Genomic DNA, 56381 nt, shown 5'->3' with positions numbered 1-56381 from the left:
CGTCGTATCACGGTCGGCCCGGCTGCGCATGCCGGAGGCGAGGCTGGGCATCGACATCGACGTCGCTCCGTTGCGGCGGTTCCTCCCCGCGCCGTGGATTCGCCGGCTGTGCCTGCTCGGCGAGGTGATCACGGCCGCTGACCTGCGCCTCGATCACGGGACGGGCGCGTTCGTATGTGAGCCCGGCGAGGCCGAAGGGCATGCCTGGGCCGTGCTGGAGTCGCTCGCGGGGGTCGACGCGGCATTTCTCCGGCGCGCGAAGCGACAGCTGATCGAGCAGTTGTCAACGTGATCGTTGACAGAGGTTGGGGTCGGTCATACCGTGGATTCGTGCATTCTTACTTCCCATTGCCGATCACCGGCCGCACGGGCGCGCCCGCCCGACATGCTGAAGCGAGGGCCGCGCAGTGCGCCTCGCGCACGACGGAGCCGAGCGCCGGCGAGGTGCTGTCGTGACCGTGGCATACCTCGTGGACGGCGTGCGCACGCCGATCGGCCGCTACGCGGGGGCGCTGGCAGCAGTACGTCCGGATGATCTCGCGGCGCACGTGCTGCGCGCCCTGCGGAGCCGACAGCCGTCGGTGGACTGGTCCGCCGTGGACGATGTCGTTCTCGGCTGTGTGAACCAGGCCGGGGAGGACAATCGCAACGTCGCCCGAATGGCGTCGCTGCTGGCCGGTTTACCCGAAACCGTCTCCGGCACAACGATCAATAGACTGTGTGGGTCCGGCGCCGACGCGGTTGCGGTTGCGGCACGGGCGATTCGCGCAGGCGAGGCGGATCTGGTGGTCGCCGGCGGCGTCGAGAGCATGAGCCGCGCGCCGTTCGTAATCCCCAAGGCCGCAACGCCGTTCGCGCGAACGGCCGAGATCTACGACTCCACTATGGGCTGGCGGTTCGTCAACCCCGCGTTCCGCGACGCATTCGGCACGGACACGATGGGGGAGACCGCCGAGGTCGTTGCGGCCGAACGCGGCATCGCGCGCGCCGATCAGGATGCCTTCGCGTTCCGTTCGCAGCAACGCACGGCCAAGTCCATTGCGGATGGCTGGTTCGACGAGGAGATCACGCCCGTTCCGGTGCCCCGGCGCAAGGGCGAACCGGTATCGGTCACGCGCGACGAGCATCCCCGCGACACGGATCCGGACCGACTCGCCGCGCTGCCGGCGGCGTTCCGCGTCGGTGGCACCGTCACCGCGGGAAATTCATCCGGCGTCAACGACGGTGCCGCGGCACTGCTGCTGGCCTCGGAGCAGGCGGTACGGCGCTTCGGGCTTACGCCGCTGGCCGTCGTCACCAGTGCGGCGACCGTCGGCGTCCCTCCGCGGGTCATGGGCCTGGGTCCGATTCCCGCCACCCGCAAGTTGCTCGGCCGGGCGGGTCTGGCGATCGGCGATATCGACGTGGTCGAGCTGAACGAGGCGTTCGCCGCCCAGGCGCTCGCCGTGCTGCGCGATCTCGGCATCGCCGACGACGCCGACCATGTCAATGCCCACGGCGGAGCCATCGCACTGGGGCATCCGCTGGGCATGAGCGGCGCGCGGCTGGTGCTTACCGCCGCCCGCGAACTGCGCCGCCGCGACGGTCGGCGGGCGCTGGTGACGATGTGCATCGGTGTAGGTCAGGGCATTTCGGTACTGATGGAGGCGGCGTGAGTAGCATCGTTGTCCGCCGTGAGGGCGACCTGTGGTGGATCGGGCTCAACCGTCCCGATCGGCGCAATGCACACGACGAGGCGATGGTCGCCGAGATGGATGCGGTGCTCACCGAGGCTCGCCGGACGCCGTCGGTTCTGCTGATCCACTCGACGACGCCGGGCATGTTCGCCGCCGGCGCCGATATCCGCGAGATGCGCGAACGCGATTCCGCGCATGCGTTGCGGGCCATCAACTCCGGGCTGTTCGAACGACTCGAGGCACATCGCTGGCCGACCATCGCCCTCATCGACGGGCCGGCGTTCGGCGGCGGCTGCGAGATGGCGCTGGCCTGCGACTTCCGGATCGCCAGCCCGCGAGCGCTTTTCGCCCAGCCGGAACTGTCGCTGGGCATCCTGGCCGGTGCGGGCGGGAACTGGCGGCTGGCGCAGCTGCTCGGCCTGAGTGCCGCGCGGCGGATGCTCTACGCCGGAATGCGCCTGGATGCCGAATCTGCTTTGGCCGCAGGGCTTGTGGACGAGATCGCCGACGACTTGGCCGCCCGCGGCGCCGCCCTGGCCGCCACCGTCGCGCGGCGATCGTGGCGGGCGCTGGAGCTGACCAAGCTGGCGTTACGTGCCCACCGCCCCGCCACCACGCAGTTCGATACCGCCGCGCAGGCACTGCTTTTCGACAGCACGGACAAGTGCGAGCGCATGACCGCGTTCTTGGAGCGAAAGCAGAAGTAAGCCACACTTGCCGACCGGCCACGGCGCAGGCCGTGGCCGGTCGGCCGTGTTACCGCCGCGGTGATGGCGTGGCAAACGCCTCGAATCGCGGTGTCCGCTTGTCGCGCCAGGCCGCGACGCCCTCGCGATGGTCGGCCGCCGCCAGCGCGGGAATCATGAGTTCGGTTGCTTGCGTATAGGATTCGCGCAGGGAGAGTTGTTCGGCGTCGACGAGTTGCCGCTTGATCGTCGCCCAGCTGTTCGGGGCTCCGGTCCGGATGAGTTCGCGCGCGTAATCCATTGCTGCACTGAGCGTTTGCCCGGCTTCCACGGTGCGACTCACCAGCCCGATGGATTCGGCCTGCGTGCCGGTGAGGGTGCGCCCGGACAACAGCAGGTCCGTCGCGTGCGTGCGGCCCACGAGGCGGGGGAGCAGCCAGGCGGCGCCGTGCTCGGCCACCAGGCCGAGCCGGGCGAAGGACGTGGTGAGCTTGGCGTCGGCGGCGGCGATGCGGATATCGCACCACAGCGCGAGGACGAAGCCGAGGCCGGCGGCGGGCCCGTTGATCGCCGCGATGACCGGCTTGGGGAATTCGGCCAGTTCACAGAGTTCGCGGCGACCCGTGCGATCGTTCGACCGGGCCGCCTCGCCGAGCATGTCGAACGAGGCGCCGGCGCAGAATCCGCGTCCGGCGCCGGTGACCACCACGACCCGCACATCCGGGTCGGCCGCCGCCGCGTCGAGTGTGCCGAAGAACGCCGCCTCCAGTGCGGGGGTCCAGGCGTTGAGTTGCGCCGGCCGATTGAGGATCAGCTGGAGGATGCCCGACTCGCTGCTGTTCACGATCAACTCATTCGAATCCATGATCCGACGCTACCTGCCACGAAACTTTTGTCAACACAGATGTTGAATTGTGAGGTACTCTGCTGGGGTGGCACATCTACATCAGTCAGCGCGCGTGGCCGTCGTCGGCGCGGGCATCATGGGTTCTGGCATAGCGCAATTAGCGGCGACCGCGGGTTACGAGGTCGCGATGGCCGATGCCGACGCCGATCAGCTCGCCCGCGCTCGCGCTCATATCTACGACAGCGTTGAAAAGTTGGCGGCCAAGGGTTTGGTCGATGCGGACGCTGGGGCGCGTGCGCTTCGCCGGCTGCGTCCGCACACCTCGGTATGCGATGCCGCGAAGGACGCCGATGTGGTGATCGAGGCCGTCGTGGAGCGGCTGCCCGTCAAGCAGGCGGTCCTGGCCGAGGCCGCGTCGGTCGCTGCGCCGAATGCGCTGCTGGCCACGAACACCTCGCAGCTGTCCGTGACAGCGATAGCCAGCGCGCTGCCCGACGCCGTCGACCGGGTCGTCGGTGTGCACTTCTTCAACCCCGCGGTCCTGATGCGCCTGGTGGAGATCGTGGCCGGGCTGGAAACCAGTGCGGCGACCGTCACCGCCGCCGCGGCCTTCGCCGAAAGCCTCGGCAAGGAGACGGTGATCTGCCGCAAGGACAGCCCGGGCTTCCTGACCTCGCGGATCGCGGCCATCGTACGGCTGGAGTGCCTGCGCATGCTGGAGGAAGGCGTCGGCACCGCCGAGGATATCGACCGCGCGCTGCGGCTGGGCCTGAACTTCCCCATCGGTCCGTTGGAGCTGGGCGACCGCAACGGGCACGACACCTTTCTGCTGGCGGTCGAATCGATGGCACAAACGCTCGGCGAGCGGTTCCGGCCGACTGTTGGTCTGCGAAATCTGGTCGCGGCCGGCCGGCTTGGCAGCAAAACCGGGCGGGGGATCTATCGATACGACGAAGACGGCCGGATCATCCGTGCGGATTCCCTCGGTTGATACGGCCCAGCTCGCGGTAGAGGCCGATTCTTTCAGCCACGTTATCGAACTATATTTACGGAGTCAGTCGAGTGGACGCAACGAATACCGAGACAACTGATATCGGGAAAAGTGAACTAGCGCATATCACCGAGTCGGCGAATGTTCCGACATTACTGATGGTGCTCTACCAGGTGACCGGAGATCGCCGCTGGCTGGCGGCGCCGTACCTGCCGACCCGGACCAAGGGGTTGGGCGATCACGACACCGGCGGGCTGCCGGAGGACGTCCAGGCCGAGATCAGGCAGGCTGCCGTGGATGCGTTCGACCATCTGTTGCACGGAAGGCCGCCGGCCATCGACGTCCCGACATCGGAGCAGACCGCCGAAATGCTGGGTGTCTGCGTCGGGGAGCCGGTGGACGACTCCTACGGTGTGATGTTGGCCGAGGAGTTCCGGCGCAGGGTCGGCGCCGCGGGCGAGGACAGCCGACTCGAGGCGAGGGTGCCCGGCGACTTCCGAGTGCTGGTCATCGGCAGCGGTGTATCCGGAATCATTGCGGCGCAACGTTTTCAGGAGATGGGCGTGCCCTATTTGATGGTCGACAAGCACGACTCGCCCGGAGGCAACTGGCTGGACAACCGCTATCCCGGTGCCGGCGTCGACACACCCAGCCATTTGTATTCCTACTCGTTCGCGCCGCACGACTGGGGGCATCACTTCGAACTCCGCGCCTCGCTCGAGGAATATTTCGGTAAGGCGTTCGATCTGGTCGGGGCGCGACCGAACGCCCGATTCGGGACCGAGGTGGTCCGCGCCGAATACGACGAAGCCGAGGCGCGCTGGCGGGTCACCCTCCGCGCCGCGGACGGAACCACCGAGGTCCTGCCGTTCAACGCGATCGTCAGCGCGGTGGGCATGCTCAATCGGCCGAAACTGCCGGCGGTGTCCGGCCTGGATCGATTCCGCGGGCCCTCGTTCCACTCCTCCGACTGGCCCGCCGATCTGGACATCGCCGGCAAGCGAGTCGCGGTGATCGGCAACGGGGCCAGTGCGATGCAGATCGTGCCGGCCATCGCCGGCCAGGTCGGCCAGCTGACAATTTTCCAGCGCACACCGCAGTGGATCGCTCCGTTCGACAAGTTCCAGCAGCCGATCGATGAGGGCTCCCGTTATCTGCTGCGCACGTTCCCCATCTACCGAACCTGGTACTGGCTCAAGCTCTACTGGCAGTTCGGCGACAAGGTGCTGGACTCGTTGCGCAAGGACCCCGAGTGGCCGCACCCGGAGCGTGCGGTGAATGCCCGCAACGACGGCCACCGCGAATACTTCACCCAGTACATCCGGGACGAACTGGGCGACCGCACGGATCTGTTCGACAAAACGTTGCCCACCTATCCGCCCTACGGCAAACGGATTCTGCTCGACAACGGCTGGTATCGGGCGCTGCGCCGGCCCAACGTGACGCTGGTGACCGACGCTGTCGAATCGGTCGGCGAGACTGGCGTGGTGACATGTTCCGGTGCCGCGTACGACGCCGATATCCTGGTCTGGGCAACGGGTTTCGATGCGACACGGTTCGTGTCCTCGCTGGATGTGATCGGGCGCGGGGGTGTGACGCTGCGCCAGGCATGGGACGACGACGATGCCCGCGCTTATCTGGGCGTGACGGTGCCCGGGTTCCCGAACCTCTTCCTCATCGGCGGTCCCAACTCGTTTCCCGGCAGTGGCAGCTTCATGTATTTCATGGAGGTGCAGATGGGTTATATCGCAAGGCTTTTCGCGAGCATGTTCGCCGCGGGCGCGGCGGCGATCGATGTGCGTAAGGACGTCTACGAGGAATACAGCGACCTGGTCGACCGCACCAGCGAGCTGACGGTGTGGACCCACCCGGGCACCAATACGTATTTCCGCAACGCGCGTGGCCGGTTGCTGTTCGTCTCGCCGTTCCGCAATGTGGAGTACTGGACCCGGGCCCGCAAGTCCAGCATCGAGGACTATCACGTGCTCGCGACGGTACCCGGAAGGTAGGGCCGTCATGGCCCGTCTCCGGCGGATTCCTGCGCCGAGTTGCGTATGGCGGTGCGGAATGTGACGGCCGACTGGCGGCGCGCCGGACGCTATGTCCCCCGCAGCGACTCCTGGCTGCGCTCCTTCGATCCGGAGTTCAGCAAGGAACTCGCCGCCCGCGGGCTCATCGCCATGACCTATCCCCGGGAGCTCACTGGCCATGTGCGCACCAACGTCGAGCGGCTCGCCGTCACCGAGGAACTGCTGCGCGCCGGAGCTCCGGTCGCCGCCCACTGGATCGGTGACCGGCAGATCGGCCCGGCAATCATGCGCCACGGTTCGCGTGAGCTGCAATGCGAGATCGTGCCGCGGATCGCCGCCGCCGACGCGCTCTTCTGCCTGGGCATGAGCGAACCCGAGGCCGGCTCCGACCTCGCCTCGGTGCGGACCGCCGCCACCGCGGCCGAGGGCGGCTGGCGGATCACCGGGCACAAGATCTGGACCAGCCAGGCCCACCGCGCCACACACGTGTACCTGCTCGCCCGCACCGAGCGCACCGGACGCAAACACGAGGGCCTGACCGAGTTCATCGTCGACATGGACGCCGAGGGCATCACCGTCGGCCCGATCGTCGACCTCAGCGGCGAACATCACTTCAACGAGGTCCGCTTCGACAACGTCCTGGTGCCCGCACACCGGGTCGTCGGCACGGTCGGCAACGGCTGGCGGCAGGTCGTCGATCAGCTCTCGTTCGAGCGCGGCGGCGTCGAGCGGGTGCTGTCCAGCTACCCCGTGCTCGTGGAACTGATCGCCGAGACCGCCCGGCACGACGACGACCGCGAACTGCATGCCCTGCTGGGCTCCCTGGTGGCCCGGCTGGCGGTGTTACGCCGCCTGTGCTTCGAGGTCGCTGTCGTCATGGACGCGGGCCGGGCACCGATCCAGGAGGCCGCGGCCCTGAAGTTCCTCGGCAACGCCTTCGAACGCGACGTCATCGAGGCATGGCGCCGGACCGACCGGTGTCAGGATCCGTCCGCCGACGCGGTCTTCGGCCAGGCGCTGCTCGCCTCGCCCGGTTTCGGCCTGCGCGGCGGTTCGGCAGAGGTCTTGCTCTCCCTCATCGCCCATCAGGAGGCACGTTCATGAGCCTTGCCACCGAGCTCCGCGATCTGGTCGACGACCTGCTAGGTGACCGGATCCACCACACCGCCGCCGGTGGGCCAGGAACACCCCGGGGAACGCGCCCAGGCCGAAGGGCAGCCGCGAACCAGCACGCACTGTGGGCGCGGCTGCGCGAACTCGGCCTCACACGGGTGGGCATCGACGAGGACCGGGGCGGCTCCGGCGGCACGTTCGACGATCTGCTGATCATCGTCAACGCGCTGGCCGCGCACGGCATCAGCCAGCCCATCGTCGAGTCCGCCACCGCCGATTGGGTCCTCGGCCACAGTGGGCGGCTCGGAGAGCGCTTCAGCACCCTGCTCGTGCTGGACGAGCCGCTGAACTACGTCGGCGGTCCGATCACCGCCCGAGCTGCCTGCCGTACCGTGGGCCCGCGACGCCGAGCAGCTCGTAGTCTCTACTCCCGACATGGCACTGTTCGTGGACCTGCATCATCCTTCGGTCACGATCCACCCCGGTGAGAACCTCGCCGGTGAGCCGCGCAACACCGTGCTGCTGACCGCCGCCCCCGCCCCCGCCATACCGCTCGCCCCGGCGCTGGACCACGAACTCATACGAGCCCGCCTGGCACTGCTGTGGTCCGCCGCTGTAGCGGGCGCCGCAGCCGGCGCCTACCGGCTGACCAGAACATACGCATCCGAGCGCGAACAGTTCGGCGCCCCACTGTCGAAGATCCCCGCCGTAGCGACCAACCTGGCACTGATGCGCGTGCAGCTGATCCAGGCCGACGCCGCCCTGGCACGAGTCCGCGAAACCGGCCCAACCCCGGCCACGGCCGAAATTGCTCGCATCATCACCGCCTCCACGGCAACGACCATTGCCCAGACCGCCCACCAACTCCACGGCGCAATGGGCGTCACCATGGAATATCCCCTTCACCACTACACCCGCCGCCTCTGGGCCTGGCGCGACGCGGTAGCCACCGAGCGCCACTGGACCGAAGACCTCGGCCGCCGCGCGGCAGCCGCCGGCGAGCTCGGCATCTGGACCCGACTCACCACGACCGCAGCCCCTGCACAGCATTGACCAGTTGATTCGTAGGCGCCGTGTGACCGAGACGTTGACCGAGCGCACGTTGCTGCCGAAGCATCCGGATCAGCTGGCGGAGGTTCGCAGGTTCTCGGACCGGCCGTGCACGGTGTTGCGGATCCGGGTAGCGCCGACATTGATCGTCGCCGCCACCCGGATCCGCATCACCTGGACCTCACTCGGGAACCGCAGCAGCGCTTGGCATTCTGCTTCTGCCTCGGCGTCGCGCCGACACGCCTCGAGGCCGCCGGTGCTTTCCCGGCCCTGTTCGAGCGTGCCTCCGGTCGGCGCTCGTCGGACTCACCGATCGGTTCGCTCAGGACGCGCTTTCCGGAGCAGCGCGGGGACGAGGCCGGCGAGTCCCTTCGGCGCTGCGATGACGAAGATGACAACCATTGCGCCGTAGACGATCTGGGCATAGCCGCTGGCGTGCTGTGCCGCGCCGGGAGATGTCACGACCAGGTTGACGAGGTCTGGGACGGTGATCGGGAGCAGGGTGACGACCGCGGCGCCGATCAGGGGGCCGGCCTGGGTATCCAGGCCGCCGATCAGGATCATGGCGATGACCGAGATCGACAGGGGCAGCGCGTATCCCTCGTAGCTGACCGACCCGGTGAACCGAGCCGTCAGCCCGCCCTGCACGCCGATGATCGCCGATGTGATCACGAACAGCACCAGCTTGTACCGGGATACCGGAATGCCCATGGTGGCGGCCGCGAGTTCGTGGTCTCTGATCATTCGCCACCCGCGCCCGCTGCGTCCGCCGCGCAGCCAGCCTACGAGGACGATCGTGCCGGCGAGCACGGCCAGGAGCAGCCAGGCCCAACTCGCCGACTGTCGGGCGATGGTTCCGGTGAATATGGGCCGCAGGAAGAAGCCCGCGTCGCCGACGGTGGCCTTCTGGTATTTCAATGCCGCGAATTGAGCCAGGTAGCACGCGGCCAGAGTGGCCAGCGCCAGATACATGCCGCGGATACGCAGGGCCGGTAGACCCACGACGAAACCGCCTATTGCACACGCGAACCCGCCGATGATGACGTCGAATGGGAACGGCACGCCCAGTCGGCCCGCCCACACCGTCACATAGGCGCCGACGCAAAGGAATGCGGCATTACCGATGGATACCTGGCCGCCGGTGCCCATCAGCAGGTCCAGCGCCAGCGCGCCGATCGCGGCCAGCAGGATCGTGTCCACGACGTAGATCGAGTACGACGAGCCGACCGTGGTGACGAGCGCGACGACCACGAACGCGACGATGATGCCGAAATACCGCTGCCACAAGGGGTTTCGCCAGAGGGGCGGCCGGGTGAGTGGGGCACTGATGTCCGATATCGTGTGAATCACTAGACCCGCCTGACATTCCGGGTGCCGGCGATGCCGTGCGGCAGAAGCAGCATGACGGCGAGCAGCACGAGATAGGTGACGACCGTGACGTATTCGCCGCCGAAGTATGCCGAGGTGAATCCCCCGAGTAGTCCGATGCCGAAGCCGCCGACGAGGGAGCCCGGAATGCTGTCGAGCCCGCCGAGCAGCGCGGCGGGAAATGCGAGCAGGGCCAGATCCTCGATGCCCCGGTTGACCGAATTCACACTGCTGTAGGCGATTCCGGCGATTCCGGCGAGCACACAGGCCAGCGTCCATGAGCCGAGATACACCCAGCGGATATCGATACCGCCCTGGCTGGCCAGCAGCGGATCCTGACCGCCCGCACGAATTCGGGTGCCGAGCGAGGTGAACCGGAACACGAGCACCAGCGCGACCGTCAGTATGACGGCGAACGCTCCGATCTCCAGCGACGCGGTCCCGAAGGTCGCGCCGAGGATGGTCGTCGATCCGGTCGATAGCCCCGGAATGGTGACGGTGTACTGGGTCTCGGGAAAGACGATATTGATGACCCCATCCGCGACCGAGGCGAATCCCAGAGTGGCGATCACGGCGACGAAATGTGGCCGGCCGACCGCCCAGCGCAGGACGAACCGGAACAATATGGCGCCCAGCAGGCCGGCGACACCCAGGGCGAGGAGCGCGAGAATGGCGAACGGCAGGCCCGAACCGCGCTGCAGCTTGCCGACGATCAGGGCGGCCAGCAGCATGAAGCTGCCGTGCGCGAAGTTGAACGTCTCGGTCGCGCGAAAAATGATGACGATGCCGAGCGTCACCAGTGAATAAATGGCTCCGAGGGTGAGGCCGCCGATGATCGCGGCTGTCAATTCAGACATCGGCGGTCACCACGTTCGCTTCGGTCCTGCCACCGGCCATGGTGACGCGGAATTCATCGGAATCGAGCACCTCATCGGTCGGCCCGTGCAGTGCCACGGAGCCGGAGACCAGGCCGAGCACGCGATCGGCGATCGCCCGGACCAGATCCATGTGATGTTCGACGACCACCATCGGAATGCCGAACTCGGTGTGGATCTCGAGGAGCATGTCCCGGATCCGCGCGCGCTCGGCCGGATCCAGGCCGGACGAGGGCTCGTCCAGCAGCAGAACACTCGGTCGCGCGATGGTTGCCCGCACGATGTCGACCATCTTGCGGGAGCCGTAGGGCAGTCGCCCCGCCTCGACATCGGCCAGATCCGCGAGACCGAACCGGCCGAGCAGTTCCCGGGCGTCGGTGCGCGCCCGGCGCTCGGCCCGGGATACCTCGAACCGGCGGAAGATCTGGCCCGCGAGCGAGTAACCGATCGTCTGATGCGCACCGCACAGGACGTTGTCCAGGACGGTCGCCGAATCGATCAGTTTGGGGTCCTGGAAACTGCGTCCGAGCCCGCCGCACGCGATTGCGGTCGGGTGGGCATTGGTCATGTCTACGCCGCGGTGCCGGATCTCACCGCCGGATGTCCGGGCCAGGCCACAGATCGCATTCAGGAATGTCGTCTTGCCCGCGCCGTTCGGGCCGATGACAGCGACGATATGGGCTGCGTCGATCGCGGCCGACACGTCGGTCAATGCCCGCAGGCCACCGAAGGCGACAGTGATGGCACGAACGTCGAGGACGTTCGGTGGTGATTGGTTGTCTTCGTTCATGACGGAGCCTTCTATCGGTCGCCGATCACGGCACAGTGATCGGGTCGCTCTCGGAAAATCTGCCGGTCGCGGGGTCGTAGTTGTGGAACCGGACCGTGCCGGCGGCGACGTGATTCGTGGCGCTCAACCTCACCGGCCCGTAGGAGGCGCCGTCGGGCACGGTGAAATCGGAAACCTGTTCCAGCGCGGTGTTCAGCGCCGCGCTCGTGCAGCCGGTCCCGCACTTCTCGAGCGACTTGGCCAGGACATATCCGGTCACCCAGCCCGACATCGCGAACATCGAGCTCGATACATCGGCGGTCTTGTGGTACTTGTCCGCGACCGCGAGGAACTCGGGCAGCGTGGTCGCATACGGGTTGGCCGCCAGGGCAAAGTATTTGGGCGAGGCGATCTGCTGCAAGGTGGCCTGGGCCGCGCCCGACGGGATGCCGAGCTGTAGCGCTGTCACCCCGGCAGCTGTCAGCGACTTGGATACCACGACGGTGTCGTCGGTCGAGCCCAGGGTCAGCACCACGTTCGGGTTATCGCGGGCGATCGCGCCGGCCTGCGTGGCGAAGGATGCCAACGGCACGTCGTATCGCTGGATGCCCGCGACCCTGGCGCCCGCCCGCTCCAGCAGTGTGCGCGCCTGTTTGATGATCACATCGACGTAGGGCGAGTTGATGGCCGCGACGTCGACCGTCTTGCCCGACACCGAGCCGTTCTCCCGCTGTTCGACGAAGCGGTACAACGCCTCCGCGTCCTGCTTCGCTGTCAGGCTGGTCTGGAACAGATACGGTTGCGCCGGGTAGAGCGAGGTGTCGGACAGGGCCGGGCTCAGCAACGGCACCCGCGCCGACTGCGCCAGCGACGTGATCGACGCCGCTCCCGCCGACCCAGAGAACATCACCAGGGCAAGCGGATTCGCCGCGATCGCCTTTTGCGCAGCGGTGAGCGCGAGGCTCCCGCTGGACTGGCTGTCGATGACCTGCAGATCTATTTTCTTGCCGTTGACGCCGCCGGTGGCGTTGATATTATTCACGGCCATCTCGATGCTGGACGCGCCGGGCGCCGAAACACTCGAAAACGCCCCGGAGATATCCGAAATCACGGTGATCCGGTAGGAATTACCCGACCCTGAACCGTCCGAGTCGGCGCCTTGTCCGCAGGCCGCGGTGATCAATAGGGAAAGTATTGTCGCTCCTGCAACGAGAATGCGACGGTGCAGCGTTTGCGCACGCATGACGAGATCAGTCCTCTGATATATGTATTGATGCGGTGAGGGTATTGTTGGTCGCGTTTATGCGCCGATATCCGATATGCCGAACAGGTCGGTATTCACGAAGTCGGCCGAGTTCCCGTGCGCGGTGATGCGTCCGCCTTCGAGCAGATAGCAATACTGCGCGGTGGTCACGGTGCGGGTGGCGCTCTCGTCGATGACCAGGCAGGCGGTCCCGTCCCTGGCGATCGTTTCCAGCGCCTCGAACAGCGGCCGCTGCAGGCTGGCGTGTAATCCCAGCATCATCTCGTCGACGATGAGCAGCCGCGGGCGGCTCACCAACGCCCGGATGATCGCGACCATCTGCTGCTCGCCGCCGCTGAGCGTGCCGGCGCTGTGCTTCATGCGGCCGCGGATCGTCGGGAAAAGGTGCAGGCCGAATTCGACCGCCTCCTCCCGCTCCGCCCCGGACCGATGCATTCCGGCGGACAGGAAATGCTCGCGCACACTGAGATTCGGAAATACCTTGTTGCGCTCGGGAACCGCGGCGATGCCGGCCTTGACCAGGCGATGTGGCTCGCGACCGGTCACATCGACACCGTCGAATACGACCTTGCCGCGCACGATCTGCGCGCCTTCGGTGCGCAGAAAACCGCTCAGGGCGCGACATGTCGTGGTCTTACCCGCACCGTTGGCGCCGACGAGTGCCACGATCCGGCCCGTCTCGATCCGTATCGAGACATCCTCGATGCCGATGGCTCCGTTCGGATATCGCACCGCGAGATTTTCGGTCTCCAGAAGCATGTGCCTGATTACCTTTCGGGCCGTTATCGGCGGAAATCCCGGGCAGCGGTTGCGGAGTATTTATATCCGGCCTGCCTGCCACCGTCGATGAAGTGCTGATCGCCGGTGATGAAGGACGACTCGTCACCTGCGAGGAAGGCGACCAGTGCGGCCACATCCTCTGGTTCGGCGATGCGCCCGAGTGGTGGCAGATCGGATGTGTCCGGCGAGGCCACGGCGGCGACTGCGTCGCTGTTGCTCATCGGTGTGTCGACTCGGCTGGGATGAATCGAGTTGACGCGAATGCCATACTGGGAGAGCTCGATTGCCGCAGACCGGGCAATCATGGTGTTCGCTGCCTTGCTCGCGCAATACGCGGACATTCCCTCGATGCCGACCGCGCCGCCGACCGAGGACACCACGACCACGGAACCGCCGCCGGCCGCGCGCATCGGGTCCAGCACCGCGTGAATTCCCTGGACCGCGCCCAGCGCATTGATTTCGAACAGCCGGCGGAAATCCTCCGGCGTGGTCTTCTCGAACGGGCTCGAGAACATCACGCCCGCGTTGCACACCAGGATGTTCGGATTACCGAATGTGGCGCGGGCCAATTCGACCGCCGCGCGCCAGTCCTGGTGCTCGGTGACATCGAGATGGGCGTATGCGGCCTGCGGCCCAAGGCTTTCGGCCACTGCTCGGCCGGGGTTATCGAGCACGTCGCCGATGACGACTTCCGCGCCGTCGGCGACGAGGCGCCGGGCGATCGCTGCTCCGATACCCCGGGCGCCGCCGCTGACGATCGCGATCTTGTGCCGTAGGGGATTGTGCTGCAAGTGCGCACGCGGATCCGTGGCGGTCATGACGGCCACCGGATGCTAGCCACGGTCGACGAATGAATCATGCTGACGGCCTCCTTTGGCCCTGTCGGCCCCCGTCGATGACTGCTCGGCAGGGCGGCTTTCAGGAACGTTAGCTCGGTCACATCGGGTTGTCAACGAAGTAGTTGAACAATCGGGAGCAGCTGGCCAACTGCGCCTCACGTCGATAGCTCTGTACACGACTGTGCTGGCTGACAGCTACGCTCAGCTGATCGGAGACACGTCGCCAACGCCGATACAATCAACATAAGTGTTGAAATATGTAAACCAGATTCGTAGGATGGGCTTATGGTCACAACGTCCGACTCGATGGCGAGTAATCCAGCGGCAATAGATGTCGAGCCGACGATCTTCCGGCGAGTGCTCGGTCACTTCCTGACCGGCGTTGTCGTGGTATCGACCATGGACGGCGAGCAGCCGGTCGGACTGGCGATCGGCTCGTTCTTCTCGATCTCGCTGGCCCCGCCGTTGGTTGGCTTCTGCGCGGCGAATTCGTCGGAGACGTGGCCGATCATCAAGCGCGCGGGGCGGTTCTGCATCAATGTGCTGGCCGCCGACCAGGAAGCGGTATGTCGTCAGTTCGCCCGCAGCGGAGCGGAAAAGTTCGACGGGGTCGGCTGGTCCACATCGGAGGGCGGCTGCCCGCGGCTCGACGATGTGATCGCGTGGATCGACTGTGACATCGAGACGATCCACGCCGGCGGCGACCACGAGATCTGCGTGGGGCGCGTGCGAGCGCTGGGGGATGGGCGCCTGTCGTCTCCGCTGCCGTTCTTCCGCGGCGGTCACCGGATCGGCTGAGTGTTGCGGGCCTGGAACTCATCTTCAGCGGCCACCGCCGAGCAATCACCCGTTGAAGTGGATCTGCAGCCCACAGACCCCGCGCCCCCGCAGACGCGTATCTTCTCGGCAAGGAGTCCTTCGGTGCGGGCGACTGGGGTTCATGATCGCCTCGCGCCCCTGCTCGATGAGAGCCGACGCTGACTGGACCACGACGGCGTCAGGCCGGAGCGGACGTACAGTTGATTGGGATCGGCTGTCTGCGTGGCGATCCGGACTCGGCGATCGAAACTCCTGCTCCGTAGTGGCCGCCGGGCCGGGATGCAGCGGGACGGGCGGCTGTCGCGGTCGGATCGAATCGCTGAACCGATAGCGCATGCCCTCCGCCCCGAGCATCGGGGACCCGCATCGCGATCGCTGTGGTTGTTATCGATATTCGAAATGCCTTCCCGGACAGTACGATCGAGCCTTACGAGTCCGATTTCCCATTCCGGGAAGGCATTTCGCCCCTCACCACACACTCAGTGTGATACTCGAGCCTCCGGGCTCAGGCCCGCCGCACCGACATGTGGGTGAGAGTATCCGGCCGTTCGGTCCGGGCTGACGGTGCGTTGCGGAAGAGCGTCCTGTCGAATGCCGTAACATGATGTACGGCAGGTGCTTTCGTATAGGACTGGGAAGCGGCCTCTGTGGGAGAGCGTTCGGCGCCCGGTGGTGAAAGTCCCGCGGCGCCGGAACACTCCGGGGTGGTTGCGGGCTACTTCGTTGTGGCGGGGGCGGGGCGGGGTGCGGGTTCGTTGATGGTGGTGAAGTACTGGACCGCGGCCATGATGGTGAGTGGTGCGGTGACCAGGAGTTGGCCCAGGGCGGTGCCGAGGGCTCCGATGGCCACGATGCCGCCGAGGCAGCCGACGGCGGCTGCGGGGATGAATGGGCCGAACATGCCGACGATGGTCGCCGCGGCGATGGTGGCGCCGGCGATGCCGCCCAGGACGCAGCCCACTGCCGCGCCGCTGAGGCCGCCGACCATGGTTCCGACGGTGGCGCCGGTGGTGATGGTGCTGGCCATGCGGTTCCAGGCGGCCTGCTCGCGGTCGTACTGGGTTTTGAACGGTGCCTGGTCCTCGAACGGCAGGGCGACCGGTTTGTAGGTGGCGTGCGCGAGGTCGAACTGGGGGGTGAGCGTGGCGGTGTGGCCGTTGATCTTCGCGGCGATGGGGAACATGAAGTCGTCGACCCGGAAGGACAGGTCGGATCCGGCGAGCACGGTTCCGTTGCGGCTCTTGATCTTGAATACGCCGTTGTCGGCGTCCAGGGTTCCCGCGTCGGTGGTGATGACGGTTCCCGTCGGTGTGGCGGTCGTCTTGTAGTGGATGGCGTCCGGTTGCGGGGCCGCCTGCGCGGTTCCCGCGATGCCCACGGCGGCTCCGGCGACCAACGCGCATGTCGCAGCGATTTTCCTCATCGATGTTTCCTCTCATCGGGCTCCTCGGCTTCGTTGCGGAGGAGGTGGAGCTCCGGCGTGACGCCGGGGAGGGGTGACGGCCGGTGTAGCGGCCGGTGTAGCGGCCGGTGTAGCGGCCGGTGTAGCGGCCGGACCTGTTCAGGGAGGTAGGAGTTCGCTCGCTCGACCGGCGACACCGATTTCCAGTCGGGCAGACCGAGTTCCGGGGTTCCGACGGGGCTCCTACCCTCGGACAGAAACGTTAGCTCGGTCACATCAGGTTGTCAACGAAGTGGTTGAACGATCATGAGGCCCTGGATTTCTGTGCCCCATGTCGGCGGCTACTCGCCACGACTATGCTGGCTGACAGCTCTGCTCAGCTGGTCGGAGACGCATCACCATCGTCAATGTAATCAACATATATGTTGAAATATGTAAGCCCGATTCGTAGGATGGGCTTACGACCGCAGCGTCCGACTCGATGGCGAGTAATCCAGCGGCAATAGATATCGAGCCGACGATCTTCGCTGCCGTTCTTCCGCGGCGGCCACCGGATCGGCTGAGCCCGTAGATCCGCAGGTCGTGGACGGCCCCGCGTACCCGCTGCCCAGACTTTGCCGGGCCCGGTCCATGATCGCGTCACGCCCCTGCTCGACGACAGCCCGAGGCCGACGTCGACCATGGTGGCGTCGAGCCGGAGGAGACCGGACAGCTGGTCGATGTCGGCCGTCTATGTGGCGGTCCACAGTAGGCGATGGAACTCATGCTCCGCAGTGGCCGGCGGCCGGGATGCCGCGGGACGGACGGCTGTCGCGGCGCCGTCTCCATTCCGCCCGTGATGGCACATCGGGCACCCGCATCGCCAATATCGTGGTTGTCATCGGTAATCGAAATGCCTTCCCGGACAGAATAATCGAGTCTTACAACTTCGATTTTCACAGTCCGGGAAGGCGCTTCGCCCCTCGTCGCACGTTCAGTGCGATACTCGAACCCCCGGGCTCAGGCCCAGCTCGGCGAATGCGAGGCGGGCCGGATCCTGGTCGTCGCCGCGGCCCTTGGTGAAGGTTGCCGCCGCGGGCGAGGACCAGTACGCGGGTTCGCCGAGGCTGCGCGTCCAGTCCACGAGCGAAACCCGGTCGGCGATTTTCCAGGTGCCCTCGATGCGGGCCATGCGGTCGACGTAGCGGCCGCCCATCAGGACGGCCTCGGCGCCACCGTTCGTGACGAATTCGGGGTCGTCGATGAATTCGATGTAGCAGAGGTAGTAGCTTTCGCAGACCGCGCGGTCGCCGGAAATTTCGACCAGCTGGTTGGCGACGATGTGCTGTTTAGCGCCGCGATACTTGGCTTTGGCGGCCAGCCAGCCGGCCAGTTCCGCCGGCCCGCCCTGGAAGGCGCCGTGGTCATCGGCAGCTTCGGGCATGTAGCAGTCGGCCACCAAATCCCAGTTCAGCCGGTCGGTGCCGTGGCAGTATCGCAGCACACAATTTTTGATCTCGCGTTCGTCGAGCAGCAGGCGCAATCGGGCATCCATTCCGTTGCCGCTCACGGTCGTTGTGGTATCCACCAGAATTCTCCTCGATCAGCGTGATCAGCCCACACCGGACGATGCGGGGACGGTGTAGCCCTTCTCGTCCCGGATCGTCTCGATGTTGTCCCGCACGTCCTCGAGCCGCAGGTCCGTCAGCTCGATTCCCGGTGTCTCGGCGACGAAGATGCGCCCAACCTTGCCGCCCGCCGCCCGCCAGACCTCGCCGGTGACTGCGCAGTCGTCGTGCACGAGGTACGCGGCCACCGGTGCCACTCGTTCCGGCGTGCATTGCTCTCGAATCCACTGCAAGCGGCCGGTCGGGTCCTCGGTGCGCCCCGTCGTGGCGTGCCGCGCGGCCGCTGTGTAGGCGATCGGTGCGATGGCGTTGACCTTGATGTCGGCGGCCCGGCCTCGGTTCGCCAGATGCCGGGTGAGGCCGTACGCGCCGGCCTTGGCCACCCCGTACAGCCAGTTCTCGCCGAACCCGGTCGCGCTCGCGTCGTCGGCGCGCTGTCCGCCGGCGCCGGAACCGTACATCCCGACGCCCGATGTCGTGATCAGCACCCGGCCGTACCGGCGTTCCACCATTCCCGGCCAGAGCTCGTGCAGCACCCACACGGCACCCTTCAGATGAAGGTCGAGGTGATGGTCGAGGCTGCCGGTGGCGGTGCCCGCATTGTGGATGAAAATATCCACCCGGCCGTGCTTGCGCAGCGCCTCGCGGGCGAGTTCACGAGAACTCGCCTCCGATGCGAGGTCGGCATATATCATTTCGGCGTTTCCGCCGGCGTGCTGAATCGTCTCGAGCACCGCGGGACTGGACGAATCCTCATCCCGGTCGACCGATTCCACCGCAAGGTCGTTGGCTACAACCATCGCGCCGCGTGATGCGAGCAATTCGGCATAGGCACGTCCCAGTCCGCGGCCGGCCCCCGTGATGAGGGCGACTCGGCCATCGAATCGCATTTGGTTCATATTCGGTTCTACTCCATTGTTTCCGAAATCAGGACAGGCCGAGCGTGATACGGCTCGAGGGTGCGGGGAAGCGGACCATCAGCAATTCGCTGCCCGATTCGCCACCCACTGTGACACCTTCACCGGATTCGGCCCACACTCCGGTGTGCGGTCCGAATTCCTGGCCGTCGTGGGTGAAGCTGCCCTTCGTGGTGAACAGGAATGTCGGGCGGGGATCACCGGCCGGCGCCTCGAATGATCCGTCCGTATGCCACTGCACCGACTCGACCGCCAGCCCGTTCTCGGTGAAGACGCCGTGCTTGCGGCTCTGGGTGACCCCGTCGGACTCCGACCAGCCGAAGGCCGACGGGGTGATGAGCACCGGCTGCCGGTAGCGCGGTTTCTGAGGCTTATAGGGCTCACCGAACACCTGCTCCCAGATCGCGTTCAGCGGATCCTTGTTGAAGGGGCGGCCGCCCTCGCCGACGGCGTGGTAGATGCCGTCGCGAAATTCACCGTGCTTGGACAGTTCGGCGACGGCCGCGTCGCTCTCCTCCTTGGTGACGAATCGGTCGCCCCACTGCGCGACCAGAATCAGCGCACCCTCGCATTTCTGCGGCCCGTAATAAGCGTTGGCCGGAAAATACCCGACGTCACCTTCTTCGAGGACATCGAATCCGAGGTCCATCCGGCCGAGAGCGGCAAAGCGCAACTGCTCGAAATCATGGCGATGCCGGATCGAGTTGTACCCGCGATCCCCCTCCCCGAAGCGCTCGAACCGAATATCGTAGCTGACTTGCTTGCCGCCTTTCGCAGCCAGGATGACCTTGCGCCAAACGTCGCCGCCCCGGGTATTCGGAACCACCAGTTCCCACGGCAGTCGCGTCGTGTCCACGATATGCATCGCCGGCTCCTCTCCTATATCCGTGTGCGATCAGGCCCCGATGAGCGGGCGATCCAGGTCACCGCGATAGGTCGGCTGCACCTCGGGTGGGGTCAGCGCGTCGGCCTCGTCGAGTCCGATCTTCTCGGCGAGTGCGTCCAGTGCGGGCAGGTCGAACCCGAAGACGGCCGCGGCGTTCGAGCCGAACATCTTGCGCGCGTCGACGGCCGGCACGTGCTCGGCACCGAAGGTGGCCTTGACGTATTCGCGGGTGCCGAAACGCCAGGCGCCCTCACTGTGCGGGAAGTCGATGCCGATCATCATCTTGTCCAGGCCGATGCGATGGCGGGCCGCGACCTCGGCGCGCGAGAACAGCGAGGACCCGAGGTAGCACTGGCGGCGCCAGTATTCGCTCGGCCGCATCGGGACGACCTCGCGGATGTCACGCCGCAGGTCACTGCGGTCGTACGAGTGGTCCATCCGCTGCAAAGCGCCCAGCACCCAGTCGGAATGCGTCTCTGTGAACACGATCCGCAGCCTCGGGAACCGCTCCAGGACGCCGCCGAAGATCAACGCCGGCAACAGGTTTCGCACGCTGGTGAAGATGTCCGCGCCGACCATGGCGCGCGCCGAGGTCAGGGTGGGCGCCTGCGTGTACGAAGGCAGGGTGCTGCCGATCGCGACGTGAATGTTGACGACAAGATCGTTGTCCTGCAGGGCGGCCCATATCCGGTCGTACTGCGGCTGGTACGGCCGGTCGTCGCCGGGGAGTGCCGGCAGCGCGATGCCGGAGAATCCCATCTCCTTGACGGCTTCGATCTCGGTGACCGCCGCCTCGACATCGTGCAGGCTGATCGCCGCCATGGGCGCCCACCGGTGTGGCGCGTATGCGCGGAAGTCGCTGACCCACCGGTTGTATGCCCGGTACCCCGCGCTGAGCTGGTCATCGGTCGGTTGCGCGACCTGCAACGTGGCGGCGTGGGTCGGCGAGCTCATCAGGAACGGCGTCGCGAACTCCTGGAACAGGACCTCGGCCGCGATGCCCTCTCGGTCCAGCTCGGCGACACGCCGGGCGGGATCCCAACTCGCTTCGAGTCGGCCGGTGTTGGTGACCTTTTCCTGCCACTCGGCCGCGACGTCAGGGTCGAGCCGATTCATGATGTTCGTCGAATCCGTGGTCACCACACCGTATTTGCGGTAATCGATGAGAAACGCATCGAAGTCCTCGTGGTACCTCGACTCGAGGTAGGGGCGATAGTCACCCATGTGTGCAGCGACATGCCCGTCGCTCGAGATCAGCGTTATCCGACTCATCGTCAACCACCATCCATTCGTGAACAACTCGGCGAGTCAGAAACAATCCGGCCAGGGAGTGCAACGGATCTGCCGGGGTTAAAATATCGTTTCCACCTGGGACGTTAGCCCCGGAGGTAAGCGTTGTCAACGCCAATGTTGAAAACTAGGAGCCGAGGTGGCCCGCCGCGCGCAGCGATTCCGCCTCGGTGCGGGCACGCTCGGTGAGCCACCAGGTGTCCGCGCCCACCGCCAGGAAGCTGAATCCCCGCTCCGCCAACGTGATTGCGCTCGCCGCGGTGCTGCACGGCATGCCTACCGCGATGCCGTGGGCCTCGGCGACCTTGCGTACGCGTTCGATCCCGTCGGCGTGCGGACCGGGTATCGGATCGTTGCCCGGCGGCAGACCCATCGTGATCGCCAGGTCGCCGGGCCCGATATAGATGCAGTCGATGCCGGGCACCGCGGTGATCGCCTCGACGTTCGCCACACCGAGGGCGGTTTCGATCATGACGATGCAGCTCACGCCCTCGCTCACCGCGATCGGATCGCGACCGAACGACTGGGAGGCGCGCACAGGCCCGAAGCTGCGCCGGCCGTCGGGGTGGATGCGGCAGGCCTCGACCGCCTCACGCGCGTCGTCGGCAGTTTCGATCATCGGGAAGATGATGCCGTGCGCGCCGGCGTCCAGCATCCGGCCGGCGGCCGCCGCGTCGCGCGACGGCATGCGCACGATGATCCCGGCACCGGTTCGCGCCAGTGCCATCATGCTCGACAGCAGCCGGTCGTAGCTCCACAGGCCGTGCTGCGCGTCGAGGCCGATGAAGTCGTAGCCCTGCAGCGCGATGACCTCGGCGACGAAAGGTGTTCCGGTGGAACACCATCCGCCGAACAGCGGCTCACGCCGGGCCAGGCGATCCTTCAGGGGGTTTCCGTCCATTGAGTCCTCCATTGGGGTGACGGGGCCTGACTCCGGCGCGTACATTCCCTGTTCGCGCCGGCGCCGGACGAGACGCCTCGATGGTAGATACGGCCGATTCGCACTGTCAACGGACGTATTGAAAACTATGATCCTTGGTGGGTGGCCATGATATCCACTTTCGAACCACTTTTATCAACATGAGTGTTGACATTCGGCCCGGCTCGAGATTAGCGTCACCGTGTGTACTTCCTGCGGGCAGTCTCGAGGCCGGCGGGTCCACTGGGGCCGGGCCGGTCGCCGTGCCGACCTGGCCACCGTTCACCTCGCCGCGGCAGTGCAAGCTCAATTTTCGTCTGCGAGCGCCCCAAGGAGGTCGCGTCATGACCGGTCAGCAAGATTCCCCCCAGCGGTCGTCGTTCTTCGGCGATAACGCTTTGAAACTCGGCGTCTTCTGTCTCAATGTCAGCGGGGGCATGATGCTCTCCGGCGCATCGAAGCCCACGCTGGACTGGGACGAGAACGTCTCGGTCGCCAAGGCGGCCGACGATGCCGGCTGGGAGTTCCTGCTCCCCATCGGCCGGTGGCGCGGGCACGGCGGCAAGTACAACGCGAATGCCGAACAGTACGAATGCTTCACCTGGGCCGCCGCGATGGCGGCCCTGACGCAGCGAATTCAGGTCTTCGCCACCTGTCACGTGCCGATCTACCATCCGATGCTCGCGGCGAAACTGTCCGCGACGATCGATAACATCAGCGGCGGCCGATTCGGGCTCAACATCGTTTCGGGCTGGAATGCCGCCGAATTCGGCATGTTCGGCATCGAGCAGTTGCCGCACGACGATCGCTACCTGATGTCGGCCGAGTGGCTGGAGATCATGGAATCGCTGTGGGCCAAGCACGGTGAACTCGACCATCAGGGCAGGTTCTACACCGTCGAGAAGGGATACCTCGAGCCGAAAACGGTCCAGCAACGGCCGGTGATTGTCGCCGCCGGCCAGTCGCCCGCCGGCCTGGACTTCGGGATTACGCACGCGGACTACTGTTTCGTCGGCAGCGACAACTGGGACCTGCTCGAACAGACGATGCAGCGTTGTAAGACGCACGCTGCCGGATTGAACCGCGAGCTCAACGCACTGACCTTCTGCACCGTCGTGGTGAAGGACACCGAAGCGGAGGCCAAACGTTACTTCGAGTGGTACGTCGACGAACTCGGTGACCTGGAGACCGCCCAGCGCCTGGCGAACAATATCATCAGCGGTGGCGCCCAGGCACTCCCGCCAGAACTCGTGGCCAAGCGGGCCCGGGCATACGTCGCCGGGTGGGGTGCGTTGCCGCTGGTGGGCACCGCCGAACAGGTTGCCGAGCAACTCGCCCGCCTGAGCGGTCTGGGAATCGGCGGCGCCGCCCTCGGCTGGCTCGACTACACCGAGGGTATCGACCGCTTCAACGCCGAGGTCATGCCGCTGCTGCACCAGGCGGGGCTGCGCACGGACACACGGAGCCTGTCATGACGAAACATCGTCCGAGTGCCGCTGAACTCGAGCACCTGCGCAACACCGTGGGACGTGTGTCGGACGCCGTCGACAGTATCCTCGACGGCCGTGCTGTCGTCATCGCCGATGACACCGACGGCGTCGGCTATCTCGCGTTCGCCGGTAGCCTCGCGTCCGAAAGCCTCGTCGCATGGGCCGTTCGATATGGTTCCGGATTCCTTTGCGCGGCAATGCTGCCCGACCGTGCCCGGGCCCTCGGTCTTCCGCTGATCGCGTCGACGGGCCCCGGAATCGACAGACACTACGCGGTCTCGGTCGATGCGATCGAGGGCACGTCCACAGGTATTTCCGCGCAGGACCGCGCTCGGACTCTCGCACTGCTCGCTCACCAGCACGCGCACCCGGACGCCTTCACCCGGCCCGGGCACCTCGTCGTCGAACTGGTCGCCCCCGGCGGTGTACTCGACAGACCGCGACCGGGCGAATGCCTCCTCGACCTGCTGAGCATCGCTGAACTACCGCCGGTCGGCGGCCTGTGCGCCCTGGTGAGCGAACGCGATTCGACGGCACTGGCCACCGGTGACGAACTTCGCGAGTTCTGCGACACCCACGACACGGCGCTGATCTGCGTCGGGGATATGGTTACGTTTCGCGAACTCACCGAGCGGCGCGTGGTGCGAGTGCATGCCGAGATCGAATGGCTGCCCTCGCGGTCCTATTCGACCGGGAGTTGCGTGCCGAGGACAGTGCGCAGGGCGAGCCGTCCGACGTCCTCGGTGCCGGGCTCGGCGGTGTAGGCCGATACGACCCGATCCGCCGCCCGGCGGTCTTGTCTCTGCAGTTCGGTATGGGTTCCAGACAAGGAAGAATAGTGAAGCGCAGGCCGTTAGTGTGGCTGCGGCTGTGCGGCCGGTGTCGAATGGTGCTCCGGTGACTGCGATCGACAAGCTCACTGCCGACCCTGTGGACCAGCAAAGCGATTTCGAGCGTGCGCTCGGCACGGTCGAAATGGACTTCGATCTGGCCAGCGGTGTGGGCAGCACGATCGGTGGTGTGGCGGGTGCCCGGATCGGTTGTCCGCTCGGCGTGGTCACCAGCGGCGCGCTGACCGCCCCGACCATCGTGTTGACCTCGCTCGGCACCGTCGTCGGCTGCGCGGTCGGCATCGCGACCGTCGGTGGTGCAGGCGCGCTCATCGGCGGCGCCGCGCTGGGAATTCCGGTCGGCATCGCCGGCGCCGCGCAGATGTACAACACTCTGCACGCGAAGGGCGAAGCCCAGCTTGACTTTTAAGTGCGCCACGAGCGCGGAAGGGGAGGTCCCATAGGTAGGTGACCTTGCTGGATGCGGTGCTGTGCAGGAGATGAAGGTTTTGTGGCCCTTCGGAGCCGCCTCTGCGGGGGGAGGCTTCAAACCACCTCGAGCTGCGTTGGCTGAAGACCGTCGTGGTGAGCGTCGAGGAGAAGGCGCACGTGATGCGTCAGGTGGGGACCGGGAAGGCGAGCGCGAGCGAACCGTTGATGACGTGTCGAAACAAGCAGCTGACATCGAAACCGGGGCGGTTAAATGGCGCCGGGATGAGCCTGGCGGGTGCCCGCTGGTTGGCCAGGTGGTGTCCGGCATGGAGGCGGCGCGAGTCCGGTCTGCGGCTTCTGCATGGAACGTGGGAAGGCGGATGCCGATATGGCTGCCGGACCTGAAAAGGGTTGGTGGCGAGAGGGAGTGCGCCGAGCAGCAGCAACTGTGAGGTGTTGAGTACCGTCGCGGCGTTCGCTGGCGGACCGGCTCGTAGTAGCGGGGAAGCTCCTGTAATGGGGGTGGAGCGAAGGGGCCGGCTCATCTGTCGATTTGTGCGCACGAACAACCGGACGCTGGTCCGGGAGGAAGCGGGTGGGCATGTCGGAACCGCAGGACAAGCCGTTCAATATTCGGAAGCGGCTGGTGTGGGAGGCATACGAGAGAGTCAAGGCCAACAAGGGGGCCGCCGGGGTGGATCGGCAGTCCCTCGCCGACTTCGAGACCGATCTGAGGAACAACCTCTACAAGATCTGGAACCGGATGTCGTCGGGGACCTACTTTCCGCCTCCGGTGCTGGCGGTGGAGATACCCAAGGCTGGGGGAGGCTCCCGAATTCTCGGGGTGCCGACCGTGGCCGATCGGGTCGCTCAGACGGTGGCGGCGATGGCGCTGGAGCCCCGCACGGAGTCGATCTTTCATGACGACTCCTACGGATATCGGCCCCGTCGCTCGGCACTGGATGCGGTGGCCAAGTGCCGAGAGCGGTGCTGGAGCAAGGATTGGGTGATCGATCTCGATGTCGCCAAGTTCTTCGACAGCGTGCCGTGGGACCTGATGGTCAAGGCGGTAGCGGCCAACATCACCACCGAACAACGCTGGGTGCTGCTGTATGTGAAGCGGTGGCTCGCCGCTCCGCTGCAACAGTCCGACGGAACCTTGGCCGAGCGGCACCAGGGAACCCCACAGGGTTCGGCGGTATCGCCCGTCTTGGCCAACCTTTTCATGCACTACGCGTTCGACACGTGGCTCGAAAGAGAGTTCCCGACAGTGGAGTTCGAGCGTTACGCCGACGATGCCGTGGTGCATTGCGTGACCGAGCGGCAGGCCCGGCAGGTGCTGGCCGCGCTCTCCGAGAGAATGGAACAGGTCGGGCTGCGATTGCATCCCGACAAGACAAAGATCGTGTACTGCAAGGACTCTCGGCGGCGTGGCTCGTTCGAGCACATGTCGTTCACGTTCCTGGGATACACGTTCGGTCCCCGCAAGGCCCAATATCCGGATGGGCGGGCGTTCACGTCCTTCCTTCCGGCGGTCAGCGCGGGGGCGCTCAAGGAGATGGGTCGACGGGTCCGCTCATGGCGGATCCACATGCGCGTCAGGAACGATCTCGATGAGCTCGCTGAATGGATGAATCCTGTTATGGCGGGCTGGATGAACTACTACGGCCGTTTCTACCGGTCGCAGCTGTATCCTCTCCTACGGCGCGTCAACACCTACCTGACGCGCTGGGCGCGAAAGAAATACAAGCGGCTGCGCTCGTTCAAACGCCGCAGGGCGTGGTGGACCGGGGTCGTCGATCGAGAGCCCGGCCTGTTCAAGCACTGGGCATGGGAGCGCGAGTTCGACTGGGGAAGATGAGAAGAGCGGAGTGACGGGCGACTGTCACGCTCCGTTCCGTGGGAGCCCAGGGGTGAGATTCCCCTGGGCCACCCGACCGTCTGAGGTCGTGTCCGGGTGTCCAAGTTGATCATGCACGAAGCCCTTGGCTGATGATTTATCTTGCGCCAGAACAAATCTCATAACCAAGGGCTTCGATGAACAGTGCGCACGAGTCGCGCGAGCTGAAGTTTCACCTGAAGAAGTCGCTGGCTCGAGCGTGGCGCGCGAATTCCGGCACGTTGTCGGTGGGCGGGTGCTGTCAGTAGCACCCGGGCGTCACGGCTGTGACTCGGTTGTGCAGCTCGGACGCTGGCTGGCGATACGCTGGGCATTGTCGGAAGGTAAGCGCATGGTGCCCGGTGTCAGTACACATGCTCAGTGGATGGCCCGCCACTGATGGTCAGTGATGATCCGGTGCGGACCGGCGGTGACGTGCGTACTTCTGTCGCGGCGGAGTTGAGCGCATCGGGGTTCGAGGATGCGGAGGAGATCGGGCACGGTGGTTTCGGTGTGGTCTACCGCTGCAGGCAGGTTGTGCTGGACCGGACGGTTGCGGTCAGGGTACTCACTGCGGAGTTGGATGCTGACAATCGGGCACGTTTCTTTCGTGAGCAGCAGGCTATGGGGCGGCTGACCGGGCATCCGAATATTGTCACTGTGCTGCAGGTGGGGGTTATGGCGAGTGGGCGGCCTTATCTGGTGATGCCGTATCACCCGTTGGACTCATTGGATGTGCGGATTCGTCGGGAGGGGCCTGTCCCGGTGGAGACTCTGTTGGTGATCGGGGTGAAGATCGCCGGCGCGCTCGAGAGCGCGCACGGGCTCGGGATAGTTCATCGCGATGTGAAGCCGGACAATATCCTGCTCACCGATTACGGTGAGCCGGCGTTGACCGATTTCGGTATCGCGCGGGTTGCCGGCGGGTTCCGGACGGCCTCGGGCATCTTGACGGCGTCGCCTGCGTTCACAGCGCCCGAGGTGCTCAGTGGTGAGGCTTCGACGCCGGCCGCGGATGTCTATGGGCTCGGCGCGACCTTGTTCTGTGCGTTGACCGCACATGCTGCGTACGAACGTCATAGCGGTGAGCAGGTGGTGGCGCAGTTTCTGCGGATCACCAGCCAGCCTGTGCCTGACCTGCGCGAGAGTGGCGTTCCCGACGATCTGGCGGCTGTGGTGGAGTCCGCGATGAATCGTGATCCGCATGAGCGACCGTCCGCGGCAGGTCTGGGTGAGGCCATCCGGGAGGTCCAGCACGCCCATGGATATCAACTCACCGAGATGGCATTGCATGACCGTCCGGCCGGGCCGAATCAGACGTCGGCGATACCGAGATCGGGGCCGGCTAGGACTGCGCCGAACCCCGGGTACACCGGAGACCTGGAGGCCAACCTTACGAGCTTCGTCGGCCGCCGAGCTGAGCTGTCGGAGATCAAGAACCTGCTGTCGGCATCGCGGTTGGTGACGCTGGCAGGGATCGGTGGTGTGGGCAAGACCCGGTTGGCGAGACGGGCGGCATGGAATGTTCGGCGCGAATTTGCCGATGGGGTTCGAATGATCGAGCTGGCCGATGTGCGCGATCCATCCCTGGTGGCCGACGTCGTGGTGGCCGGCCTGGGTATCAGATGCGATTCGGCTCGACCGGTGCAGGACATGCTCGTCGAGTTTTTGCGTCAGAGGGAAATGCTGCTTGTCATCGACAATGGCGAACAGGTCGTGCAGGCTTTGGCCCCCCTGGTCGAGACATTATTGGTGGCTTGTCCGTCTCTGCGGATTCTGGCTACCAGCCGTGAGCCGCTGGATATCGCCGGGGAGGCGGTACTGCGGGTGTTACCGCTGTCCACTCCGGTTCGCGACGATCTGCACACACTCCGAGGATTGGCCAGATTCGATGCGGTCAGCCTGTTCGCCGATCGCGCGGCTGCGGTGGTGCCGGGCTTCGACATCACCGAGGGCAACAGTGCGGCTGTGGCCGGGATATGTTCGCGGCTCGATGGTTTGCCGCTGGCGATCGAGCTCGCTGCGGCTCGCATGCGCACGATGTCACCGGAGCAGATACTCGAGCGACTGACCGACCGGTATGCACTGCTGACCCGTGGTACCCGCACTGCGCCGCGGCGGCAACGGACGCTGCGGTGGTGCATCGACTGGAGCTATCAGCTGTGTACGGAGGCCGAGCAGCGACTGTGGGCCCGGTTGTCGGTGTTCGCGGGTGGTTTCGAACTCGACGCGGCTGAGCAAATCTGCGGTACCGACCTGGAACCCGGGGACGTGCTGGACGCATTGTCCGCACTGGTCGACAAATCTGTCGTGCTTCGAGAGGAACCCGATGGCGTCGTGCGCTTCCGGATGCTCGAGACTTTGCGCGAATATGGGCGCGAGCAGTTGCAACAAGCAGGCGAACACGCAGACATCGGCCGGCGACATCGCGATTGGTACCAGCGATTGGCGGTGAATGCCGAGGTCGAGTGGGTCAGTGATCGGCAGCTCGACTGGCTGGCCCGGCTCGATCGGGAGCAGCCCAACCTGCGTGATGCCCTCGAGTTCTCGCTGTCCGAGGACAGCGAGAACTCGGCCGAGGCCGGGCTGCGTACCGCCGCCGCGCTCTTCATATTCTGGGATTTCCGGGGTCTGCATGGTGAAGGCCGACGCTGGCTGGACCGCACCCTCGCGCACCCTCGGGCTGTCTCGATGCCGGGTCGGCTTCCAGCGCTCCATGCCAGCACGATCATGGCATCGCTACAGCGAGACCTCGACTCAGCGGCTCATGTCCTGGAGCGGGAACGTACGCTGGCCGACCAGGATCGCACGCCCCTCAATGACGCGATGGTCGCGTGCGCCGGGGGTCTCCTGGCGCTGTATCGAGACGAAACCAGGCACGCGGTCTCCTGCTTGGAGCGTGCAGTCGAGGTATTCGGATCGATGCGGCCGGGACACCCGTACATCGCCGCGTTGATGTTTCTCGGTTCGGCCCACGCTGCGATAGGCGATATTCCGCGGGCCATCGGCTATTACGAGAAAGTGTTATCGGTATCCGAGGCGTCCGGTGAATCGCTGTTTCGACCGTCCGCGCTGTGGGGACGGGGGATCGCCGCGTGGCGGCAAGGCGAGCACATCTATGCGCAGGCCCTGCTGCAGGAGTCGTTGCGAGTAGACCAGCGCGCCCCCACCCCCGTCGTGGTGGCGCTCGATCTCGAAGGGCTGGCCTGGACCGGCATTGGCGGCGATAACGAGCGTGCGGCCGTTCTGATGGGGGCCGCAGAACATATGCTGCGCTCCTCTGCCCCCGGTTACTCTGTTTTTCCAGAGCTGGCCCACGCCCATGAGGAATGTGAGCGCGCCGTGCGGCAAGCGCTCGGTGCGCGACGATTCGGCGCGGAATTCCGGCGCGGTCAATCCATGGAGAGGAACGTTGCGGTCGCGTTTGCCCTCGGGGAGGAGGCAACCGGGGATACCCACGTTTCGGAACCGAGCTTGACCAAGCGAGAGCAGCAGGTCGCAGATCTTGTCGCGCAAGGGTTCACCAACAAGCAGATCGCCGCGAAATTGGTGATCGCGCAACGCACAGCGGAAGGCCACGTGGAACATATCCTGACCAAACTCGGCTTCACTTCTCGCGCGCAGATCGCAGCCTGGATCATCGACACAACCCAGCAGGAGAGGCTCCGGCGGCCGCGGTGATTCCGAACCGTCCGGCTGCGTCCTGGTCCGGTCAGCAAGCCGGTGATGTCGAGTACGAGGCCGACGATGTTGATGCCGATCGCGCTGGCCCATGCCGCCCGGCTCCGGCGGTCGATCTTTACGGTATCGGCTGGTCCTTGTCCCGGGTCGCCCGGCATTTCGCTGTTGATCCGGTCACTGAGCCTTTTGCATCCTCGGCTGAGGTCTGTTGTTGCCGTTGAGGATTGGTGCAGCGTGTCGCCGATGTGAATGGCGAATCCCCTGGTAGATCAGCTGTTTACCACAACCGCTGTTCGCCAACGGCTTCAGATGCTTTTCTACCGTTCCGCGCTGCCGTTGTCACGTCAGACTCTCGACTACGTGGCCGGAGTGATCCGCCGTCACCGCCAAAGGATCGGGGCGGTGTGGCGGCTGCGCAACCGGGCCGCCAGGCCCTGCTCGTACTGGCTTACCTGCGCAAAGGAGAAACCTTCGACGATTTGGGTGCCGGGTTCGAGATATCGACGGCGACCGCGTGGCGGTATGTCACCGAGACCGTGGAGTTGCTGGCCGCGCGAGCGCCAGCGCTGCGGAAAGCGTTGGCCCACGCCAAGACTGCCGGGCATGCCTATCTGATCCTGGACGGTACGCTGATCGCGATCGACCGGGTCGCCGCCGATCGGCCGTTCTACTCGGGCAAGCACCGCCACCACGGGACAAACGAACCACCCCACGGCCGAAGGGCCGACGCTCCGGATCAATCCGGTAGGCACGCGCAAGGCGACACTGAAGGCGTGACCTGCGGTTTTTGGCGGTTCGCTGGTTATAGGCACTCCTCGCGCATCTGCATCGTCGGCGGCGGAAAACACTCGATATGTGGCAAGAGAGGGCACTTCTGGGACTATGGGGTGATGGCCGCCCTGGCGGCTACTCGACGGGTTTGCGGGTTGCGCTACGCACTGCCGCGGCTGTTTCGGCAGGCCCGCTGAAACCGAAACCGGCACTGCTCGCCTCAGGTTCGTCGAGTTCTGCTCGGGCCTGGTCGATTTGGTCGTATGCGTAGGTCGCCATCTCGGCGGTGGTCATCGTCTCACCCTTGCGGGCGAGCGATTCGTAGGTCTGGTCGCCTAGCACATCGCGGAGGTGGGAGATCGCCGTCTCGAGTTCGGGCAACGTCGCTGCGGTCAATGAAATGGGCGCGAAACCCGTCATGGTCGCCGCCGATTCGTGGTGTCCGAGCCGGTTCATAAAGGCTGCGAGGGACGCCATTAGCGCGGATCACGGGTATTGCCTGAGCCTCGTCGTCTCGTTCAGCCGGGCGTTGCGCGAGCTCGGGCCGGTCGGAGCTACTCCATTTCGGTTGTTTTGCGGATGATTGGTGCTTGGGATGGTTAGGCGGCGGGTCGGTGTTGGGCGAGGGTGCGGAAAGCGACCATCGGTGACGCTCCGGGCTCGCTGTTGAAGACCTGGATTCCTACGTGGTTGGCGCCGGCGGCCAAGTGCTCGTTGAGGCGTTGGTAGATCGCTTCCGGGGATCCGTGGGCGACCAGAGCGTCGATGAGTGCATCGCTGCCGGAACCGGCGACGTCGGCTTCGGTGAATCCATGGCGGATCAGGTTGCTGGTGTAGTTGCGCAGGCCGAGGTAGGGGTATTGCACCGCAGGGCGGCCGATCCTGCGGGCCTCTTCGACGTCTTCGGTGAGCACCACCTTGTGTTCGGGTGCCAGAAATGCGTTGGGGCCCATGAGCTCACGGGCGTACCGAGTGTGTTCTGGCACAGTGAGGTATGGGTGTGCTCCCAGGGTTCGCTCGCCGGCGAGCTTCAGCGTCTTGGTCCCTAGTGCCCCAATCACGATGGCCTCGGCAGGTACGCGGTCTTCGAGCAGTGTGTCGACGTAGCGGACCATGTGCTCGTAGGGCTTTTGGTAGCTGTCGCGGCTTTCAGGGTGGCCCAGGCCGATGCCGAGCAACAGGCGTGGCCCGTGGTGGTCGACGATGCGGTGGTAGTGGTGGGCGATGCTGTGGGCGTCGTCCTGCCACATGTTAATGATGGCGCTGGCGATGATCGCGGTGCGGGTGGCTTCGATCATCTGCTCCAGTAGGTTCATGTCGCCGACGGGGTCGGCGCCGATGCCGACCCAGATGGTGTCGTAGCCGAGCTCTTCTAGTTCAGGCGCGTATTCGATCCGAGGCGCATTGCCGAGGGCGGGATTCAGCCATGCGCCGTAGGTTCCGAACTGCTTGTACACGGTGGTGTCTCCTTCGGGTGATTGCGTCGTTTGCGCGTGGAGGTATGACGGGTGAGACAGGCGTCATCCACACGTGCTGGGCTTGTGCCGGTCAGCCGGTTGTTGTGGTTTAGACGGTGCGGGTGCTGCCGCCGTCTATGAGGAATTCGGCTCCAGTCAGGTAGCGGGCGTGGTCGGATGCCAGGAACGCGACGAGGTCTCCGACATCCGTGGGATCTCCGGCTCTGCCAAGGGGGATGCCACCGATGGATTTGATGACCTGTGCGCGTGCGGCATCCATGCTGATCTGTAGTTTCTCGGCGTGCTCGCTTACGAATGCCGCGGCAGCTTCGGTCTCGATGAATCCGGGGCAGACACTGTTGACACGGATACCGTTGGGCGCCAATTCATCTGACAGCGCTTTGCTGTAATTGGCCAGGGCGGCCTTGGCGGCGGCGTAGGGTGCGGTACCCGGCATCGGCAGGCGGCGTTGCACCGAGGTGATGTGGATGATCACGCCGCTTTGGCCGGTGATCATCGAGGGGATGAGCGCTCGATCGAGTCGTACGGCTCCGAACAGGTTGGTCTGGAAGGCTTGATCCCAGTCGTCGTCGGTCAGGTTTGTGACGCTTCCGCGGCTTACCTGGGAACCGCCGACGTTGTGCACGACGATGTCCACGCCGCCGAGTATGGCCAGGGTGCGTTCGGCGATGGTTGCCGACCCGTCGGCGGTGGCGATGTCGGCGGTGATCACCTCTGGCGATGGCGTGTGGGGGGCGCTGCGTGCGGCGACGACAACGGTCGCGCCAGCAGCACGCAGTCGATCGGTGATGCCTTTGCCGATACCTCGAGTGCCCCCAGTGACTAGGGCTCGTTTGCCCGTGAGGTCAATCTGCAGCGTGGTGGTGGCAGTAGACACGGTGTCCTCCATTTGTGAGTTCTTCCCCTCGACGAGGGGGCAAGCCGGGGGTCAATGCTCGCCGGATTCTCGTGTGCTCAGCGTGCCGGGTGTTTTAAGTCGGGGTGTCGATGATCGGCCAGGCGATTTCGGTGCGCCATTGGGTGTAGTCGGTGGTGTGGCTGTGGTCTCGGTGGTAGTACTCGCGTAGTTGCCAGCCCACGGCTAGTTCGTGCTCGGTGATGTAGGAACCCAATTGCGCATAGGCCAGGTCGATGTCGGCGTGCGATCCACGGTGCGTGGTCACCGCGACCTCGGCGGCGGGGATAACCAGCGGTTTGATCCTGCCCAGTTCGAGTGGTGTGGTGACAGGTATGTAGACGATGGCTTCGCCAGGCTCGTGCTGAAAAAGGCATTCGTCGTAAAGGCCGCCCGCGGGTCCGGTGACCTGCATGGCGTGATCGTCAGCCGCGGCACGCAGTTCGTGTAAGGCGTCGCGCCACCAGCTTTCGATATCCGCGGGGTTGCGGATGTCCTCGGTGATGGCCAGCACCGGAAAACTCGATTCGGCTCGCCGATGCACCGGATGTTGTTGTCCGGGCGCGCATTCGAGCAGGGCACGCAGCGAGTTCACGGCGGCTTGCGTGCTGGCTAGTTCAGCCTCGAGGTGATCGATGTGGGTGGCGATCAAGGTGTCGCGCGCGGCCGGGCTGCCTGCGACGAGGACAGCGCGGACACCGGCGACCGGCATGCGCAGATCGCGCAGCCGCCGAATCAGCTGCGCGGTCGGGAGTTGTTCCAGTGCGTAATACCGATAGCCGGTGTGCGGGTCGACCTCGGCCGGTTCCAACAGTCCGACCTGGTGGTAGTGTCGCAGTGTTTTGACACTCAGGTGGGTCATGATGGCGAAGCGTCCAACGCTGACGGTTGTGGTCATGACGGGTCAGTACTGGGGTGCAGTGTTTTTGATGATGAACAAGGTGACGATTTTGCCGTCGCGGACTCGGATGTAGTTGGTCATGATCAGCGGGTCAGGCAGCCCCGTTTTGTCGTAGTCGCCCTCGTAGCGGCACCGCACGCACCACATGCCAGCATTGTCGACCGCCTCGACGAGTGCCATCGTGACGTGGTCGCCCGCCAACTCCTTGGTCACAAAAGCGCGGATGTGCTCGGGTCCCCAGAATTCCCGGGAAAAGTCGTTGACGAGGGCATCATCGGCGAAGGTGTCCATGATGGCATCGACGTCGAAGCTGTTGATCGCGGCGATATGCGAGGCGATCACGGGATCCAGCGATAGTTGCGCGGTCATTACATCCTCCTAGATCGTTGTTGGCGTTGAACCACTGTCAACTACGACCCTGCGCTCTCCCCCTACGGGAGGGTCAAGCGTCCGTAGACTGCGCCGTGAACCACGTGTAATTCGGTGATCGGCTCGGAACTAAACAATCGCGAGCGATCGGTTCTTGTCTCATGTGATCGTCCCCGGGGAAATCGCCCGGCTCACATTCCTGCCCAGCCACGATTGCGGGCAACTCCCCGGTCGGTACTGAGACCATGAGCACGCCCCTGGCGAATGTGATGATCACCCTCGGCGCGCGCGATCTTCCCCGACTCCGCGAGTTCTACCGCCAGCTCGGCTGGCCGACGATTATTGACGACGGTGAGTTTGCAGCATCCCCTATTGATACCTGGCAGAGCGGTTCAAAGTGTCCGGCCGGCGTCGGAGCCTCTCACACGGCTCAGCGATGCGGTCTATGGCTTGTGCGCGGTCAGGACCGGTTGAAAGAACCCGGTCTTGTCGGGCATGTGCCAGCTGGGGGATTCGAGCCCGGCGGTGCGCACGAAACCGGAGATCTGACCACGGGTGATCGCCCAGTAGCGAGTGCGCACAACGGCCGTGATCCACTTCTGGCCATGTGAGGCGACCTGGAACAGCTCGAGGTCGTAGTGCTCTGCGCCGGTTGTGCAGATGCCGACTTCCGCCATCGACCGCGAGCAACGACAACCACGAGCCCATCCGGAAACTTGTGCACGACACGCCGCGGCTGTGCGCGCTGCAGCACGGAAACGGTTCGGATAACTACCCAAATGCAACAAAGTCACAGGCCGTTGACCTGTGGCTTTGCCGTTCTGTGGACCTTGGGGGAGCTTACTATAACCCGAAATCGCAGGTAGAAGCCTTGGAAGCGCTGCGCCGGAAGCTTCCCGACTCCACCGCACCCGCCCCGTCGCCCGTCGCCCGATCCAAACCCGGCCGGGCCCGGCAACTCGGCACTGATCAGGTCCGGGAACTGATCGCCGGATATGAGGGTGGGGAGACGGTATATCAGTTGGGTGCGCGGTTTGGTATCGAGCGGCGGACGGTCAGCGAGATTCTGCACCGGCACGGTGTGTGGATGCGTCGCCGTGGTCTGACGTCCGAGCAGGTTGATGAAGCCGTTCATCTTTACGGGCTGGGTTGGTCGCTTGCCAGGGTTGGTTCGCATCTGGGTGTTGACGGTATGACCGTTCTGAATCGGTTCCGCGAACGCGGGGTTCCTACGCGGGATCCCCAGGGCCGACCGCGGGCGTAGACGACTGTCGCAGGTTCGTGCCCTCGGCGGGGCACTATAAGGATGGGACCGGCGCTGAACAGCGGTTTTCGTGGGGAACGTCGACAATTGAAGCGAAATTCGGCTACCCGAAGCCATTTCGATCCCATTAGTCCGTATTGGGACGTGTTGCCGGGCGTCGGCGGCTTCTCTGGGTGTCGCCGATTGCCCGGTGTGTCTCAGGAGGTGTTCGTGTGGCATCTCCTGGGGCATTACTCGGCGGATCGTGATCGCCAACGTTCGAGTTCCTCGGCGGTGGGTAGTCTGACTGCGTCGGCTGGAACCCACTGGCGCACGCTGACTTCCCCTGTGCTTGTTCGCGGCGCGCAGGGTCACCTCGATCTCTGCGCACCACACCGCTCCGGTGGTGTAGAGCAGCAGCCACGAGTATTGCGTGGCCAGCATCCACGACAGGTCACCACCGCCCGATGGTTGGGTGTTGACGCTGTGGGCCCGCATCCCGATCGACTGTCTGCGCGGCGGGGTTCGCGGAAGTATCCAGACCCTTGACGGGTTCACGAGTACTGGTCGTAGTCGAACGAGTCGTCGCGCACCGTTCATCCGGCGTGACTCCACCGCTGCGCGGCTTCCGCCTCGGCCGCGGAGGCTCGGGTCCAAGCGGTGTGTTCGGTGGGTCGACGCCCGCGAGTAGTAGTTCCGTGCGCCGGGTGGGTGTGTAGCGGTCGGAAGTCTCGGTACCGAACTTCATCTGCTGGACGCGCCCGATGCCGGGGCCGAGTCCGATGTATGCGGTGACGTGGGAGCGGATGGTGAGGTGCGGCCGGAATCCGCTGATCTGTTTCGTGCAGATCAGTACACCGCGTTGGCTGCGATATCTCTGGGCAAGGACGCGTGCCCGTGCGGCGGGCGCTGTCACGTGGCGGGTGCCGGGATCGAGGACCACGACTGGGACGCCATCGGTGAGCACGTTCGCGATCTCGAGGGGGTCTCCGCCGCTGGGGTCGATGATCGGCAAGCGGGACAGGTCGCCGCCCATCTCCGCGATCGCCAGCAGGCCGAGTCGACGCCCGCCGATCACGGCCGCGTTCTGTCCTGCTGCCGTCACTCCCGCCAGCAGGCCGAGCAATACGCTGGTCGAGCCGTGGCAGGCCACCACGGTTCCCCGCGCCAGACCGCTTCCCTGTCAAGTCTGCGTGTTGAACTAACCGAGAAGTTATCGGGTGGGTGGCTATGCGGAGGCAGCCGGAAGTCAGACGCGGGCCGGGCCAATCGGTAGCAACCAGACTCCTCGGCCACGATCACCCATCGTCTTCACCTCAAGCGAGTGGACTACTTTCGCCGAGGGCGTCCGAGACGGGGGAGTTCACCCGCCCCACGGCGTAGTAACCTTCCAACCGCGCGGCAGCGGCCTCGGTCCCATTGCGACGGACCGACGCCGCTGGGATTCCCGGCGGCGGTGGGCGACCCGGCATCGCCGGGGCGCGGCGCCGTGGCGGCAGACGTTGCTGACCAGCTCGTCGAACACCTGCACCGCATCGGCGAGCACCGCCGTTGGCAGTTCTGCCAGCAGCTCACGTACCTTCGCCCGCGCCCACCCGCCGCGACCACATCCAGATCCAGATCCGCGGCAGCGCTGCGGTTCCGGCCGCGGTGCCCGCAATCCAGCACCGGTGTCGTCATGACCATCACCCTTGCCCGCCTCGTTGCTCGAGTCCCCTCGAGCTCCCCGGTCCCGACACCCCGAAACCCCTCTATCGATGTGACATAAGCACCCGCACCGGTAGGCGAAAATCTATCGTGTCGGGTGTAGACATTCGCTGAAGGTCGTTATAGAGTCTCTGTTGTTCGAATGAAGGAGTCCAGAAGCCGGGAGGTGAACTGCCCGGAAGAAGGAAGTTTCACCGTCCCCTTCCGGCGGATGACGGACAGACCCGGTGCATGTTGGCCGGACCTGCCGGAGGGGGACGAAGCATCACCGAATAATCGAGTTCGCAAGCACCCGTAGGAAGACCGGCGATCCAGGAGGTGGTCACTGAGTAGCCAGTTATCAGGTCCGCATCGTGGGAAGTATCGGATGCGGTGTGTGACAGCGGCCCTGACGGGCCGGTGAAAGTATGCAATTATTCCCCCCTTCGTAGATCCCAGGCCCCGGCGCTTTCGCGCCGGGGCCTGTCGGCGTTGACCCGAGAGGCCCTGTGCAACAACCGAACCCCCACCCCGCCGACGGTCCCAGTGCCGCCGACAAACTCGACGACGACGATTACCCCGCCTACTCGATGGGACGCGCCGCGGAAATCCTCGGCGTCACCCAAGCGTTCCTGCGCAGTCTCGACGCCGCCGAATTATTGACCCCGCAACGGTCGCCGGGCGGGCACCGCCGCTACTCCCGCTACCAACTGCGCATCGCCGCCCGCGTGCGCGAACTCATCGACGCCGGCCACGCCCTCGACGCGGCCTGTCGCATCGTCATCCTCGAAGACCAGCTCGCCGACGCTCAGCGTCTCAACACCGAACTGCAACACACCCTCGACCAGCGCAGCGACCCCCCACCTGGAACGAAGTGAAGGCGCCCGACACCCGCACCGGCCACAGGGATGTCTTCCTCCCCCAAGCGATGGACCCGGCCGTCCTCGATGCGGTGATCCGCCTCAATGTCACCGCGGCACTGGCCCGCACCGGCGAATGGCCCTTTGGCTGACCGGAGCGGCGCCGTGCGCGGTCTTCGGGCTGACCAGCAGATGCGGGTTCGCGGTGAGGGCCAGGTGGCGCGGCGGTGGTCGAGCCAGCGCCGCGGTGCCCGGTAGCCGAGGTCGCCGAGTCACTGGCGGCGGCCAGCGAGGGCGACGCGCCGGTTGCCCAGGTCGAGGTCGTCGAGCGCCATGTGGCCGATGGCCCCGGTCCGAGCGGCGTTCTCGGCGGCCAGGGCGACGATCACCCGTCCGGCCGGGTCGGCCGCCAATTGTTCGACTGCGTGGATCTCGTCGTCGGTCATCGGAATCAGGGCGCCTGGGGCTCGTACTGGTCGGGCCGCTACGAACGTCTCGCCGCGCTGCTGCCGCCCGGGTATCGCGCAACTGCGGGCCACGGCCCGCGGTGCCCAGAACGGCGACATCGCCCCCGCACACGAGTTGCTGGCGCGGATGTACTGGGTCACCGGCTGCACCCTCGTGCAGATGGGCCAGGTCGACCCCGCGTTCCTCGCGATCCGCGAGGGCCTGATCGCCGCGCAGAAGGGCAACGACCCGCTGCTGGCCGCGACCCTGCGCGGGTCGGTCGCCTGGCAGCTGCTGATGCAGGGCTGTTACGAGGAATCCCACAACATCGCGCTCGAGGCCGCCGCGGCGATCGAACTCGCCGGCGACGTGGGCCAGGACCACCTCGCGGTCTACGGCTCACTCGCGCTGCAAAGCGCGACCGCCGCCGGACGCAGCCAAAAGCCCGGAGCGGCACTGGATCTGGCCGACGCCGCGGGCGAGGTCGCCGCACGGATCGGCGAGGACACCAAACACTACGAGTGCGGATTCGGTCCGAGCCAGGTGGTCATGCAGACCACCGACATCCAGATCTCCGACGAGCAGTACGCCGAAGCGGTCACCGCCCCGCGCCATGCCGCACGGCGGCGCCGGGCTGGCCCCGGTGTCCCAGGCCCGGCACCTCACCGACCGCGCCGCGACGATGGTCCGTCTCGGCGAACACCGCAAGGCCCTGGACCTGCTGACCGCCGAGAACACCGCGGGCCCGGAATGGGTGAAATACCAGTCCCTGCTCGAGCAGGTCGTCTCCGAACTCCTCGACCACGACCGCCGCCCCCGCTGCGCGACCTCGCCGACCGTGCTGGAGCCCACGCCTGACACCGGTGACCCGAAGTTCACCTCCTGGAAAGCGCGAAGTGCCTCACCGAATCCGGTGAGGCACTTCGCGTAACGGTCAGCAGGCCGTTTCGAACGGAAAGCACGGCGGCGGGGTGTACGTCGACGTCGGCGGGGCGGTCAGCCGCACCGGAACGGTGTCGGCAGGCTGAGCGGAATCGGATCGACCGAACACGGCCAGCAGGACCAGCACGAAGACCGCACTGGCCACGACGACCCAGACCAGGGTGCCCAGGATCGCGTCCGGATTGGAGCTGTGGTAGCCATGCACGTACATCCGCCCGGACCGCCGTCGGGGTGCGCCGCGGTCGACGAACCGGCTGTGCGCCTTCACGTAGCACCGCCGATCTTTCCCGGCGCGAGTGCATTCGCACGGCCTCGCGTCAGCCGGTTCATCGGTCGCTCTCGCCGGCGAGTGCGGCGAGCGCGGGAACGGTCACCCGCAGTGCGAGCAGGGTGAGCATGATCTTCATACTCCGGCCGTGGGAGCGGCGACCGGGGTGAGGGCACCGTCCATGACCTCGGTCCACCAGTGGTCCAGGGGGCTGGGGTCGGGCCAGTGCACCACCGGTGAGTTTTCGGGAACGTCGGAATCGGTTGCGCGCGTGCGCACGTGGTTCCTGCGAGCGGTGCGCCGCGCTGAACTGGTCTGTGCTGGTGATGTCATGGTGGCCTTCGGGCTGGGTGCTCTGATGATTGCGACAGGCGGTGCGTATTGCGGAGGGGAACAGGGGGAGACATCGGATCCGCGTCGCTCGCCGATGTGCGCTGCCTGGTCAGCAGCGGGCGGCGCTGCTGGCCGGTCGGGCGCGGCGTGGATAGGGATTGCGGGCCCGGGGATGACGGGGGTCGGGGGACCTCGGCGCGGCCGGGTCGGTGGACATGGCGGGTGGCATGATCGTGTCCCACCACGGGCGCGGGCGGCGGGGTCCGTGCCGGTCCACGCTCCGTATGTCGCCGGGGTCGGTGGCAGCGGTGGTTATCCGGCGTGTGGCCGCGCTGGAGACAGTGTGGTTGCTGGTGTTGCGGGGTGGGTGTGTCGATGTCATGACGGCTCTGCGGGGTTGTGGTGATTGTGCGGGTCGTTGTTGGCTCAGGCGGCCTGCCAGCGGCATCGAGACCGATGTGGCCGTTTCTGCTCGGCCTGCGTGCGAGTACGGCGGTGGCCGCGCTGGGGTGGAGTCGAGGTGCTGGCGCGGGTGTAGGGCACGACGCGGGTGGCTTCGGGGCCGCGGCCGGTGTCGGTGGCGGTGAACACCACCGGCTGCCCGGCGGCGAGGGTCTTGAATCCCAAGGCGTCGATTCCCTGGTAATCGACGAATACGGCGGGACCGGTGTCGGGTGTGAGGAACCCGAACCCCTTCTCGGTGTTGAACCAGGCGACGTGGCCGTGGTGCCAGCGGGGTGGTTCTTGCCCGCTGCCGGTGTGCGGGTCGCAGCACGTGGTGGCGGTGCGGGTGGGCTTGGCGGGGGCACGGTTAGTCGGTGGGGCTGTAGTCGTAGTCGTCATCGCAGTCGAGTGGGGTGATCCAGGCTTGGTCGATACGGTCGGTGAGGTCGGCTGGGTCGATCGCGGCGCGCACCGTTTCGGCCGGTGGCGCGAGCGTGGTGGTGTCCAGGCCGATGTCGCGGTCGCTGTCGTGGGCGGGACGGTTCTGCCCGGCGTGGTCGAAGTCGCTGCCTGCCGGGGTGATGGTGGTCCGGGTGCTGGTCACGGCGATCCCTGCCTCGAACGTCATCGTGTGGTCGATTCGGGCGAAAAAGGGGCCGGGTGAGCCCGGAAGCGGTTGTGCTGACCGGGCCCACCCGTGGACGGGAAGAGTCTGAACATGAACTGCTGTGCTGTTCCCGCACGGGGCGGCGAACCGGGCCCTGCCGCTGATGCCACCACAGTGGCTGTGTATGCGCCGGAGAGGGGAGTCCTGACGCGCCTGTATCGGTGGAGCGGGCATCGGGCTCGGGTCGCCGACCCGCATTGTCGCGAGAATACTTCTGTGCGAGAACATTTCGTGCGGGTTTTCGGTGTCTTCTACGGGCATCACCTCGCTTCGTCTCGTCATCGGGTACCGCATCGAGAGCGCCGGCGCACCCGCAGGGGCGGGCCGCGCTGGCGTCCCGGCACGGCGGCCGGTCGGCGGCCCGGACACCGTGCCGCCTGCGCGGCCGCCGCGTGCGCGGGCCGGTCCCGGGGCGCGCGATACTCGCGCGGCGGTGGGGACCGCCACCGGTCCCAGGCCTGGCGCAGAACCTCGTCGATCTCGGCGAACAACTCCTCGAGGTCCGGATCGGACTCCAGCAGCCGGGCATCGGGCCACGACAGCTCGTCTGCGGCCTCGGTCGTCGCATGCCCGGTCGCGCACTCCATCGGCATCATCACAGGACCTCCCGTGATGCCGCCCGGGTCAGGCGTTGATCGCCTGATGCTCGTCGTGGCGGCTGATCTCGATCTTGCGGGGTTTGGCTTTCTCCGCGACCGGGATGACCAATCGCAGGACGCCGTCGCGGTAGTCGGCGCGGATGGCGTCGGTGTCGAGATTCTCTCCCAGGAACAACTGCCGGGAGAACACCCCGCGGGTGCGTTCCGCGGCGATCATCGACCGTCCCTGGTCCAGTTCCGGGCGTGAGGCGCGCACGGTCACCACGTTGCGTTCGATATCCAGGTCCAGGGATTCCGGGTCGATGCCGGGCAGGTCGAGTTCGGCGAAGAACTCATCTCCCTCGCGCCAGGCATCCATCGGCATCACCACCGGCCGCGCCGGGGTGCCGAACACCTGCTGGGTCAGGCGATCCAGGTCCCGGAAAGGATCGGTGCGCATCAGCATGGTCGCCACCTCCACTCACTCCATTCTTGTCGACGGGGCTCAGATAACCTCTGTCATCTGACAGAGATATTTTTAGCACTCGACTGAGGAGAGTGCAAGCATCGTGCTGAGGTAATCTGGAAACAGCAAGAGAGGAATGTAGATGCTGCCTGATCGACACGACCGCCCGCCCGGACTCGGCTCCGGTCATCGGCCCGGCCCAGCCCAGGCGGTGTACGGGATCTCGGTGGCCGCCGAGCTGGCCGGGATGGGGGCGCACTCGCTGCGCCTGTACGAGGAACACGGGCTGCTCACCCCCGCCCGCAGCGCGGGGGGCACCCGCCGTTACAGCGACGACGACGTGGCGCGGCTCGCGCGTATCGCCGCCTTGACCGGGCAGGGGATCAACCTCGTCGCGATCGCCCGCATCCTGGACCTCGAGGACACCAACACCGCCTTACGCGATACCAACGCCGCGCTCACCGCCGAACGCGACCAGCTTCGCGGCCACCACGATCGCTCATGACCGACCCCCCTGCTCGGACACGGCCCCGCACCACCGCGATCGAGACACTCAAAAAGATCCGGTGCGTTTTAGACGCCATCGCCTGTGACCTCGAGACCTTGTGTCAGATCGAGGAGATCCAGCAGCAGCACCACGTCGTGCTCACCTCGTCCACCGCAGTCACCGCCCACCTGCACGCCGCGATCGAAACCCTGCAGCAGACACTCGCCTGCGACGGCCGCGACATCACCGCGAGGCGCCCGCCGAACCGCTGAATTTCTCGCAGCGGCCGGGCGGATTCCCCGGCGGACCCGCGCCACTGGCAAACGAGACATTCTTCTAAAGGTCGCCGAGTTTCGGCCGAGTTTGGGGCGAATATGGCGTAGTGGGCTGGTAGAGCGGGGTTTTCGCGTTCGGCGTGCGCGGCCGGGTGGTCGGTGCTTGGCTGCCGATGAGGGTTGATCGGCGGCGTGTTGGAGGTTGGGGTTCGTGGCGCCGCGGGTGTTCGCGGACGAGGGCACGATCCGCGCCCGCCAGCTCGACGACCAGACCGGCCAAGCCTGGTGCCTGGCCGCGAACGCGGTAATCGCTTGGACCACAGAGTATTACGGGCTCGCCGTCGATCAGATGCGCCGAGCCGGTCGCCTGCGCCGAGCCGGTCGCCGGATCGATGACGATGTGCTCGCACATATCAGCCCGGCGCACAGCGAGAACATCAACGCTTTCTTCGGCGCGATCGAGGTCGACATCGACGCCGAGCTCGCCCAGTTGGGGCCGACCGGCTACCGGCCGCTGCGAGTGCGCGACACCCTGTTCTGAACCCGCCCATCCCGGTTCACCTGGGTGGTGTCGTTACGGCGGTGTGGATCGTGTGCAGGGCGTTGCGGCGCAGGTCACGGCTGATCGTGGTGGTGGGTGCGACGGTGTCGAAGCCGTGGAAGGCGCCGGGGATGACGGTGAGCTGGCTGTCGACCGCGACGAGCACTCCGGTGCGGGTGGCGATCTGGTGGCACCAGCGGTCGTCTTGCGCGGCGGTGCCGAAGACGTAGCCGCCGCCGTGGATCCACAGCAGTGCCGGGCCCGGCACCCGGCGAGTGGTGTCGCCGTACACACGCACCCGCGCACCGTCGCCGAGGTCGGTGACCGCGGCGGCGGGATGCGGCCGCTGACGGTTTCGCGGGGGAGGGCCAGTGCGTACGGGCGCAGGTAGAGATGTCGCTTGGTAGAGGGTGATCCGCAGCCCGGGGCTATGTAACGGGGTGATCGGCGCTTGGCTTTGGCCGCTGATCAGGCTGGTCGCTATAGAGGTTGGCGTTCGTGGCGCACCGGGTCGTTCTTCGTGGTCTTCGTCGCGCTGTGGCCTATCTGACGATCTCCGAACTCATTCGGTCTGAACCGATACTGGCCGTATCGGACAAACCTGCCACTGCGGGCACCGGCCATGGTGCCCGCAGTGCCCAGCGGCAGCGCTACCGGCCGGTGGTAGGTCGACCCACCCCGCTCTACTCGACGGTGCGGCCGATCACGGCGGCCACCCCGTCCAATCCATAGTGCTCGTCCCTGCTCCGGCAGGACCAATCGGTTTCGCGTTTTTCGCCTTGTCGGACCGTGTCGTGCCTCTGGTGTGGCCGCGAGGATTGGCGTTGTCGAATATCCGGCGGCCGGCCGGTCGCGCCGATCCGAAGGAATTGATATGGCCACTGCTGTAGGAATCGATCTTGGGACGACGAATTCTGTCATCGCGAGCTGGCAGGGCGGCGAGCCGGTGGTGATCGCCAATGCCGAGGGCGCTCGCACCACACCATCGGTGGTTGCGTTCACCGAAAGTGGTGAGCGGCTTGTCGGTCAGCTTGCCCGCAGGCAGTCGATTTTGAATCCGAAGGGCACGATCTATTCGGCGAAGCGATTCATCGGCCGCCACTTCGACGAAATATCGGAGGAGGCCAAGGCGGTGAGCTTCGACGTCGTCGAGGGCGAGGGCGGGGTTGCCCGGTTCGATGTGCGAGGCAAGAAGTATGCGCCTGAGGAGATCAGTGCGCTGGTGCTGCGCAAGCTGGTCGATGACGCGAGCAAATATCTGGGTGAGCGGGTCAAAGAAGCGGTGATCACGGTGCCCGCCTACTTCAACGACGCACAGCGCAATGCCACCAAGGACGCGGGCCGGATCGCGGGACTCGATGTCCTGCGCATCATCAACGAGCCGACTGCCGCGGCTTTGGCGTACGGATTGGACAAGCAGACCCACGAGACGGTGCTCGTATTCGATCTCGGCGGTGGCACCTTCGATGTCAGCCTGCTCGACGTCGGTGACGGAGTGGTCGAGGTCCGCTCCACCGCGGGTGATTCCCATCTGGGCGGCGACGACTTCGATCGACGCATCGTCGACTATCTCGCCGACGAATTCCAGCGCGAGGAGCACATCGACTTGCGTGCCGATCCGCAAGCGCTGCAACGACTTTTCGAGGCAGCGGAGAAGGCCAAGGTCGAGCTGTCCTCGGTGACACAGACACAGGTGAATCTGCCGTTCGTCACCGCCGACGCGAACGGACCCAAGCACCTCACCACCACGATCATGCGCTCGAAGTTCGAGGACTTGACCGCGGATCTGGTGCAGCGCTGCCTCGGCCCGGTGGAGCAGGCCATGAAGGACGCCAAGATCACCGCCAACGACATCGACGAGGTGATCCTGGTCGGCGGATCCACCCGCATCCCGGCGGTCCAAGCGCTGGTGCGCCGACTGACCGGCGGCAAGGATCCGAATATGAGCGTCAACCCCGACGAGGTCGTCGCGCTCGGCGCGGCCGTCCAGGCGGGCGTGCTCAAGGGCGAGGTCTCCGATGTGCTGCTGCTGGACGTCACGCCGCTGTCGCTCGGCGTGGAGACCCAGGGCGGGGTGATGACGAAGATCATCGAGCGCAATACCACCATCCCGGCCCGGCGCAGCGAAGTCTTCTCCACCGCGGAGGACAACCAGCGCGCGGTCGATGTGGTGGTGCTGCAGGGCGAACGCGAACGCGCCTCCGACAACCGCGTACTCGGCCGGTTCCGGCTGGAGGACATCCGGCCGGCGCCCCGCGGCCAAGCGCAGGTCGAGGTCACCTTCGACATCGACGCCAACGGCATCCTCAATGTCACCGCGCGCGACAAGGACACCGGCAAAGAGCAGAGCATCACCATCAGCGAGCAATCCAATCTGGACCAGAGCGAGGTGGACCGGATGCTCGCCGAGGCCGAGCAGCACCGCCGCGAAGACGAGGAACTGCGCAAGGCCGTCGATGCCCGCAACGCGTTGGATTCGGCCGCGTACCAGGTGGAGCGGCGCCTGGCCGAACTCGGTGACAGCGCGCCGCCGCACGAGCGGGCACGCGCTGAGATGCTGATCGCCGACGCCAGGCAGGCCGTCAAAGAAGAAGCGCCACTGGATCGGGTGCAGTCGCTCACCTCGGAACTGCAGCAATTGCAGTACGGGTTGCAGCCCGCGCAATCCGGTGGCGACCGACAATCGAGTTACGCGGGCACCGCCGGTACGGGCGGGGGCGCGGGCTCACCCGGTGACGACGACGTGATAGACGCCGAGTTCGACCGGAGTTGAGGGGATTTCCGATGGATACCTCCGCAGACCAGTCGACTGCCGATGCACCTGATCCGGGCGCGGCGCCGGAACCACCCGTCGCCCAGATCGCTGAGTTGGAAGATCGCTGGCGCCGCACAGCCGCCGATCTGGACAACCTACGAAAGCGCTATGCCAAAGATCTCAATCGAGAACGCGCGGCCGAACGATCGAAGGTGGCGGCCGCCTGGCTACCGATGCTGGACAACTTGGAACTGGCACTCGCGCACGCGAACGGCGAGGCGGACCCACTCGTCGCGGGCGTCCGCGCGATCCGGGACCAAGCGGTGCAGGTACTCGAACAGCTCGGCTACCCAAGGCATTCGGAGGTGGGGGTGCCGTTCTCCCCGGAAATGCACGAGGTGGTCAGCGTGGTCGACCGGCCCGATTTCCCGCCGGGGACCGTGGTCGAGGTGGTTCGCCCCGGATACGGCGAGAATGGCCGCCAACTGCGTCCGGCGGCCGTGATCGTCAGCAGACGCGAGGGGTGAGCGTCGGTGGCGCGCGACTACTACGAGGTCCTCGGGGTTTCCCGCGACGCCGACAAGGACCAGATTCAGCAGGCATATCGCAAGTTGGCGCGGCGATATCACCCGGATGTGAATTCCGATCCGGCGGCGGAGGATCGGTTCAAGGAGGTCAGCGAGGCGTACGAGGTGCTGTCCGATCCGTCGACGAGGAGTCGTTACGACCGCTTCGGTGAGGACTTCCGGCGAGTGCCGGAGGATTACGACGAGCGGGTCGGCGCGGCCACCGGCGGGTTCGGTGGCGGCAGAGGTGGTTTCGGGGGCGGGACCCGCGTGCACTTCGGCCGCGGTTTCGACGGCAACGTCGACGTCGGCGACATATTCGGCGATATCTTCGGTGGCCGCGGCGGCGGGTACGGACCGATTCCGGGTGCCGATCAGGAGGCGGTCCTGGAGCTGACCGTCGAGGAGGCATACCGCGGCGGCAAGCGCAGGCTCGGGCTCGACGGGCGCAGCTATGACGTCGATATCCCGGCCGGGGTGATCGACGGGCAGCGGATCCGGCTGGCCGGGCAGGGCGGGCGTGGCAGTGGCGACGCGCCTGCAGGGGATCTCTACCTGGTCGTGCGCATCAAGCCACATCCGCGCTTCCGGTTGATCGGCCGCGACATCTACCTCGACCTGCCCGTCTCCCCGTGGGAGGCGGTGCTCGGCGCCACCGTCGCGGTCCCCACCCCGAGCGGCGAGGCGAAGGTCAAAGTGGCGCCGGGCTCCTCGACCGGGCGCAAGCTGCGATTGCGTGGCGCGGGCATGCCCAACGCTCGCGGCGCCGACGGCAACCTGTACGCCGAGGTCAAGGTCATGGTGCCGTCGAAACCGACCGCGCGGGAACGGGAGTTGTTCGAGCAGTTGGCCGCCGAATCGAGCTTCGATCCGAGGAGAGAGCAATGAGTGCGCCCACACCGCGATACCTGCTCGTACGGCGACCGGGACTGCGGCTCGGCGAGTTTTCGCGGAGGTCCGGCCTGCATCCGGACATGGTGCGCAAATTGGTCGCGCTCGGACTGCTCGACTGCGCCCGCGAAGGTACCGAACTGTGCTTCGAGCCGTCCGCGGTGGCGGTTGTCGCGCGAATTCAGCGCCTGCGGTCCGGGCTCGGATTGAACTATGCGGCAATCGGGTTGGTGCTCGATCTGCTGAAGCGAATCGAAGAACTCGAAGCCGATCCTCGTCGAAGGAGGACGTCGCGATGGACACCAGCAAACTGACGGAGAAATCTCGGGAAGCCTTGAGCGAAGCGCAGAACGCGGCCACGCGATCGGGGCACAGCGAGGTGGACGGCGAGCATCTGCTGCTCGCCTTGATCGACCAGCGCGACGGGCTGGTGCCCCGGCTGCTCGACCAAGCGGGTGCGGATCTCGACGCCTTGCGCGCCGAGGTGGATCGCGAGCTGGCCCGCCGGCCCAAGGTCAGTGGTCCGGGCGCCGCACCGGGGCAGGTGATGGTCACCCAGCGATTGGCGGCGCTGCTCGAATCGGCCGAACGAGAAGCCAAGCGGCTCAAGGACTCCTACGTTTCGGTGGAGCACCTGGTAATGGCGCTGGCCGAAGAGGGATCGGGCACTGCGGCGGGCCGGATCCTCGCGGGGCAGGGCATCACCAGAGAGTCGTTCCTGCAGGCGCTCACCACGGTTCGCGGCAATCAGCGAGTGACCTCGGCGACACCGGAGGGCGCTTACGAGGCACTGGACAAATATGGCCGCGACCTCGTCGCCGAAGCAAACGCGGGCAAGCTTGACCCGGTCATCGGCCGAGACGCCGAGATCCGCAGGGTGACACAGATTTTGAGCAGAAAGACCAAGAACAATCCGGTATTGATCGGCGATCCCGGCGTCGGCAAGACCGCGATCGTGGAGGGCCTGGCCCAGCGCATCGTCCGTGGCGATGTGCCCGAAGGCCTGCGCGACAAAACGATCTTCTCCCTCGATATGGGTTCGCTGGTCGCGGGGGCGAAATACCGTGGTGAGTTCGAGGAGCGTCTGCAAGCCGTGCTGTCGGAGGTGAAGGCGGCCGAGGGCCGCATCCTCCTCTTCGTCGACGAGCTGCATACCGTGGTCGGTGCGGGCTCGGTCGGCGGTGAAGGATCTCTCGACGCGGGCAATATGCTCAAGCCGATGCTCGCCCGCGGCGAGCTGCACATGATCGGCGCCACCACCCTGGACGAGTACCGCAAGCACGTCGAATCCGATGCGGCACTGGAACGTCGATTCCAGACTGTGCTGGTGGATGAGCCCAGCGTGGAGGACGCGGTGTCCATCCTGCGCGGCCTGCGTGAACGGCTCGAGGTCTTCCACGGCGTGAAGATTCAGGACGGCGCGCTGGTAGCGGCCGCGACACTGTCGCATCGCTACATCACCGACCGCTTCCTGCCGGACAAAGCCATCGACCTGGTCGATGAGGCATGTGCTCGGCTGCGCACCGAAATCGACTCCATGCCGGCCGAACTCGACGAACTCACCAGAAAGGTGACCCGGCTCGAGATCGAAGAGGCGGCACTGTCCAAGGAGACCGACGCGGCCAGCAAGGCTCGCCTCGAGGAGCTTCGAAAAGAACTCGCCGATCTGCGGGCCGAGGCCGACTCGAGGCACGCCCAATGGGACGCCGAACGGCAGGCGATCCGGCGGGTGCAGGAATTGCGCGGACAGCTCGAGCGACTGCGCCACGAAGCCGAAGAGGCCGAACGCAATTACGACCTCAACCGCGCGGCCGAGTTGCGCTACGGCGAGATCACCAACCTGGAACGCAATCTGCAAGCGGCAGAGGAACAATTGCGGTCCAAACAAGGCAAGCAGCCGCTGCTGCGCGAGGTTGTCACCGAGGACGAGATCGCCGAAATCGTCGCCGCGTGGACCGGAATCCCGGTGGCCCGGCTACAGGAGGGCGAGCGGGAGAAGTTGCTACGGCTCGATGAAATCCTGCACGAGCGGGTGGTCGGGCAAGAGGAGGCAGTGCAACTCGTCGCGGACGCGGTGATCCGCGCCCGGTCGGGCATCCGCGACCCACGCAGGCCGATCGGATCGTTCATCTTCCTCGGACCCACCGGCGTCGGCAAGACCGAACTCGCGAAAACCTTGGCCGCGGCGCTTTTCGACAGCGAAGACAATATGGTGCGCCTGGACATGAGCGAGTACCAGGAGCGGCATACGGTCAGCAGGTTGATCGGTGCGCCTCCCGGCTACGTCGGTTACGACGAGGGCGGGCAGCTCACCGAGGCCGTGCGCCGCAAGCCGTACTCGGTGGTGTTGTTCGACGAGATCGAGAAGGCGCACGCCGATGTGTTCAATACCCTGCTGCAGGTGCTCGACGACGGCCGGATCACCGATTCGCAAGGCCGACAGGTCGATTTCCGCAACACCGTGGTGATCATGACCTCGAATATCGGCTCCCAGCACCTACTCGACGGTGTCACCGCACACGGCGAGATCAAGCCGGACGCACGGGATCGGGTGCTCGCCGAGCTACGGGGGCACTTCCGCCCCGAGTTCCTCAACCGCGTCGATGACATCGTGCTGTTCACGCCGCTGACGTTGCCGCAGATCGAGCACATCGTCGAGCTACAACTCGAAGAACTCCGACGTCGGCTGGCGGAACGGCAGATCAGTCTCGATATCACCCCGCAGGCGCGCAGGCTCATCGCCCAGCACGGATTCGATCCAGTCTACGGTGCCCGGCCGTTGCGCCGCTACATCGCGCACGAAGTCGAGACGAAGATCGGCCGGGCTCTCATGCGCGGCGACATCGGTCAGGGCGGCGCCGTCACTGTCACCGTGGACGGTGCCGATCTAGCGGTCGCGTACACCGCGGCCGCGATCGCGGCATGAAAACGAGGTACGACCATGGAAACCGCGAAGATCAAATGCCCCAACTGCGGAAAGTTCAATCGGGTTGCGGCCGCGGCGGAAGGCACACCGCGCTGCGGTAACTGCCACAAACCGCTGCCGTGGATCGTCGCGGCCGGCGACGACGACTTCACCGAGGTGACCGCACACTCTTCGGTGCCGGTCCTGGTCGACCTGTGGGCGACCTGGTGCCGGCCCTGTCTGATGGTCAGCCCGGCACTCGAACAGCTCGCGGCCGAACGGGCAGGTCGGTTGAAGCTGGTCAAGGTCGACGTCGATGCCGCACCGCGTACCGCCGAGCGGTTGGTCGTGCGGGCGGTGCCGACCTTGCTCGTGCTCGACCGTGGCGAGGCGCTGGCCCGGCAGGCGGGCGCTGCTCCGATACCGGAACTGCGGAGATGGCTGGACCAGGCCCTGTCCAATCGAGCAGACAAGGGGGTGACCGCATGACCTCCACCCATACCGATCCCCATATCGCTGCGATCCGGCCGGTGGCGCCGCGGACACCACAGGGCTGCGAGGAGTGTCTTCGGCTCGGCACGCCATGGCTGCATCTGCGGCTGTGCCTGACCTGCGGGCACGTCGGGTGCTGCGACTCGTCCCCGATGCGGCACGCGCGAGCCCACGCCGCCGGGACCGCCCACCCCATCGTCCAATCGATGGAACCCGGCGAGAATTGGCGCTGGTGCTACGTCCACCAGAACTTCGTCTGATGAACGTCGAAACCCCCGACGAGGTCGGTGCGTATCCGCGATTGTCGGAGGCGCAGGTGGCGACGCTCGCCGTCGGCGGCGCCCAGCGAGCCGTGCGCGCCGGTGAGACGTTGGTTCGCGCCGGCGCGCCGAGCGACGAGTTCTTCGTGATCCTGTCCGGCACCGTCGCGATCGTCGACGACGATGCGGGGCAACACCGGGTGCTACGCATCCACGGGCCCGGCCGATTCCTTGGCGAGCTGGGCCTGCTGGAAGGTCAGGTCGCGTTCTACACCGCGGAGATGACCGAAGACGGCGAGGTGCTGGTCGTCCCGGTCCAGCGGATACGCGCGCTGGTCGAACACGACCCGGTGCTCAGCGATCTCATTCTGCGCGCGTATCTGATCCGGCGCTGCCAGCTGCTCGACATCGTCTCCGGGTTCCGAATCATCGGCTCCTGCTACTCGCCCGACACCCTGCGGCTACGCGAGTTCGCGGTGCGAAACCGACTGCCGCACACCTGGATCGACCTCGAGCGCGACAGGAGGGCCGAACAGCTCCTGCGTGATCTCGGTGTCGCACCCGAGGACACCCCGGTCGTCATCTGGCGTGGCGAGCGGGTGCTGCGCAATCCGACGAATGCCGAATTGGGGCACCTCATCGGCCTACCGGTGCCGACCACGTTGCGCGAGGTGTGCGACCTGATCGTGGTGGGTGCCGGCCCAGCCGGTCTGGCCGCCTCGGTGTACGGCGCATCGGACGGGCTCGACACCTCGGTGCTGGAGGCGATCGCGGCGGGCGGGCAGGCAGGCACGTCCTCGCGCATCGAGAACTACCTGGGTTTTCCCGCGGGCATCTCCGGCACCGAGCTGGCCGAGCGAGCGGTCATCCAGGCCGGAAAGTTCGGTGCTCGATTGCTGGTGTCCGCGGAGGTAGTCGGGCTGGAAGCCGAGGATGGACACCATCTGCTGCGGCTGGCCGAGGGCGGCACGCTGCTCGGCCGCACCGTCGTCCTGGCCACCGGCGCCCGCTATCGCAAACTGGCCGTGACCGGGATCGAGCGCTTCGAAGGCACCGGCGTGTACTACGCCGCGACCCATCAGGAGGCGGCGATGTGCGGTGTGGACCCGGTGGCGATCGTCGGCGGCGGTAACTCCGCAGGGCAGGCGACGGTGTTTCTCGCGGGTCACGTCGAGCACGTGCACCTACTCATCCGGGATCGCGATCTCGGCAAGAGCATGTCCCGGTATCTGGTCGAGCAGGTCGAGCGACACCCGCGTGTGACGGTGCACCGCAACACCGAGGTGCGAGAGGTCACCGGCGTCAGCGACCTCGAAGCAATCGTGGTCGAGAACAATCGCACCGGGGAGCGGGACAAGCTCGCGGTCCGCGCCCTGTTCGTCTTCATCGGGGCCATCCCGCGCACCGCGTGGTTGGCGGACACCATCGCGCTCGACGCGCACGGCTTCGTCCGCACCGGCCCGGACGCGCACTACCCGGCCGAGGAGCGACGCGATTCCGGACGTCGACCGCTACCACTCGAAACAAGCAGGCCCGGCGTCTTCGCGGTGGGCGATGTCCGTAGTGGCTCGGTCAAACGAGTCGCGTCCGCCGTCGGTGAAGGTGCGATGGCGGTGCGCCACATTCACGAATACTTCGAGAGGAGCTGACCGAAATGCCGGTAATGGGCGTTGTCAAATTTCAGCGTTTCTTTCGTGCCGCGGCCGGGCTGCAGGTGGACCGCAATGATCTCAAGCGCTACACCGAATTCATCGACGACAAGATCTACGACCTGTTCATCATCGCCAAGGCATCAGCGAAGGCGAACTCGCGCGATGTGATCGAATCGTGGGATCTTCCGATCACCGCGGGACTGCAGCAGAGCATCCATCGGTTCGAGAAGCTGGACGAGGAGATCGAGCTGCAACCGCTGCTCGACCAACTCGCCGCGCGCCCCCCGCTCGACCTCGCCCTTTCGGAGGACACCGAGCACCGACTGCCGCTGATCGCCGGCGGCCTCAGCGTGGCGCTCGCGCAAACGTTCGTCACGATCGCACCCAAGGTCAAAAATCCGGGAACCGCCGAATGGTCCGCCGTGTTCGAAATATTTCATCTGCTGCTCTGATGCCGCAACGATGCATATTCGTCATGGGCTGCAAACGCCGCATCGATCGGCGTATTATTGATGGCCAACGTCCACAGAATTAGTCTGCATCTGGATGTCCGTCACTCGGAGTGAATCGGTGCGCGTGGCGGCGAGTGGATCGGCCGAAATTAGCCGGGTGGGCGTGGCCGAGGCCGCCGCAGCGCCGGGTTCGACCGAAAACCACGATGGGCCAGGCCCGCCATGAATCAGCAATTGTTGAGTCACCCGATCGTCGATGGCCCGGCGCGCGCGCACCTGGCGTCACTGCACGGGTTGTGCGCGCTGTCGGCGGCCCTGTCGAACGAGCACGACGAAGTGGAAATACTTCGCATGGCCCATGCGGCCGTCCCGTCCCTCGGCTCGTGTCGCACGCTGGCGAGCTATCGCCGGGTGGACGACGAATTCACGCGGTCCTCCCCGACACGACCTGCACAGCCCGGCCTGGACGCGCAGGTCAGCGCCCAAGGCGGCCAGGGCAGCGTAAACCTGGACGGCGAGAGATGGGGGTGGGCGTTCGTCCTGCGGACCTCGTCCGGAGCGGTCGGTTCGCTCGTTGTCGGCTCCGACCGCGAGCCACGGCCGGACGAGATATTCCTTCTGGAAGTGCTGGCGCAGCTCACCGGTTCAGCGCTGGGCAACGCGACCATGTACGAACGTGCCTGCGCCCACGCGACCGAACTCACAGAGACCAACGAGCACTTGGCCGCCACGGTGCGACGCCTCGAACAGCAGACGCGGGTGCATGAGGTGCTCGCTGGGGCCGCCGCCTACGGACAGGGCGAACAAGGTATCGCCGACGCCCTCGCCCAGCTGACCGATTTGCCCGTCGCGGTCGAAGATCCCTTCGGCAATCTGCGCGCCTGGTCCGGACCCGGCCGACCAGAACCCTATCCCAAAGCCGCACCGGAGCAGCGCGATCAACTGCTGCATCGACTCGCGACCCACAATGCGCCGCTACGGCTCCACGATCGGGTGATCATGCTGGTGAAACCGCATAGCGATGTCCTCGGCACGGTCGCGCTGATCGACCCGGACCATCGCGTCGTCGATGCTCAGCTGTTCGCACTGGTCTACGGCAGCACCATGCTCGCCCTCGAACTCGCACATCAACGCACTCTTGCCGAGATCGAACTGCGGCTACATCGCGAGCTCGTCGACGATCTCGCCTCCGGCACCGACAACGACAGTGCCTACGCCCGCGCCGAAGCGTTGGGACACGACCTGCACGGAACGCACTATGTCGTCGTGGTGCACAGCGCAGGCCGCGCCGACGATTCGATCGCCGACGCCGCGAGCCGCGCCGCGTCGGCCCTGAGCCTGCAATACATCCAGGGCCGCCACGGCGGCGCGGTCGTGCTGATCACCGACCGCAGACCGGATCCAGGCGCCTTCCACCACGCAATCCACGAACGCCTCGACGCCACGCCGATAACCATCGGAATCAGCGGCCGGTGCGAGCAGCCGAGCGACTTCGTGCGCTCGTTCGCCGATGCCCACCGTGCCGTCCACATCCGGCTGCAGTCGCGAATGCCGGACGGCGCGACGGCATTCGAAGAACTCGGCTTCTATCGTCTGGTCGACGCGGCGCACGCCGACGGTCAGGTCGACCGCTTCATACACGAATGGCTCGGTGCCCTTCTGGAGTACGACGCCACGAGGCATTCGGACCTCGTGCACACCCTGGCCCAGTATCTCGAGTGCGGCGGCAACTACAACGATACTGCCGCCGTACTACACATCCATCGCAGCACCCTGCGCTATCGCCTCGGCCGCATCCGCGAACTCACCGGCTTCGACCTACGTGATCCGAACATCCGCTTCAATCTCCAAGCCGCAACGCGCGCATGGCAATTCCTGTCCGCCGGCGCTGCCCCGTGACAGTTGCGACCACCAGCCAGTTCGCCCGACGGATCGAAGCCCCGTCCCGCAGATCGATGGCACCCCATCAAGAGGCAACGATTTCCATCAGCCCGAAACCGTTGTGACACTGTGTCAATCACCTCTTGAGCGTCCTGCCGCAACGAGGTGACCATCCCGGCCGGAGACACGGTCATTGTCGTCGGCTCAACGGGATTCGGCGGCCGATCCGGAGTGTCGGTGCACGCCTCCTGCGTTCAGATCGGTCATCAGGCGTTGTCGAGGACCGCGGTGGGATCGGTTGATCTCGCCAGTCGCCGACGACAAACGGCAGAATCGGCCACACCCGAGCCTTGAGGTTCACCCCGAATGGTGGACAGGGGCTTACAGGTTTCAGGCGGCGGCGGTTCGCAGTGAACGTTCGAAAGCGTCGGGGCTT

The 56381-nt window shown here is 65.9% G+C and carries 57 protein-coding genes and 2 pseudogenes (1 of these 59 running past the window's edge); 31 read left to right on the top strand and 28 right to left on the bottom strand.

What is annotated here, in order from left to right:
- From ON40_RS48460 to ON40_RS31900, 3 genes are all read left to right on the top strand, one after another.
- Window positions 1-292: the final stretch of an enoyl-CoA hydratase/isomerase family protein gene (locus ON40_RS48460; protein ID WP_157186495.1), read on the top strand. 374 nt of this gene lie to the left of the window's left edge; the window shows 292 of its 666 coding nt (coding positions 375-666); its start codon lies beyond the left edge, outside the window; the stop codon is at window positions 290-292.
- A gap of 160 nt (window positions 293-452) precedes the next feature.
- The gene (gene pcaF / locus ON40_RS31905; RefSeq protein ID WP_040828804.1) at window positions 453-1655 is read left to right on the top strand and encodes a 3-oxoadipyl-CoA thiolase; all 1203 of its coding nucleotides are present in this window, start codon (window positions 453-455) and stop codon (window positions 1653-1655) included.
- The gene (locus tag ON40_RS31900; protein WP_040828766.1) at window positions 1652-2383 is read left to right on the top strand and encodes an enoyl-CoA hydratase/isomerase family protein; all 732 of its coding nucleotides are present in this window, start codon (window positions 1652-1654) and stop codon (window positions 2381-2383) included. Before pcaF ends, ON40_RS31900 begins: the two co-directional genes overlap by 4 nt.
- 49 nt (window positions 2384-2432) lie before the next feature.
- Here ON40_RS31900 and ON40_RS31895 read toward each other — a convergent pair whose 3' ends face one another.
- On the bottom strand, window positions 2433-3227 hold the full coding sequence (locus tag ON40_RS31895) for an enoyl-CoA hydratase-related protein (protein ID WP_040828765.1): 795 nt from the start codon (window positions 3225-3227) through the stop codon (window positions 2433-2435).
- 67 nt (window positions 3228-3294) lie between these two features.
- Here ON40_RS31895 and ON40_RS31890 point away from each other — a divergent pair, with 67 nt between their 5' ends.
- From ON40_RS31890 to ON40_RS51305, 5 genes are all read left to right on the top strand, one after another.
- Window positions 3295-4200, top strand: a complete 906-nt coding sequence (locus ON40_RS31890; RefSeq protein ID WP_040828764.1) for a 3-hydroxyacyl-CoA dehydrogenase family protein — start codon at window positions 3295-3297, stop codon at window positions 4198-4200.
- Window positions 4201-4271: 71 nt separating this feature from the next.
- Window positions 4272-6209, top strand: a complete 1938-nt coding sequence (locus ON40_RS31885; protein WP_040828763.1) for a flavin-containing monooxygenase — start codon at window positions 4272-4274, stop codon at window positions 6207-6209.
- A gap of 45 nt (window positions 6210-6254) precedes the next feature.
- Entirely contained in the window at window positions 6255-7334 is a 1080-nt protein-coding gene (locus tag ON40_RS51315) for an acyl-CoA dehydrogenase family protein (protein ID WP_040828762.1), read from the top strand.
- Window positions 7331-7831 carry an acyl-CoA dehydrogenase family protein gene (locus ON40_RS51310; RefSeq protein WP_040828761.1) on the top strand — a complete coding sequence of 167 codons (501 nt, stop codon included), beginning with the start codon at window positions 7331-7333 and terminating at the stop codon, window positions 7829-7831. The genes ON40_RS51315 and ON40_RS51310 overlap by 4 nt, the downstream gene beginning before the upstream one ends.
- Window positions 7779-8396: an acyl-CoA dehydrogenase family protein gene (locus ON40_RS51305; protein ID WP_051193819.1), complete on the top strand. Its 618-nt coding sequence runs from the start codon at window positions 7779-7781 to the stop codon at window positions 8394-8396. The genes ON40_RS51310 and ON40_RS51305 overlap by 53 nt, the downstream gene beginning before the upstream one ends.
- Before the next feature lie 303 nt (window positions 8397-8699).
- Here the strand turns inward: ON40_RS51305 and ON40_RS31865 are convergent, their stop codons facing one another.
- From ON40_RS31865 to ON40_RS31840, 6 genes are read right to left on the bottom strand one after another with little or no spacing between them, the layout of a single operon-like run.
- Window positions 8700-9743: a branched-chain amino acid ABC transporter permease gene (locus tag ON40_RS31865; protein WP_040828760.1), complete on the bottom strand. Its 1044-nt coding sequence runs from the start codon at window positions 9741-9743 to the stop codon at window positions 8700-8702.
- Window positions 9743-10618, bottom strand: coding sequence for a branched-chain amino acid ABC transporter permease (locus tag ON40_RS31860; RefSeq protein ID WP_083896074.1), 876 nt, complete (start codon window positions 10616-10618; stop codon window positions 9743-9745). The genes ON40_RS31865 and ON40_RS31860 overlap by 1 nt, the downstream gene beginning before the upstream one ends.
- Window positions 10611-11426, bottom strand: coding sequence for an ABC transporter ATP-binding protein (locus ON40_RS31855; protein WP_051193818.1), 816 nt, complete (start codon window positions 11424-11426; stop codon window positions 10611-10613). Before ON40_RS31855 ends, ON40_RS31860 begins: the two co-directional genes overlap by 8 nt.
- 25 nt (window positions 11427-11451) lie before the next feature.
- Window positions 11452-12648: an ABC transporter substrate-binding protein gene (locus ON40_RS31850; protein ID WP_083896073.1), complete on the bottom strand. Its 1197-nt coding sequence runs from the start codon at window positions 12646-12648 to the stop codon at window positions 11452-11454.
- Between the two features lie 57 nt (window positions 12649-12705).
- The gene (locus ON40_RS31845; protein WP_040828757.1) at window positions 12706-13428 is read right to left on the bottom strand and encodes an ABC transporter ATP-binding protein; all 723 of its coding nucleotides are present in this window, start codon (window positions 13426-13428) and stop codon (window positions 12706-12708) included.
- Between the two features lie 23 nt (window positions 13429-13451).
- Window positions 13452-14267, bottom strand: a complete 816-nt coding sequence (locus ON40_RS31840) for a glucose 1-dehydrogenase (protein ID WP_063713130.1) — start codon at window positions 14265-14267, stop codon at window positions 13452-13454.
- Window positions 14268-14573: 306 nt separating this feature from the next.
- Here ON40_RS31840 and ON40_RS31835 point away from each other — a divergent pair, with 306 nt between their 5' ends.
- The gene (locus ON40_RS31835) at window positions 14574-15086 is read left to right on the top strand and encodes a flavin reductase family protein (protein WP_306305404.1); all 513 of its coding nucleotides are present in this window, start codon (window positions 14574-14576) and stop codon (window positions 15084-15086) included.
- A gap of 736 nt (window positions 15087-15822) precedes the next feature.
- Here ON40_RS31835 and ON40_RS31830 read toward each other — a convergent pair.
- The 6 genes from ON40_RS31830 to ON40_RS31805 all read right to left on the bottom strand — a co-directional run bounded on the left by ON40_RS31830 (window position 15823) and on the right by ON40_RS31805 (window position 22110).
- Window positions 15823-16530: a DUF8020 domain-containing protein gene (locus ON40_RS31830; protein ID WP_040828756.1), complete on the bottom strand. Its 708-nt coding sequence runs from the start codon at window positions 16528-16530 to the stop codon at window positions 15823-15825.
- Window positions 16531-17482: 952 nt separating this feature from the next.
- Window positions 17483-18058 carry a nuclear transport factor 2 family protein gene (locus tag ON40_RS31825; RefSeq protein ID WP_157186493.1) on the bottom strand — a complete coding sequence of 192 codons (576 nt, stop codon included), beginning with the start codon at window positions 18056-18058 and terminating at the stop codon, window positions 17483-17485.
- Window positions 18059-18100: 42 nt separating this feature from the next.
- Window positions 18101-19015: an SDR family NAD(P)-dependent oxidoreductase gene (locus ON40_RS31820; protein ID WP_040828754.1), complete on the bottom strand. Its 915-nt coding sequence runs from the start codon at window positions 19013-19015 to the stop codon at window positions 18101-18103.
- A 28-nt stretch (window positions 19016-19043) separates the two neighbouring features.
- A complete protein-coding gene (locus ON40_RS31815; protein WP_040828752.1) occupies window positions 19044-19898 on the bottom strand; it encodes a hypothetical protein in 855 nt (284 codons plus the stop codon).
- 30 nt (window positions 19899-19928) lie between these two features.
- Complete coding sequence (locus ON40_RS31810) at window positions 19929-21191, bottom strand: amidohydrolase family protein (protein ID WP_040828750.1); 1263 nt, start codon at window positions 21189-21191, stop codon at window positions 19929-19931.
- A gap of 145 nt (window positions 21192-21336) precedes the next feature.
- Window positions 21337-22110: an HpcH/HpaI aldolase family protein gene (locus ON40_RS31805; RefSeq protein WP_051193813.1), complete on the bottom strand. Its 774-nt coding sequence runs from the start codon at window positions 22108-22110 to the stop codon at window positions 21337-21339.
- A 362-nt stretch (window positions 22111-22472) separates the two neighbouring features.
- On the opposite strand from ON40_RS31805, the gene ON40_RS31800 reads away from it, so the two are divergent.
- The 6 genes and pseudogenes from ON40_RS31800 to ON40_RS56525 all read left to right on the top strand — a co-directional run.
- The gene (locus ON40_RS31800; protein WP_040828749.1) at window positions 22473-23603 is read left to right on the top strand and encodes an LLM class flavin-dependent oxidoreductase; all 1131 of its coding nucleotides are present in this window, start codon (window positions 22473-22475) and stop codon (window positions 23601-23603) included.
- Window positions 23600-24382, top strand: a complete 783-nt coding sequence (locus tag ON40_RS31795) for a 3,4-dihydroxy-2-butanone-4-phosphate synthase (protein WP_051193812.1) — start codon at window positions 23600-23602, stop codon at window positions 24380-24382. The genes ON40_RS31800 and ON40_RS31795 overlap by 4 nt, the downstream gene beginning before the upstream one ends.
- Window positions 24383-24515: 133 nt before the next feature.
- Window positions 24516-24878 carry a hypothetical protein gene (locus ON40_RS31790; RefSeq protein WP_040828748.1) on the top strand — a complete coding sequence of 121 codons (363 nt, stop codon included), beginning with the start codon at window positions 24516-24518 and terminating at the stop codon, window positions 24876-24878.
- Between the two features lie 603 nt (window positions 24879-25481).
- Complete coding sequence (gene ltrA, locus ON40_RS31785; RefSeq protein ID WP_040828747.1) at window positions 25482-26741, top strand: group II intron reverse transcriptase/maturase; 1260 nt, start codon at window positions 25482-25484, stop codon at window positions 26739-26741.
- Between the two features lie 417 nt (window positions 26742-27158).
- Window positions 27159-30440 carry a protein kinase domain-containing protein gene (locus ON40_RS31780; protein ID WP_040828791.1) on the top strand — a complete coding sequence of 1094 codons (3282 nt, stop codon included), beginning with the start codon at window positions 27159-27161 and terminating at the stop codon, window positions 30438-30440.
- A gap of 227 nt (window positions 30441-30667) precedes the next feature.
- A pseudogene (locus tag ON40_RS56525) lies at window positions 30668-31141 on the top strand (transposase family protein); the annotation flags it as partial.
- Between the two features lie 669 nt (window positions 31142-31810).
- Here ON40_RS56525 and ON40_RS31765 read toward each other — a convergent pair.
- From ON40_RS31765 to imuA', 7 genes are all read right to left on the bottom strand, one after another.
- Window positions 31811-32668 carry a TIGR03620 family F420-dependent LLM class oxidoreductase gene (locus tag ON40_RS31765; protein WP_040828744.1) on the bottom strand — a complete coding sequence of 286 codons (858 nt, stop codon included), beginning with the start codon at window positions 32666-32668 and terminating at the stop codon, window positions 31811-31813.
- A gap of 109 nt (window positions 32669-32777) precedes the next feature.
- The gene (locus ON40_RS31760) at window positions 32778-33578 is read right to left on the bottom strand and encodes an oxidoreductase (RefSeq protein ID WP_040828743.1); all 801 of its coding nucleotides are present in this window, start codon (window positions 33576-33578) and stop codon (window positions 32778-32780) included.
- Window positions 33579-33660: 82 nt separating this feature from the next.
- A complete protein-coding gene (locus tag ON40_RS31755; RefSeq protein ID WP_040828742.1) occupies window positions 33661-34482 on the bottom strand; it encodes a MerR family transcriptional regulator in 822 nt (273 codons plus the stop codon).
- Between the two features lie 6 nt (window positions 34483-34488).
- Window positions 34489-34854 carry a nuclear transport factor 2 family protein gene (locus tag ON40_RS31750; RefSeq protein ID WP_040828741.1) on the bottom strand — a complete coding sequence of 122 codons (366 nt, stop codon included), beginning with the start codon at window positions 34852-34854 and terminating at the stop codon, window positions 34489-34491.
- A 443-nt stretch (window positions 34855-35297) separates the two neighbouring features.
- Complete coding sequence (locus tag ON40_RS31745) at window positions 35298-35531, bottom strand: hypothetical protein (protein ID WP_040828740.1); 234 nt, start codon at window positions 35529-35531, stop codon at window positions 35298-35300.
- 113 nt (window positions 35532-35644) lie between these two features.
- On the bottom strand, window positions 35645-35989 hold the full coding sequence (locus ON40_RS52235) for a hypothetical protein (protein ID WP_157186490.1): 345 nt from the start codon (window positions 35987-35989) through the stop codon (window positions 35645-35647).
- Window positions 35990-36551: 562 nt separating this feature from the next.
- Window positions 36552-37268 (bottom strand): DnaE2-dependent mutagenesis accessory factor ImuA', encoded by a 717-nt coding sequence (imuA', locus tag ON40_RS48455; protein ID WP_505789344.1) that lies wholly within the window; start codon window positions 37266-37268, stop codon window positions 36552-36554.
- 1024 nt (window positions 37269-38292) lie between these two features.
- Between imuA' and ON40_RS31730 the strand changes: the two genes are divergently transcribed.
- Together ON40_RS31730 and ON40_RS52230 are read left to right on the top strand one after the other, a co-directional pair.
- Window positions 38293-38661 (top strand): helix-turn-helix domain-containing protein, encoded by a 369-nt coding sequence (locus ON40_RS31730; protein ID WP_040828738.1) that lies wholly within the window; start codon window positions 38293-38295, stop codon window positions 38659-38661.
- Window positions 38658-38795, top strand: a complete 138-nt coding sequence (locus ON40_RS52230) for a hypothetical protein (RefSeq protein WP_157186488.1) — start codon at window positions 38658-38660, stop codon at window positions 38793-38795. Before ON40_RS31730 ends, ON40_RS52230 begins: the two co-directional genes overlap by 4 nt.
- 120 nt (window positions 38796-38915) lie before the next feature.
- Here the strand turns inward: ON40_RS52230 and ON40_RS52225 are convergent, their stop codons facing one another.
- Complete coding sequence (locus ON40_RS52225) at window positions 38916-39251, bottom strand: hypothetical protein (RefSeq protein WP_157186487.1); 336 nt, start codon at window positions 39249-39251, stop codon at window positions 38916-38918.
- 19 nt (window positions 39252-39270) lie between these two features.
- On the opposite strand from ON40_RS52225, the gene ON40_RS31725 reads away from it, so the two are divergent.
- The gene (locus ON40_RS31725) at window positions 39271-39948 is read left to right on the top strand and encodes a hypothetical protein (RefSeq protein ID WP_169541929.1); all 678 of its coding nucleotides are present in this window, start codon (window positions 39271-39273) and stop codon (window positions 39946-39948) included.
- Between the two features lie 76 nt (window positions 39949-40024).
- On the opposite strand, the gene ON40_RS31720 is transcribed toward ON40_RS31725, so the two are convergent.
- From ON40_RS31720 to ON40_RS31700, 6 genes are all read right to left on the bottom strand, one after another.
- Window positions 40025-40300: a hypothetical protein gene (locus tag ON40_RS31720; protein ID WP_157186486.1), complete on the bottom strand. Its 276-nt coding sequence runs from the start codon at window positions 40298-40300 to the stop codon at window positions 40025-40027.
- 135 nt (window positions 40301-40435) lie between these two features.
- Window positions 40436-40579: a hypothetical protein gene (locus ON40_RS52220; RefSeq protein ID WP_157186485.1), complete on the bottom strand. Its 144-nt coding sequence runs from the start codon at window positions 40577-40579 to the stop codon at window positions 40436-40438.
- 480 nt (window positions 40580-41059) lie between these two features.
- Complete coding sequence (locus tag ON40_RS56215; RefSeq protein WP_063713124.1) at window positions 41060-41476, bottom strand: cold-shock protein; 417 nt, start codon at window positions 41474-41476, stop codon at window positions 41060-41062.
- Complete coding sequence (locus tag ON40_RS31710; RefSeq protein ID WP_040828734.1) at window positions 41445-41705, bottom strand: Rv3202a family protein; 261 nt, start codon at window positions 41703-41705, stop codon at window positions 41445-41447. The genes ON40_RS56215 and ON40_RS31710 overlap by 32 nt, the downstream gene beginning before the upstream one ends.
- Window positions 41706-42022: 317 nt before the next feature.
- On the bottom strand, window positions 42023-42340 hold the full coding sequence (locus tag ON40_RS31705; protein WP_040828732.1) for a hypothetical protein: 318 nt from the start codon (window positions 42338-42340) through the stop codon (window positions 42023-42025).
- A 28-nt stretch (window positions 42341-42368) separates the two neighbouring features.
- On the bottom strand, window positions 42369-42788 hold the full coding sequence (locus ON40_RS31700; RefSeq protein ID WP_083896079.1) for an Hsp20/alpha crystallin family protein: 420 nt from the start codon (window positions 42786-42788) through the stop codon (window positions 42369-42371).
- Window positions 42789-42930: 142 nt separating this feature from the next.
- On the opposite strand from ON40_RS31700, the gene ON40_RS31695 reads away from it, so the two are divergent.
- From ON40_RS31695 to ON40_RS31685, 3 genes and pseudogenes are all read left to right on the top strand, one after another.
- Window positions 42931-43293, top strand: coding sequence for a MerR family transcriptional regulator (locus ON40_RS31695; RefSeq protein ID WP_051193809.1), 363 nt, complete (start codon window positions 42931-42933; stop codon window positions 43291-43293).
- Complete coding sequence (locus ON40_RS31690) at window positions 43290-43547, top strand: hypothetical protein (RefSeq protein WP_040828728.1); 258 nt, start codon at window positions 43290-43292, stop codon at window positions 43545-43547. Before ON40_RS31695 ends, ON40_RS31690 begins: the two co-directional genes overlap by 4 nt.
- A gap of 226 nt (window positions 43548-43773) precedes the next feature.
- Window positions 43774-44091: pseudogene (locus ON40_RS31685) on the top strand (Tn3 family transposase); the annotation flags it as partial.
- A gap of 16 nt (window positions 44092-44107) precedes the next feature.
- Here ON40_RS31685 and ON40_RS56210 read toward each other — a convergent pair.
- Window positions 44108-44389 carry an alpha/beta hydrolase gene (locus tag ON40_RS56210; RefSeq protein ID WP_040828725.1) on the bottom strand — a complete coding sequence of 94 codons (282 nt, stop codon included), beginning with the start codon at window positions 44387-44389 and terminating at the stop codon, window positions 44108-44110.
- Window positions 44390-44965: 576 nt separating this feature from the next.
- Here ON40_RS56210 and dnaK point away from each other — a divergent pair.
- The 10 genes from dnaK to ON40_RS31625 all read left to right on the top strand — a co-directional run bounded on the left by dnaK (window position 44966) and on the right by ON40_RS31625 (window position 55963).
- Entirely contained in the window at window positions 44966-46864 is a 1899-nt protein-coding gene (gene dnaK / locus ON40_RS31670; protein WP_040828723.1) for a molecular chaperone DnaK, read from the top strand.
- An 11-nt stretch (window positions 46865-46875) separates the two neighbouring features.
- Window positions 46876-47373: a nucleotide exchange factor GrpE gene (locus tag ON40_RS31665; RefSeq protein WP_040828722.1), complete on the top strand. Its 498-nt coding sequence runs from the start codon at window positions 46876-46878 to the stop codon at window positions 47371-47373.
- Between the two features lie 6 nt (window positions 47374-47379).
- Window positions 47380-48300, top strand: a complete 921-nt coding sequence (locus ON40_RS31660) for a DnaJ C-terminal domain-containing protein (protein WP_040828721.1) — start codon at window positions 47380-47382, stop codon at window positions 48298-48300.
- Window positions 48297-48617, top strand: coding sequence for a chaperone modulator CbpM (locus tag ON40_RS31655; RefSeq protein WP_040828720.1), 321 nt, complete (start codon window positions 48297-48299; stop codon window positions 48615-48617). The genes ON40_RS31660 and ON40_RS31655 overlap by 4 nt, the downstream gene beginning before the upstream one ends.
- Window positions 48599-51229 (top strand): ATP-dependent chaperone ClpB, encoded by a 2631-nt coding sequence (gene clpB / locus ON40_RS31650; protein ID WP_040828718.1) that lies wholly within the window; start codon window positions 48599-48601, stop codon window positions 51227-51229. Before ON40_RS31655 ends, clpB begins: the two co-directional genes overlap by 19 nt.
- A 15-nt stretch (window positions 51230-51244) precedes the next feature.
- A complete protein-coding gene (locus tag ON40_RS31645; RefSeq protein ID WP_040828716.1) occupies window positions 51245-51697 on the top strand; it encodes a thioredoxin family protein in 453 nt (150 codons plus the stop codon).
- Complete coding sequence (locus ON40_RS31640) at window positions 51694-51960, top strand: UBP-type zinc finger domain-containing protein (RefSeq protein WP_040828714.1); 267 nt, start codon at window positions 51694-51696, stop codon at window positions 51958-51960. Before ON40_RS31645 ends, ON40_RS31640 begins: the two co-directional genes overlap by 4 nt.
- Complete coding sequence (locus ON40_RS31635; RefSeq protein ID WP_085997840.1) at window positions 51960-53609, top strand: FAD-dependent oxidoreductase; 1650 nt, start codon at window positions 51960-51962, stop codon at window positions 53607-53609. The genes ON40_RS31640 and ON40_RS31635 overlap by 1 nt, the downstream gene beginning before the upstream one ends.
- Before the next feature lie 14 nt (window positions 53610-53623).
- Window positions 53624-54064 (top strand): DUF1931 family protein, encoded by a 441-nt coding sequence (locus tag ON40_RS31630; protein ID WP_174435094.1) that lies wholly within the window; start codon window positions 53624-53626, stop codon window positions 54062-54064.
- Between the two features lie 222 nt (window positions 54065-54286).
- Window positions 54287-55963: a PucR family transcriptional regulator gene (locus tag ON40_RS31625; RefSeq protein ID WP_063713123.1), complete on the top strand. Its 1677-nt coding sequence runs from the start codon at window positions 54287-54289 to the stop codon at window positions 55961-55963.
- The last annotated feature ends 418 nt before the right edge of the window (window positions 55964-56381 follow it).

It is taken from the genome of Nocardia jiangxiensis NBRC 101359, from assembly GCF_000308615.1.
GTDB lineage: Bacteria > Actinomycetota > Actinomycetes > Mycobacteriales > Mycobacteriaceae > Nocardia > Nocardia jiangxiensis.
Note: the sequence above shows the minus strand (reverse complement) of the source record. Positions and strands in the feature narration are given on the sequence as shown.

Excerpts from the sequence above, each read along its gene's own strand:
- ON40_RS31895 (WP_040828765.1), bottom strand. The coding sequence starts at position 3,227 with ATGGATTCGAATGAGTTGATCGTGAACAGCAGCGAGTCGGGCATCCTC.
- ON40_RS51315 (WP_040828762.1), top strand. The coding sequence starts at position 6,255 with ATGGCGGTGCGGAATGTGACGGCCGACTGGCGGCGCGCCGGACGCTAT.
- ON40_RS51310 (WP_040828761.1), top strand. The coding sequence starts at position 7,331 with ATGAGCCTTGCCACCGAGCTCCGCGATCTGGTCGACGACCTGCTAGGT.
- ON40_RS51305 (WP_051193819.1), top strand. The coding sequence starts at position 7,779 with ATGGCACTGTTCGTGGACCTGCATCATCCTTCGGTCACGATCCACCCC.
- ON40_RS31860 (WP_083896074.1), bottom strand. The coding sequence starts at position 10,618 with ATGTCTGAATTGACAGCCGCGATCATCGGCGGCCTCACCCTCGGAGCC.
- ON40_RS31855 (WP_051193818.1), bottom strand. The coding sequence starts at position 11,426 with ATGAACGAAGACAACCAATCACCACCGAACGTCCTCGACGTTCGTGCC.
- ON40_RS31850 (WP_083896073.1), bottom strand. The coding sequence starts at position 12,648 with ATGCGTGCGCAAACGCTGCACCGTCGCATTCTCGTTGCAGGAGCGACA.
- ON40_RS31845 (WP_040828757.1), bottom strand. The coding sequence starts at position 13,428 with ATGCTTCTGGAGACCGAAAATCTCGCGGTGCGATATCCGAACGGAGCC.
- ON40_RS31840 (WP_063713130.1), bottom strand. The coding sequence starts at position 14,267 with ATGACCGCCACGGATCCGCGTGCGCACTTGCAGCACAATCCCCTACGG.
- ON40_RS31835 (WP_306305404.1), top strand. The coding sequence starts at position 14,574 with ATGGTCACAACGTCCGACTCGATGGCGAGTAATCCAGCGGCAATAGAT.
- ON40_RS31830 (WP_040828756.1), bottom strand. The coding sequence starts at position 16,530 with ATGAGGAAAATCGCTGCGACATGCGCGTTGGTCGCCGGAGCCGCCGTG.
- ON40_RS31820 (WP_040828754.1), bottom strand. The coding sequence starts at position 19,015 with ATGAACCAAATGCGATTCGATGGCCGAGTCGCCCTCATCACGGGGGCC.
- ON40_RS31815 (WP_040828752.1), bottom strand. The coding sequence starts at position 19,898 with ATGCATATCGTGGACACGACGCGACTGCCGTGGGAACTGGTGGTTCCG.
- ON40_RS31810 (WP_040828750.1), bottom strand. The coding sequence starts at position 21,191 with ATGAGTCGGATAACGCTGATCTCGAGCGACGGGCATGTCGCTGCACAC.
- ON40_RS31805 (WP_051193813.1), bottom strand. The coding sequence starts at position 22,110 with ATGGACGGAAACCCCCTGAAGGATCGCCTGGCCCGGCGTGAGCCGCTG.
- ON40_RS31800 (WP_040828749.1), top strand. The coding sequence starts at position 22,473 with ATGACCGGTCAGCAAGATTCCCCCCAGCGGTCGTCGTTCTTCGGCGAT.
- ON40_RS31795 (WP_051193812.1), top strand. The coding sequence starts at position 23,600 with ATGACGAAACATCGTCCGAGTGCCGCTGAACTCGAGCACCTGCGCAAC.
- ltrA (WP_040828747.1), top strand. The coding sequence starts at position 25,482 with ATGTCGGAACCGCAGGACAAGCCGTTCAATATTCGGAAGCGGCTGGTG.
- ON40_RS31780 (WP_040828791.1), top strand. The coding sequence starts at position 27,159 with ATGGTCAGTGATGATCCGGTGCGGACCGGCGGTGACGTGCGTACTTCT.
- ON40_RS31760 (WP_040828743.1), bottom strand. The coding sequence starts at position 33,578 with ATGGAGGACACCGTGTCTACTGCCACCACCACGCTGCAGATTGACCTC.
- ON40_RS31755 (WP_040828742.1), bottom strand. The coding sequence starts at position 34,482 with ATGACCACAACCGTCAGCGTTGGACGCTTCGCCATCATGACCCACCTG.
- ON40_RS31750 (WP_040828741.1), bottom strand. The coding sequence starts at position 34,854 with ATGACCGCGCAACTATCGCTGGATCCCGTGATCGCCTCGCATATCGCC.
- ON40_RS31745 (WP_040828740.1), bottom strand. The coding sequence starts at position 35,531 with ATGGCGGAAGTCGGCATCTGCACAACCGGCGCAGAGCACTACGACCTC.
- ON40_RS52235 (WP_157186490.1), bottom strand. The coding sequence starts at position 35,989 with ATGAACGGCTTCATCAACCTGCTCGGACGTCAGACCACGGCGACGCAT.
- ON40_RS31725 (WP_169541929.1), top strand. The coding sequence starts at position 39,271 with ATGGGCCAGGTCGACCCCGCGTTCCTCGCGATCCGCGAGGGCCTGATC.
- ON40_RS56215 (WP_063713124.1), bottom strand. The coding sequence starts at position 41,476 with ATGACGACTACGACTACAGCCCCACCGACTAACCGTGCCCCCGCCAAG.
- ON40_RS31710 (WP_040828734.1), bottom strand. The coding sequence starts at position 41,705 with ATGACGTTCGAGGCAGGGATCGCCGTGACCAGCACCCGGACCACCATC.
- ON40_RS31705 (WP_040828732.1), bottom strand. The coding sequence starts at position 42,340 with ATGATGCCGATGGAGTGCGCGACCGGGCATGCGACGACCGAGGCCGCA.
- ON40_RS31700 (WP_083896079.1), bottom strand. The coding sequence starts at position 42,788 with ATGCTGATGCGCACCGATCCTTTCCGGGACCTGGATCGCCTGACCCAG.
- ON40_RS31695 (WP_051193809.1), top strand. The coding sequence starts at position 42,931 with ATGCTGCCTGATCGACACGACCGCCCGCCCGGACTCGGCTCCGGTCAT.
- ON40_RS31690 (WP_040828728.1), top strand. The coding sequence starts at position 43,290 with ATGACCGACCCCCCTGCTCGGACACGGCCCCGCACCACCGCGATCGAG.
- dnaK (WP_040828723.1), top strand. The coding sequence starts at position 44,966 with ATGGCCACTGCTGTAGGAATCGATCTTGGGACGACGAATTCTGTCATC.
- ON40_RS31665 (WP_040828722.1), top strand. The coding sequence starts at position 46,876 with ATGGATACCTCCGCAGACCAGTCGACTGCCGATGCACCTGATCCGGGC.
- ON40_RS31655 (WP_040828720.1), top strand. The coding sequence starts at position 48,297 with ATGAGTGCGCCCACACCGCGATACCTGCTCGTACGGCGACCGGGACTG.
- clpB (WP_040828718.1), top strand. The coding sequence starts at position 48,599 with ATGGACACCAGCAAACTGACGGAGAAATCTCGGGAAGCCTTGAGCGAA.
- ON40_RS31645 (WP_040828716.1), top strand. The coding sequence starts at position 51,245 with ATGGAAACCGCGAAGATCAAATGCCCCAACTGCGGAAAGTTCAATCGG.
- ON40_RS31640 (WP_040828714.1), top strand. The coding sequence starts at position 51,694 with ATGACCTCCACCCATACCGATCCCCATATCGCTGCGATCCGGCCGGTG.
- ON40_RS31635 (WP_085997840.1), top strand. The coding sequence starts at position 51,960 with ATGAACGTCGAAACCCCCGACGAGGTCGGTGCGTATCCGCGATTGTCG.
- ON40_RS31630 (WP_174435094.1), top strand. The coding sequence starts at position 53,624 with ATGGGCGTTGTCAAATTTCAGCGTTTCTTTCGTGCCGCGGCCGGGCTG.
- ON40_RS31625 (WP_063713123.1), top strand. The coding sequence starts at position 54,287 with ATGAATCAGCAATTGTTGAGTCACCCGATCGTCGATGGCCCGGCGCGC.